At 48.2% G+C, this 57,335-nt stretch carries 60 protein-coding genes (1 of these 60 running past the window's edge); 48 read left to right on the top strand and 12 right to left on the bottom strand.

Annotation, left to right across the window (positions count from 1 at the left end):
• The 3 genes in view from A10D4_RS02825 to A10D4_RS02815 are tightly spaced (each overlapping or abutting the next) and all read right to left on the bottom strand, a layout consistent with a single transcriptional unit that may run on beyond the window.
• Positions 1-495 carry the 5' end (the start) of a glycosyltransferase gene (locus A10D4_RS02825; protein ID WP_008487607.1) on the bottom strand. The gene continues 603 nt to the left of window position 1, outside the view, so 495 of the gene's 1,098 nt are visible here — the first part of the coding sequence; its start codon is at positions 493-495; its stop codon lies off the left edge, out of view.
• The gene (locus tag A10D4_RS02820; protein ID WP_008487606.1) at positions 492-1,604 is read right to left on the bottom strand and encodes a glycosyltransferase; all 1,113 of its coding nucleotides are present in this window, start codon (positions 1,602-1,604) and stop codon (positions 492-494) included. Before A10D4_RS02820 ends, A10D4_RS02825 begins: the two co-directional genes overlap by 4 nt.
• Positions 1,601-2,323, bottom strand: coding sequence for a glycosyltransferase family 25 protein (locus tag A10D4_RS02815; protein ID WP_008487605.1), 723 nt, complete (start codon positions 2,321-2,323; stop codon positions 1,601-1,603). Before A10D4_RS02815 ends, A10D4_RS02820 begins: the two co-directional genes overlap by 4 nt.
• Before the next feature lie 125 nt (positions 2,324-2,448).
• On the opposite strand from A10D4_RS02815, the gene ung reads away from it, so the two are divergent.
• The gene (gene ung, locus A10D4_RS02810) at positions 2,449-3,132 is read left to right on the top strand and encodes a uracil-DNA glycosylase (RefSeq protein ID WP_008487604.1); all 684 of its coding nucleotides are present in this window, start codon (positions 2,449-2,451) and stop codon (positions 3,130-3,132) included.
• 101 nt (positions 3,133-3,233) lie between these two features.
• Here the strand turns inward: ung and A10D4_RS02805 are convergent, their stop codons facing one another.
• The 4 genes from A10D4_RS02805 to A10D4_RS13835 form a co-directional block, all read right to left on the bottom strand.
• Positions 3,234-3,416 carry a YrhK family protein gene (locus A10D4_RS02805; protein WP_008487603.1) on the bottom strand — a complete coding sequence of 61 codons (183 nt, stop codon included), beginning with the start codon at positions 3,414-3,416 and terminating at the stop codon, positions 3,234-3,236.
• 8 nt (positions 3,417-3,424) lie between these two features.
• Entirely contained in the window at positions 3,425-3,880 is a 456-nt protein-coding gene (locus tag A10D4_RS02800; RefSeq protein ID WP_008487601.1) for a carboxymuconolactone decarboxylase family protein, read from the bottom strand.
• Positions 3,881-3,993: 113 nt separating this feature from the next.
• Complete coding sequence (locus A10D4_RS02795; protein ID WP_008487600.1) at positions 3,994-4,791, bottom strand: helix-turn-helix transcriptional regulator; 798 nt, start codon at positions 4,789-4,791, stop codon at positions 3,994-3,996.
• Positions 4,792-4,891: 100 nt separating this feature from the next.
• Positions 4,892-5,062: a DUF3545 family protein gene (locus tag A10D4_RS13835; protein WP_008487599.1), complete on the bottom strand. Its 171-nt coding sequence runs from the start codon at positions 5,060-5,062 to the stop codon at positions 4,892-4,894.
• A 257-nt stretch (positions 5,063-5,319) separates the two neighbouring features.
• Here A10D4_RS13835 and suhB point away from each other — a divergent pair, with 257 nt between their 5' ends.
• The 9 genes from suhB to fdx all read left to right on the top strand — a co-directional run bounded on the left by suhB (position 5,320) and on the right by fdx (position 12,340).
• Positions 5,320-6,123, top strand: coding sequence for an inositol-1-monophosphatase (gene suhB / locus A10D4_RS02790; RefSeq protein WP_008487598.1), 804 nt, complete (start codon positions 5,320-5,322; stop codon positions 6,121-6,123).
• Between the two features lie 21 nt (positions 6,124-6,144).
• Positions 6,145-6,867 carry a tRNA (cytosine(32)/uridine(32)-2'-O)-methyltransferase TrmJ gene (gene trmJ / locus A10D4_RS02785; RefSeq protein ID WP_008487597.1) on the top strand — a complete coding sequence of 241 codons (723 nt, stop codon included), beginning with the start codon at positions 6,145-6,147 and terminating at the stop codon, positions 6,865-6,867.
• 98 nt (positions 6,868-6,965) lie between these two features.
• Positions 6,966-7,448 carry a Fe-S cluster assembly transcriptional regulator IscR gene (gene iscR / locus A10D4_RS02780; RefSeq protein ID WP_008487596.1) on the top strand — a complete coding sequence of 161 codons (483 nt, stop codon included), beginning with the start codon at positions 6,966-6,968 and terminating at the stop codon, positions 7,446-7,448.
• 23 nt (positions 7,449-7,471) lie between these two features.
• Positions 7,472-8,686, top strand: a complete 1,215-nt coding sequence (locus tag A10D4_RS02775) for an IscS subfamily cysteine desulfurase (RefSeq protein WP_008487594.1) — start codon at positions 7,472-7,474, stop codon at positions 8,684-8,686.
• A gap of 75 nt (positions 8,687-8,761) precedes the next feature.
• Entirely contained in the window at positions 8,762-9,145 is a 384-nt protein-coding gene (gene iscU / locus A10D4_RS02770) for a Fe-S cluster assembly scaffold IscU (RefSeq protein WP_008487593.1), read from the top strand.
• A 14-nt stretch (positions 9,146-9,159) separates the two neighbouring features.
• Positions 9,160-9,483: an iron-sulfur cluster assembly protein IscA gene (iscA, locus tag A10D4_RS02765; protein WP_008487592.1), complete on the top strand. Its 324-nt coding sequence runs from the start codon at positions 9,160-9,162 to the stop codon at positions 9,481-9,483.
• A gap of 68 nt (positions 9,484-9,551) precedes the next feature.
• Complete coding sequence (gene hscB / locus A10D4_RS02760; protein WP_008487591.1) at positions 9,552-10,073, top strand: co-chaperone HscB; 522 nt, start codon at positions 9,552-9,554, stop codon at positions 10,071-10,073.
• Between the two features lie 41 nt (positions 10,074-10,114).
• Positions 10,115-11,992 (top strand): Fe-S protein assembly chaperone HscA, encoded by a 1,878-nt coding sequence (hscA, locus tag A10D4_RS02755; RefSeq protein ID WP_008487590.1) that lies wholly within the window; start codon positions 10,115-10,117, stop codon positions 11,990-11,992.
• A 9-nt stretch (positions 11,993-12,001) separates the two neighbouring features.
• On the top strand, positions 12,002-12,340 hold the full coding sequence (gene fdx / locus A10D4_RS02750) for an ISC system 2Fe-2S type ferredoxin (RefSeq protein WP_008487589.1): 339 nt from the start codon (positions 12,002-12,004) through the stop codon (positions 12,338-12,340).
• A gap of 55 nt (positions 12,341-12,395) precedes the next feature.
• Here fdx and msrA read toward each other — a convergent pair whose 3' ends face one another.
• Positions 12,396-12,938: a peptide-methionine (S)-S-oxide reductase MsrA gene (gene msrA / locus A10D4_RS02745; RefSeq protein ID WP_008487588.1), complete on the bottom strand. Its 543-nt coding sequence runs from the start codon at positions 12,936-12,938 to the stop codon at positions 12,396-12,398.
• A 154-nt stretch (positions 12,939-13,092) separates the two neighbouring features.
• On the opposite strand from msrA, the gene ndk reads away from it, so the two are divergent.
• The 9 genes from ndk (at position 13,093) to der (ending at position 22,694) form a co-directional block, all read left to right on the top strand.
• A complete protein-coding gene (ndk, locus tag A10D4_RS02740; RefSeq protein ID WP_008487587.1) occupies positions 13,093-13,524 on the top strand; it encodes a nucleoside-diphosphate kinase in 432 nt (143 codons plus the stop codon).
• A gap of 134 nt (positions 13,525-13,658) precedes the next feature.
• Entirely contained in the window at positions 13,659-14,795 is a 1,137-nt protein-coding gene (gene rlmN, locus A10D4_RS02735) for a dual-specificity RNA methyltransferase RlmN (RefSeq protein WP_008487586.1), read from the top strand.
• Between the two features lie 89 nt (positions 14,796-14,884).
• Positions 14,885-15,487: a type IV pilus biogenesis/stability protein PilW gene (gene pilW / locus A10D4_RS02730; RefSeq protein WP_008487583.1), complete on the top strand. Its 603-nt coding sequence runs from the start codon at positions 14,885-14,887 to the stop codon at positions 15,485-15,487.
• Between the two features lie 163 nt (positions 15,488-15,650).
• Entirely contained in the window at positions 15,651-16,793 is a 1,143-nt protein-coding gene (locus A10D4_RS02725) for a RodZ domain-containing protein (RefSeq protein WP_008487582.1), read from the top strand.
• A gap of 83 nt (positions 16,794-16,876) precedes the next feature.
• Complete coding sequence (ispG, locus tag A10D4_RS02720) at positions 16,877-17,995, top strand: flavodoxin-dependent (E)-4-hydroxy-3-methylbut-2-enyl-diphosphate synthase (protein WP_008487581.1); 1,119 nt, start codon at positions 16,877-16,879, stop codon at positions 17,993-17,995.
• Positions 17,996-18,114: 119 nt separating this feature from the next.
• Positions 18,115-19,392, top strand: coding sequence for a histidine--tRNA ligase (hisS, locus tag A10D4_RS02715; protein WP_008487580.1), 1,278 nt, complete (start codon positions 18,115-18,117; stop codon positions 19,390-19,392).
• Between the two features lie 4 nt (positions 19,393-19,396).
• A complete protein-coding gene (locus A10D4_RS02710) occupies positions 19,397-20,023 on the top strand; it encodes a YfgM family protein (protein WP_008487579.1) in 627 nt (208 codons plus the stop codon).
• Positions 20,020-21,249 (top strand): outer membrane protein assembly factor BamB, encoded by a 1,230-nt coding sequence (gene bamB / locus A10D4_RS02705; RefSeq protein WP_008487577.1) that lies wholly within the window; start codon positions 20,020-20,022, stop codon positions 21,247-21,249. The genes A10D4_RS02710 and bamB overlap by 4 nt, the downstream gene beginning before the upstream one ends.
• A 5-nt stretch (positions 21,250-21,254) precedes the next feature.
• Positions 21,255-22,694, top strand: coding sequence for a ribosome biogenesis GTPase Der (der, locus tag A10D4_RS02700; protein ID WP_008487576.1), 1,440 nt, complete (start codon positions 21,255-21,257; stop codon positions 22,692-22,694).
• 46 nt (positions 22,695-22,740) lie between these two features.
• On the opposite strand, the gene hslO is transcribed toward der, so the two are convergent.
• Positions 22,741-23,583, bottom strand: a complete 843-nt coding sequence (gene hslO, locus A10D4_RS02695) for an Hsp33 family molecular chaperone HslO (RefSeq protein WP_008487575.1) — start codon at positions 23,581-23,583, stop codon at positions 22,741-22,743.
• Between the two features lie 6 nt (positions 23,584-23,589).
• Positions 23,590-23,988, bottom strand: coding sequence for a ribosome-associated heat shock protein Hsp15 (gene hslR, locus A10D4_RS02690; protein WP_008487574.1), 399 nt, complete (start codon positions 23,986-23,988; stop codon positions 23,590-23,592).
• A 176-nt stretch (positions 23,989-24,164) separates the two neighbouring features.
• Between hslR and gspC the strand changes: the two genes are divergently transcribed.
• Genes gspC through A10D4_RS02625 form a run of 13 tightly spaced genes read left to right on the top strand, consistent with a single transcriptional unit; the run spans position 24,165 to position 36,489 of the window.
• Positions 24,165-25,076, top strand: a complete 912-nt coding sequence (gspC, locus tag A10D4_RS02685; RefSeq protein ID WP_192811502.1) for a type II secretion system protein GspC — start codon at positions 24,165-24,167, stop codon at positions 25,074-25,076.
• A gap of 16 nt (positions 25,077-25,092) precedes the next feature.
• Complete coding sequence (gene gspD, locus A10D4_RS02680) at positions 25,093-27,222, top strand: type II secretion system secretin GspD (RefSeq protein WP_008487572.1); 2,130 nt, start codon at positions 25,093-25,095, stop codon at positions 27,220-27,222.
• Positions 27,215-28,699 (top strand): type II secretion system ATPase GspE, encoded by a 1,485-nt coding sequence (gene gspE / locus A10D4_RS02675; protein ID WP_008487571.1) that lies wholly within the window; start codon positions 27,215-27,217, stop codon positions 28,697-28,699. Before gspD ends, gspE begins: the two co-directional genes overlap by 8 nt.
• A 2-nt stretch (positions 28,700-28,701) precedes the next feature.
• Positions 28,702-29,937 (top strand): type II secretion system inner membrane protein GspF, encoded by a 1,236-nt coding sequence (gene gspF / locus A10D4_RS02670; RefSeq protein WP_008487569.1) that lies wholly within the window; start codon positions 28,702-28,704, stop codon positions 29,935-29,937.
• A gap of 2 nt (positions 29,938-29,939) precedes the next feature.
• A complete protein-coding gene (gene gspG, locus A10D4_RS02665; RefSeq protein ID WP_008487568.1) occupies positions 29,940-30,374 on the top strand; it encodes a type II secretion system major pseudopilin GspG in 435 nt (144 codons plus the stop codon).
• A 1-nt stretch (position 30,375) separates the two neighbouring features.
• Positions 30,376-30,972, top strand: coding sequence for a type II secretion system minor pseudopilin GspH (gene gspH / locus A10D4_RS02660; RefSeq protein WP_008487567.1), 597 nt, complete (start codon positions 30,376-30,378; stop codon positions 30,970-30,972).
• A complete protein-coding gene (gene gspI / locus A10D4_RS02655) occupies positions 30,969-31,334 on the top strand; it encodes a type II secretion system minor pseudopilin GspI (RefSeq protein ID WP_008487566.1) in 366 nt (121 codons plus the stop codon). Before gspH ends, gspI begins: the two co-directional genes overlap by 4 nt.
• Before the next feature lie 8 nt (positions 31,335-31,342).
• A complete protein-coding gene (gene gspJ / locus A10D4_RS02650) occupies positions 31,343-31,999 on the top strand; it encodes a type II secretion system minor pseudopilin GspJ (RefSeq protein WP_192811501.1) in 657 nt (218 codons plus the stop codon).
• A 25-nt stretch (positions 32,000-32,024) separates the two neighbouring features.
• Positions 32,025-33,095 carry a type II secretion system minor pseudopilin GspK gene (gene gspK / locus A10D4_RS02645; RefSeq protein ID WP_008487564.1) on the top strand — a complete coding sequence of 357 codons (1,071 nt, stop codon included), beginning with the start codon at positions 32,025-32,027 and terminating at the stop codon, positions 33,093-33,095.
• Between the two features lie 2 nt (positions 33,096-33,097).
• Positions 33,098-34,300, top strand: a complete 1,203-nt coding sequence (gspL, locus tag A10D4_RS02640) for a type II secretion system protein GspL (RefSeq protein ID WP_008487563.1) — start codon at positions 33,098-33,100, stop codon at positions 34,298-34,300.
• Positions 34,301-34,305: 5 nt separating this feature from the next.
• Positions 34,306-34,824: a type II secretion system protein GspM gene (gene gspM / locus A10D4_RS02635; protein ID WP_008487561.1), complete on the top strand. Its 519-nt coding sequence runs from the start codon at positions 34,306-34,308 to the stop codon at positions 34,822-34,824.
• Positions 34,821-35,594 (top strand): type II secretion system protein N, encoded by a 774-nt coding sequence (locus A10D4_RS02630; protein WP_008487560.1) that lies wholly within the window; start codon positions 34,821-34,823, stop codon positions 35,592-35,594. The genes gspM and A10D4_RS02630 overlap by 4 nt, the downstream gene beginning before the upstream one ends.
• 49 nt (positions 35,595-35,643) lie before the next feature.
• Positions 35,644-36,489 carry a mechanosensitive ion channel domain-containing protein gene (locus A10D4_RS02625; protein ID WP_008487559.1) on the top strand — a complete coding sequence of 282 codons (846 nt, stop codon included), beginning with the start codon at positions 35,644-35,646 and terminating at the stop codon, positions 36,487-36,489.
• 82 nt (positions 36,490-36,571) lie between these two features.
• Here A10D4_RS02625 and xseA read toward each other — a convergent pair whose 3' ends face one another.
• Positions 36,572-37,897: an exodeoxyribonuclease VII large subunit gene (gene xseA / locus A10D4_RS02620; protein WP_008487558.1), complete on the bottom strand. Its 1,326-nt coding sequence runs from the start codon at positions 37,895-37,897 to the stop codon at positions 36,572-36,574.
• Between the two features lie 145 nt (positions 37,898-38,042).
• Here xseA and guaB point away from each other — a divergent pair, with 145 nt between their 5' ends.
• The 16 genes from guaB (at position 38,043) to A10D4_RS02540 (ending at position 55,801) form a co-directional block, all read left to right on the top strand.
• Positions 38,043-39,512 carry an IMP dehydrogenase gene (gene guaB, locus A10D4_RS02615; protein WP_008487557.1) on the top strand — a complete coding sequence of 490 codons (1,470 nt, stop codon included), beginning with the start codon at positions 38,043-38,045 and terminating at the stop codon, positions 39,510-39,512.
• A gap of 30 nt (positions 39,513-39,542) precedes the next feature.
• Positions 39,543-41,120, top strand: coding sequence for a glutamine-hydrolyzing GMP synthase (guaA, locus tag A10D4_RS02610; protein ID WP_008487556.1), 1,578 nt, complete (start codon positions 39,543-39,545; stop codon positions 41,118-41,120).
• A gap of 162 nt (positions 41,121-41,282) precedes the next feature.
• Positions 41,283-42,059 carry a class I SAM-dependent methyltransferase gene (locus tag A10D4_RS02605; RefSeq protein ID WP_008487555.1) on the top strand — a complete coding sequence of 259 codons (777 nt, stop codon included), beginning with the start codon at positions 41,283-41,285 and terminating at the stop codon, positions 42,057-42,059.
• An 18-nt stretch (positions 42,060-42,077) separates the two neighbouring features.
• Positions 42,078-42,764: a DUF4336 domain-containing protein gene (locus A10D4_RS02600; RefSeq protein ID WP_008487554.1), complete on the top strand. Its 687-nt coding sequence runs from the start codon at positions 42,078-42,080 to the stop codon at positions 42,762-42,764.
• A gap of 71 nt (positions 42,765-42,835) precedes the next feature.
• Positions 42,836-43,486, top strand: a complete 651-nt coding sequence (locus tag A10D4_RS02595) for a NeuD/PglB/VioB family sugar acetyltransferase (RefSeq protein WP_008487552.1) — start codon at positions 42,836-42,838, stop codon at positions 43,484-43,486.
• 341 nt (positions 43,487-43,827) lie between these two features.
• The gene (locus A10D4_RS02590) at positions 43,828-44,790 is read left to right on the top strand and encodes a Wzz/FepE/Etk N-terminal domain-containing protein (RefSeq protein ID WP_008487551.1); all 963 of its coding nucleotides are present in this window, start codon (positions 43,828-43,830) and stop codon (positions 44,788-44,790) included.
• A 101-nt stretch (positions 44,791-44,891) separates the two neighbouring features.
• Positions 44,892-46,187, top strand: coding sequence for a lipopolysaccharide biosynthesis protein (locus A10D4_RS02585; protein WP_008487549.1), 1,296 nt, complete (start codon positions 44,892-44,894; stop codon positions 46,185-46,187).
• 47 nt (positions 46,188-46,234) lie between these two features.
• Positions 46,235-47,257: an ATP-grasp domain-containing protein gene (locus A10D4_RS02580; protein WP_008487547.1), complete on the top strand. Its 1,023-nt coding sequence runs from the start codon at positions 46,235-46,237 to the stop codon at positions 47,255-47,257.
• 25 nt (positions 47,258-47,282) lie between these two features.
• The gene (locus A10D4_RS02575) at positions 47,283-48,725 is read left to right on the top strand and encodes an asparagine synthase-related protein (RefSeq protein ID WP_008487546.1); all 1,443 of its coding nucleotides are present in this window, start codon (positions 47,283-47,285) and stop codon (positions 48,723-48,725) included.
• Positions 48,722-49,825: a glycosyltransferase gene (locus A10D4_RS02570; protein ID WP_008487545.1), complete on the top strand. Its 1,104-nt coding sequence runs from the start codon at positions 48,722-48,724 to the stop codon at positions 49,823-49,825. Before A10D4_RS02575 ends, A10D4_RS02570 begins: the two co-directional genes overlap by 4 nt.
• Positions 49,826-49,878: 53 nt before the next feature.
• On the top strand, positions 49,879-50,928 hold the full coding sequence (locus A10D4_RS02565) for an EpsG family protein (protein ID WP_202801426.1): 1,050 nt from the start codon (positions 49,879-49,881) through the stop codon (positions 50,926-50,928).
• Between the two features lie 7 nt (positions 50,929-50,935).
• Entirely contained in the window at positions 50,936-52,024 is a 1,089-nt protein-coding gene (locus A10D4_RS02560) for a glycosyltransferase (protein ID WP_008487543.1), read from the top strand.
• On the top strand, positions 52,021-53,286 hold the full coding sequence (locus A10D4_RS02555) for a hypothetical protein (protein ID WP_008487542.1): 1,266 nt from the start codon (positions 52,021-52,023) through the stop codon (positions 53,284-53,286). The genes A10D4_RS02560 and A10D4_RS02555 overlap by 4 nt, the downstream gene beginning before the upstream one ends.
• The gene (locus A10D4_RS02550) at positions 53,283-54,092 is read left to right on the top strand and encodes a glycosyltransferase (protein WP_008487541.1); all 810 of its coding nucleotides are present in this window, start codon (positions 53,283-53,285) and stop codon (positions 54,090-54,092) included. Before A10D4_RS02555 ends, A10D4_RS02550 begins: the two co-directional genes overlap by 4 nt.
• Positions 54,093-54,095: 3 nt before the next feature.
• A complete protein-coding gene (locus A10D4_RS02545; RefSeq protein WP_008487540.1) occupies positions 54,096-55,100 on the top strand; it encodes an NAD-dependent epimerase in 1,005 nt (334 codons plus the stop codon).
• 41 nt (positions 55,101-55,141) lie between these two features.
• Positions 55,142-55,801, top strand: a complete 660-nt coding sequence (locus A10D4_RS02540; protein WP_008487539.1) for a YoaK family protein — start codon at positions 55,142-55,144, stop codon at positions 55,799-55,801.
• Positions 55,802-55,827: 26 nt separating this feature from the next.
• Here A10D4_RS02540 and A10D4_RS02535 read toward each other — a convergent pair whose 3' ends face one another.
• Positions 55,828-57,033, bottom strand: a complete 1,206-nt coding sequence (locus tag A10D4_RS02535) for an endonuclease/exonuclease/phosphatase family protein (protein WP_008487538.1) — start codon at positions 57,031-57,033, stop codon at positions 55,828-55,830.
• Positions 57,034-57,335: the final 302 nt, after the last annotated feature.

The raw sequence follows: 57,335 nt of genomic DNA, 5'->3' as shown, positions 1-57,335 counted from the left end.
TATACATTTATCGCTGGGAAAACCCATTTCTAGCAGACGTAATCGCACTCCCTCTGAGCAGCCCACCAGTTTTTTCGTATAGCGCGTCAGCCATTTGGCTTGTTGTAAGCGCCACCAAGTGTAACGTTCACGGGTGTTATGTTCGACATGAACTAGGGTCGGCACTCGCGCCAGCAAACCCGCGTAACGGCCCCATAAATGCTCGCTAAAGCCGTGCGCAACTAAAACATCAGGACGAAAGCGCCGACACTCGGCAGCCAGCGCAATGATCGCGCTGATATGGGTAACATTATTGACCTGTGTTACCGGCACACCGGCATCCACTAGCGCTTGAAACTTGGCCGGATCGGCACGGCGCTTTTTTCGTAAAACCAGCAGTGGTTCAATGTTGGCGTCGGCCTGCGCCGCTTTGACCAGCGCGATGGCGACTTGCGTTGCTCCGCCAGAGAAGCCGCCGGTGACAAAATGTAATACTCGCAGCGGACGTTGACTCATGCTTGGCCCCCTGCGGCGAGCTTGATGTATTCGGCGACAACCGCGTCGGGACGAACTTTATCGAGCAGCGGCCAGCGCTGCAAATCGACCTGCGGTGGTTGCTGCAACAGTTGATCAATTTTATCGGCAAGCTGCGTCGGGCTGTTTCGTGGCACTAACCACTCTGGGTGAAAACTAGCCAAGATCTCGCGTGGCCCATGGGGGCAATCGGTTGACACAAAAGGCGTCTCGCACATCAGCGCTTCGTTAAGCACATTGGGAAACCCCTCAAAATCCGAGCTCAAGACCAGTAATTTAGCTTGCCGTATCCAAGGATAGGGGTTTTGCACCAATCCCGGGGTGATGACGCTGTGCTCTAGATTGCGTCGCCGCAATTGCTTTTTCAGCTTGCTCGACACACGGGTTAATAACACCAGCTTAAGTGCGGGGTGACGTTGCTGCAGTTGGGCAAAGGCGTCAAACAACACATCGTGGCGCTTAGCCCGGGCAAAACGTCCAATATGTAATATAAAGTCGTCGTTTAACTCAACTTGTTGATCTTGTTGCCGTGCCTCGCGAGCCACCTGTTCGGCATCTAACGGATTTAAAATCGTGGTGACTTGACTGGGGCGTAACCAGTCGAGCGAACGTATTTCATCGGCCAGTCCTGCTGATACGGCAATGACCGAACGCCCTTGTAGTACCTTTTTCTTGCGTAATAAGCGGCGATGCTTAAATAAGCCACGGCGACTGGCGCGTAATTCTTCAACCACCGAGGTATGTACGACATAATGGCGAGCCGCGTCGGTTTGCAGGGCCGCCACTAACAGGTGTGATTCATCTAAATGTGAAAAAATGGCGTCGATTGGTGCGGATCGGGCAATTTCATCGCAAACTTGTTGCAGCAACGCGGTGGCGCGTCGACGTTTAACGAAAAAGTCGATGTTCTTGGGGGTGTCTAACGGCAAAAAATGCAAATTAGGAAAGTCATCGGCACGATAATGTGCCTGCTGTGACAGCACCACCAGATGACTCTCAATGCCCGCATCTAACATCAGTTGATGTAGTCGCAAGCAGACTTTTTCAGCTCCACCACTGGTCAGTGTCGGAATAACGGTAACAATTTTCATCGTTTGTTGCTCCGCATTTGCTGCCATTTAAAACGCAGTGTTTCTTTGAGTTTTACCCAGCGGCGTTTTTGTTTATCTTTACGCTGGCCAATTTTTTGAATTTCGCTAGCAAACTGATGATTATTATCGGCAACGTAGGGCACCAGACCTAACACTTCAATGGGCACTTCCCATTGCCATTGCAAGTCGACATCAACCGGTCGGAAAAATGTCCGGCGCGCTGCGAGTAAGCGCTTAGCGCCAGCGTAGCTGACCACTTGTGCGCAGGTGCCCGATGGTGCCTTATCGTAACTGACCAAATCAAAATCCGCCTGGCTTTCGATCACATGCTGTTGACGCGGCTTAAAAGGATTGCCCAGTTTAATAAACTGCCAAGGGTGCTGTAGCGCCGCTAATACGTGCGGAACGTCGGCGAATTCCGGGCTCAAGCATAAATCATCTTCGACGATAATGGCGTAGTCGAGCTGTTCATCGACTATTTTCTGCCAACAGCGTAAATGGCTTAAATAGCAGCCAACCTCGCCCCATGTCAGGTCATAATGATACCGTTGCTGTGCCTTGTCGACATCAAAACAGGCACGCTCAGCGTCGCTCAATGCGGCACCATCGGCGGCGCTCACGCGTTCATAAGGCATGCCGATAGCATCCAGTTGGGCGGTCGCATCGGCTAACCGTTGTGGTGAGCGATCTAAGTTAATCAATAAGGTTTTGTAATTCATGCAGCGCTATTTATGGCAAAATATGTGAATTTGAAGGTTTTTATGGCAGTTTAGTTCCACAAACGCGTATTAAACGACGTTTTTAAGTGGTAAGCAAATCAGCGTGTCAGAGAAAGGGGCAGATCATGGAGAAGACAGCGGCAAGTTGGAGCGAGGCCTTAGCCGAAGAAAAGCAGCAACCCTATTTTCAACAATTGTGGCAGCGCGTCCAACAAGCACGGGCTAATGGCGATACCATATACCCCGCCAACGATGATGTCTTTAATGCGTTAATTCAGACGCCATTACCCGAAGTGAAAGTGGTGATTTTGGGTCAAGATCCCTATCACGGACCGCAGCAAGCACATGGTTTGAGTTTTTCCGTAAAGCCGGGCGTGGCCATTCCACCGTCGTTACGCAATATGTATAAAGCGTTACAGCATGATTATCCGGACTTTCAAACTCCACAGCATGGCTGCCTGACTGCTTGGGCGGAGCAGGGGGTGTTACTTCTCAATACCGTACTAACCGTCGCCGCGGGACAAGCACATTCGCACGCGGCTTGGGGCTGGGAGCGTTTTACCGACGCGGTTATCCGCACCGTCAATGAGCGTTGTCAGGGGGTGATATTTTTGCTTTGGGGTTCACATGCGAAAAAGAAAGCCCAACTTATCGATGCTAATCGTCATCACGTGTTAACCGCCGTACACCCCTCTCCGTTATCTGCGCATCGGGGCTTTTTTGAGTGCGGTCATTTCCGGCGCGCCAATGAACTACTGACTAGCCAACAAAAAAAGCCTATCGACTGGCAATTACCGTTAACCTGCTAATCGAGCGGCGTGTATTGCGGCATGTAACGTGACACCATTCTTGGCGACACAGCTCTTGGCGAAACAGGGCTCGGCAATACAGTGCCGCTCCATAACGACGTTCATGAGTTGCTGAGCAAAATATCAATGAACATCAACGCTGATCCGGCCATAAATGCCCACACACCGACGGTTGCATAGTCTGCAAAGCTTGGCAAAAACAGCATGCTACCGAAAAAAAATGACAGGCTCGACAGTATCGCCAGGAGTTTTGCTGGTAAACGTTCTGCTAGCGCTATCTTCATTATCGCTCCTATTTGCTGATCTCGGGTTGAAAGCAAAAACTAACCGCAATGCGGTTCCAGCTGTTGATCTGAACAATCACCGCTGTCAGCTCGATCACGCCGCGTTCACCAAAACAGTCGATGGCGTTTTGGAATAGTTCAGCGCTGATTGGCTGCTTGCTCACTTGTGTTAAGGCTTCTGTCCAAGCCAAGGCGGCGCGCTCGCTATCGCTGAATAGCGACAGTTCTCGCCAGGCCGGTAACACATCTAGGCGTGCCTGAGATTCACCGTCTGCGCGCGCTTCGTTGGCGTGCATATGCTGGCAAAAGCCGCAATGATTAAGCTGTGATGCGCGTAATTTAACCAAATGCAGTAATTGCGGTGTTAAACGCGCGTCGTTGACGATATCGCCGACCGCGGTTAAGTGTTTAACCAAGTCTGGATACTGTTGATAAAGTGAAGATTGAGAAATACGAGGTTGCATAACGTGCTCCAGGGACAATGTTGTGATTAACTGCCAACAGTGTATGAAGGGGAATAAGCCAAGGATTGGAAATTTGCGACAAACGTTGTTACTTAGCGCACTCCGAGAGCGCGTTAACGTTGCTTACGCTGTCGGTACGCTAACGGCGTTTCTAGCGTCTGTTCATGGAATACGTTGGTAAAGTGGGCTTGATCGAAATAGCCACAGCGCAATGCAATATCGGTCAAGCTGTCGTTGCTACTCATTAAACGCTGTCGTGCCTGCCGAATTTGCCAGTACCGATATAACTGTTGCGGGCTAAAGCCGACATATTTGCGTACTTGCCGCTCTAGCGTGCGACGGCTTAAACCGTGTTGCGTGGCGAGTTGCTGCGGTGGCGTAAGGGTGGTGGCGGCGTACTTAAGAATGGCTGGCAGTTGCCGCGGTAAGGGCAGTGCCGACTGTGCCAGCGCCATCAGCCAGTGCAGTATGAGTTGGAGTTGTGCTGCGCTGTCCAAAGTGATTAATTGTTCGGCTAAACGCCGTAGGCTGGCTTGCTGTGCAAACGGCGTCTGTAGTAGGTCGATATCGATGTTTTCAAAATCATCAAGATTGATTCCGAGCAGGGCCCTAGCGCCGCCAGCTAAAAACCGTATGCTGATTTGCTGAGTCGACAGCGGCCAGCTCTTGCGCATCACATGAGTATGGTGAAAGTAGTGCGCACTGACTTGGGTCGCTGTCAGAGTAAAGGTGAGGCTTGAGCCACCATCGGGGTAGAGCTTTTCCGGAATACCAGCAGCAACCGCATGTCCGTTTGCTGCATGCCAAATACATTGCACCCACGGCGCCAGTACAGGCGGTGGTGACAACCATTGTAAGCTGTCTAACGAAAAGCCACGGGCGGGTATAATGTCCGGTGGTTGATAAGCCATCACAACAGCCTCCAACTCAGTCTATGAAGTAATAATAGACTATGTCAGAGATGCCGCTGTCAAGATAGCAAAAACCCGAGCCAGGCTCGGGTTTTTCACGTCAAAATTCGATGTCCTCGAAATCCAGCTCGTAGCCAGAGTCCATATCGGATAGCTCTTTTCGCAGTCGGTACTTTTCCTTTAATGTCTCAATTTCCCGCCACTTCCGTTTGCTAGCGCGGCCTTTACTGGGTTTATCATTGCCTTGTTGAAGTTCTTCGGAATGATCCATGGGCTACCCCCTATGACAGCTTAACGTGTTAATTATTGTTGTAGCACGTCGTACGCAATTGCGTACGAGCTAACCATCACCACAACAAGTACCACAAGTTGAGTAAAAATAAAACCAATTTGTTGCAAAAGTGTTGCGGCTATGTGTCGTAGCGATGAATTTTGTCCTCGCTTTTCTTTCCTGTATGGCGCTGATATACTGCGCGGCTGACGTTCAGCGTCGAGCAATTTCGTTCTTTGACAGCACAGGTAATTGGTATGCACCCCATGTTAAACATCGCGGTGCGCGCAGCGCGCGCAGCGGGAAAAATTTTGGTTAAAAACTTCGAGCAAGGGCAAGATTTAAAAGCCACGCAAAAATCACCTAATGATTGGGTCACCGAGCTGGATAAAGCCGCCGAAGACATTATCATTGCGACCATCAAAAAGTCCTACCCTAAGCATGGCTTTGTCGCTGAAGAAAGTGGCGTGCATAGCGGTGAAGAAAACGATTATCAGTGGGTTATTGACCCGCTTGATGGCACCACCAATTACTTGCGCGGTATTCCCCACTTTTGTATCTCAATTGCCTTAATGCACAAAGGCGCCACGCAACAAGCCGTGGTGTACGATCCGCTGCGTGAAGAACTCTTTACCGCTAGCCGTGGTGCTGGTGCGCAACTCAATGGCCGCCGCTTGCGGGTGACTGCATTGCCGGATTTAAACGGTGCGTTATTAGCGACCGGCTTTCCGTTCCGTGCCAAGCATCGCATGCCGGAGTATCAGGCGATTTTTAGTCAGCTGTTTGAGTTCTGTGCCGATATGCGTCGCGCCGGTGCGGCAGCGTTGGATTTGGCTTATGTTGCCAGTGGACGCTTGGACGCCTACTGGGAAATGGGTTTGAAACCTTGGGATACTGCGGCCGGCGACTTATTAGTACGTGAAGCCGGTGGCATTGTTACCGATTTTGCTGGCGGCCATAACTATTTAGAATCAGGAAATGTGGTTGCCGGTGCACCGAAAGTGATGAAGCAGTTGTTAGCTGAAATTCGTCCGCATCTGACCGATACGCTGAAACGTTAAGCCGATCACCGGAGTCTCGTTATGCTCGACAATATTCGCATTGTGTTAGTGAACACTTCACACACCGGCAATATCGGGTCGGTCGCACGGGCAATGAAAACCATGGGGTTGTCGCAGTTAACGCTGGTCGACCCTGTGCAACTCCCCGATAGCCATGCATCGGCACTCGCTGCCGGTGCAACCGACATCTTGGCTAATGCGCAAGTGGTGTCATCACTACCTGAAGCCTTGGCTGACTGTGGCTTGGTGGTGGCGACCAGCGCTCGTAATCGTACCTTAGATTGGCCGTTACTCGACCCGCGCGAAAGTGCAGCCAAAGTGTTAGCTGAAAGCCCCAATTATCCGGTTGCTATTGTCTTTGGTCGGGAAAACAGCGGTTTGACCAACGAAGAGTTGCAGCTCGCTCAGTTTCATTTGCATATCCCCGCCAATCCCGATTATTCGTCACTGAATCTGGCGATGGCGGTGCAGACCGTTAGCTATGAATTACGCATGCAATATTTGGCTGCCGAGCAACCCGCCGCCACAGCCGTGCCCGCTTATCCGCGCGGCGAAGAGTTGCAACGCTTTTATGCTCACTTAGAGCAAACGTTAACGGCAACGGGCTTTATTGTGCGTCAACATCCAGGTCAAGTGATGACCAAATTACGGCGCTTGTTTAACCGCGCTAGGCCGGAAGAAAATGAACTTAATATTTTGCGCGGGATATTAGCGTCGATCGATAAACAAACGCCGTCTGATTAGCCGTCTAAAGGCGGCAGAGCGACGATGTTCGAAATACTTGACTAAAACACTCGGGAATGTCACCATAACGGCAAGTTTTCATAGATGAGGTACTTGCCATGCGATTAACGTCTAAAGGTCGCTATGCGGTAACAGCCATGTTGGATGTGGCCATTCATACCGAACGCGGACCGGTGCCGTTGGCAGACATTTCTGAGCGTCAAGGTATCTCGTTGTCTTATCTTGAGCAGTTATTTGCGCGTTTACGCAAGCAAGGCTTGGTGACCAGCGTGCGCGGTCCTGGTGGTGGATATCGCTTAGGTCGTGCCGCCGACGATATTTCGGTGGGTTCTGTGATCACGGCTGTGGATGAATCGATAGATGCCACGCGCTGTCAGGGTAAAGCCGACTGCCAAGGTGGCGCTCGTTGTTTAACGCACTCGTTGTGGGAAGGTTTAAGCGACCGTATTTCTGAGTTTTTATCGGGAATCACCCTTGGCGAGCTCATGCACAAGAACGAAATCAGTGTGGTGTCGTCGCGTCAAGATCAGGCGCAGCGGCAGCAACGTGACCAGCAAATTGCTTTAAACTGCCAGCTATAGGCGCTGGTGAGGAGTGGAGTAGAATGAAGTTACCCATTTATCTCGATTATGCAGCAACAACCCCGGTCGATCCGGTCGTTGCTGAGAAAATGATCCAGTATTTAACGCCCGATGGTTTATTTGGCAACCCTGCATCGCGTTCGCATCGTTTTGGCTGGCAGGCCGAAGAAGCGGTCGAAGTCGCACGCAGCCAAATTGCCGACTTGGTCAATGCTGACCCGCGTGAAATCGTATTCACTTCGGGTGCCACTGAATCTGATAACTTGGCCATTAAAGGTGCGGCTGAGTTTTATCAGAAAAAGGGTAAGCATGTCATCACCGTTAAAACCGAGCACAAAGCGGTACTGGACACTTGTCGCCAGTTAGAGCGCGAAGGTTTTGAAGTGACTTATATGGACGTGCAAGAAAACGGCTTGTTAGACATTGATGCCTTTAAGTCGGCGTTGCGCGAAGATACCGTGTTGGTCAGCGTGATGCACGTTAACAACGAGATCGGTGTTATCCAAGATCTCGACACTATCGGTAATCTGTGTCGGGCTAATAAAACTATTTTCCATGTCGACGCGGCACAAAGTGCCGGTAAAATCGCTATCGATTTACAGCAATTACCGGTCGACTTAATGTCGTTCTCGGGTCATAAAATGTATGGTCCTAAAGGCATCGGCGCACTGTATGTGCGACGTAAGCCCCGGGTCCGTTTGAATGCCCAAATGCACGGCGGCGGTCACGAGCGCGGTATGCGTTCTGGCACCTTGGCGACACATCAAATTGCGGGTATGGGCGAGGCGGCGCGAGTCGCTAAAGAACGTATGGCGGCGGACGCAGAACATGCACGCATGTTGCGTGATCGCTTATGGAACGGCGTTAAAGATATCGAAGAAGTCTATTTAAATGGTGATGAAGAGCAGCGAGTACCGCACATTTTCAACATCAGCTTTAACTTCGTTGAAGGCGAATCGTTGATCATGGCACTAAAAGATTTAGCGGTATCGTCGGGCTCTGCATGTACCTCAGCCAGTTTGGAGCCAAGCTACGTATTACGGGCATTAGGCCGTAACGATGAATTAGCGCATAGTTCGATTCGCTTCAGTTTTGGCCGCTTTAGCAGTGTTGAAGAAATCGACTACGCTGTGGAGTTAATTAAGACCTCCATTGTACGCTTACGTGAAATGTCACCTTTATGGGAAATGTATAAAGATGGCGTTGATTTAGAAAGCGTAGAGTGGGTAGCGCACTAACCATTTAGTGCGTCAGCGCTGCCTTAAACTGACCGTTGAGGCAGCGTAAACTGATTGATAAAGAGGTGATTTATCATGGCATACAGTGACAAAGTAATTGACCATTATGAGAACCCACGTAACGTTGGTTCGTTTGAGAAAGATGATGATAGCATCGCCACCGGTATGGTGGGTGCTCCGGCTTGCGGCGACGTGATGAAGTTGCAGCTAAAAATTAATAAACAAGGCATCATCGAAGACGCCAAGTTTAAAACCTACGGTTGTGGTTCGGCGATCGCATCAAGTTCGTTGGTGACCGAGTGGGTGAAAGGCAAGTCGCTCGACGAAGCGAGCCAGATTCAAAACACTAAAATTGCAGAAGAACTGGCGTTGCCGCCGGTTAAAATTCACTGCTCAATTTTAGCCGAAGATGCGATTAAAGCGGCCATTGCCGACTATAAAAAACGACACGCTGAGTAATTAGGAGTTCAGCTATGGCGATTACCATGACTGAAGCTGCTGCTAACCGTGCTCGAAGCTTTCTTGAGCAACGCGGCAAGGGTGTGGGCATTCGTTTAGGTGTACGCACCACCGGCTGCTCAGGCTTGGCTTATGTACTGGAGTTTGTCGATAGCGTCGCTGATGAAGATACGGTATTTACCGACAGAGGTATCAGCATCGTGGTCGACGGTAAGAGCTTGGTCTACCTCGATGGCACCGAGTTAGACTTTGTCAAAGAAGGCTTGAACGAAGGCTTTGAATTCAACAACCCCAACGCCAACGGCGAGTGCGGTTGTGGTGAAAGTTTTAACGTTTAGCCCGAGCCCAGCTTGTCGTTGAGCGCACAAGCGAACCCGATTTAACACGCAGCAACATAGCAAAAACCATGAATCATTTTGAGTTGTTTGATCTGCCGGTTTCGACACACATTGATAACGCCGATTTGCAGCAACGTTATCGGCGTTTACAGCAAGCGCTGCACCCCGATCGTCACGCGGCGGGTAGCGAACGCGATAAGTTGTTAGCGTTACAGAAAACCTCTCAGGTGAATGACGCCTATCAGACGCTAAAGCAGCCGCTTTCGCGTGCTGAATATATACTGCAGTTGCGCGGTATCGATTTTCAGCATGAGCAGAAAACGCTGCAAGATCCCGAATTTTTGATGGCGCAAATGGCATGGCGTGAGCGTATAGAAAGCCTGCAAGCTAACGCTGATATGGACGCCGTTGCCGCTGCCATGAATGAATTACAGCAGCAGACACAGCAGCTACAGCAGACGCTTGAGCAACAAATTGATGCCCACAGCGAAGCCACTGATGAAGCCGCTGCCAATTCAGTACGCAAACTGAAATTTATGCATAAGCTGGATGCTGAGCTAGCAGCTATCGAAGATAAGCTGCTCGATTAATCGCATCCTACCCAGTCTTCAACGCGGAGAACTTTGTATCCATGGCGTTATTGCAAATTGCAGAACCAGGCCAAAGTACCAATCCTCATGAACATCGGTTAGCCGCTGGTATCGACTTAGGTACCACCAACTCACTGGTCGCCACCGTGCGTAGCGGTGAGGCGGCGGTATTAGCCGACGCCGAAGGTCGCTCAATATTACCCTCGGTGGTGCATTATGGCGTTGCGGCAGACCAACAGGCGCAGATTAGCGTGGGTTATGACGCACTTAACGCCAATGACAGTACCGCTGAAAACACCATTGTCTCGGTAAAACGTTTTATCGGCCGTACCATCGCCGACGTTCAACGCCACGTCGGTAATCTACCTTATCAATTGTCAGAAACCGATAATGGTGTACCGGTATTTCACACCGCCGCCGGTGAGCGCAATGCGGTGCAGGTTTCCGCTGATATTTTACGTACCTTAAGCGCGCGCGCTGAGGCCAGTTTGGGTGGTGAGCTTAGCGGTGTCGTGATTACCGTACCGGCGTATTTTGATGATGCGCAACGACAAAGCACCAAAGACGCCGCGCAATTAGCTGGCGTTAACGTCCTACGCTTGTTAAATGAGCCTACTGCAGCGGCCATCGCTTATGGTTTGGACAGCGCACAAGAGGGGGTGATTGCCGTTTACGATTTAGGCGGTGGAACCTTTGACGTGTCCATTTTGCGCTTACAAAAAGGCGTATTTGAAGTGTTAGCGACCGGTGGCGATAGCGCTCTCGGTGGCGACGACTTTGACCAGCAGTTAGTCAACCACTTTAAACAGCAGTGGCAGTTACCAGCAGCGGTCAACGCCAGCGTTGAAAGACAATTAGTCAATGCAGCAAAGGCGGCCAAAGAGGCCCTGACCGAACAGCAGCAGACTGACGTGCAAGTCAGTATCGCTGACGAGTCGCACCGCTTAAGCTTGAGTCGTGCCGACTTCGCGCAATTAATTCAGCCGTTGGTACAAAAAACCATTAGCCATTGTCGTCGCGCGTTACGCGATGCGGGTATTGCCGCCGATGAGTGCCAAGATGTGGTCATGGTGGGTGGTTCGACGCGTGTTCCGCGGGTGCGCGAGGCGGTAGCGGAATTTTTTGGTAAAGCGCCATTAACGCATATCAATCCAGATGAAGTGGTAGCCATTGGTGCGGCCATTCAAGCGGATATCTTGGCTGGTAACAAACCCGATAGTGATATGTTGCTGTTGGACGTTATTCCATTGTCGCTAGGCATTGAAACCATGGGCGGTTTGGTCGAAAAAATTATCCCTCGCAACACCACCATACCGGTTGCCAAAGCACAGGAATTTACCACGTTTAAAGATGGTCAAAGTGCGATGATGATTCACGTATTACAAGGTGAACGTGAATTAGTCGATGACTGTCGCTCGTTGGCGCAGTTTGTCTTGACCGATATTCCTCCGATGGCTGCTGGAGCGGCTCATATTCGTGTCACTTTTCAGGTTGATGCTGATGGCCTGTTAAGTGTTTCGGCGATGGAAAAATCCAGCGGTGTGAGTGCCGAAATCCAAGTAAAACCCTCTTATGGACTCGCCGATGACGATATTGCTGACATGATTAAAGCATCCATGCAGTATGCCGAAGGCGATATGGCTGCGCGAATGTTACGTGAGCAACAGGTTGAAGCTGATCGTATGCTTGAGGCACTCAGTCAAGCCTTGACTAAAGATGGCGAACTGCTTGCCAGCGAACAACGACAGGCGTTGCAACAAGCCATGGATGAGCTACGACAGGCACGCAGCAGTACCGACTTGGATGCGATTAAAGCCGCCATTGCGGTGGTCGATCAATTGAGCCAAGATTTCGCCGCTGAACGTATGGATAAGTCAATTCGCGACGCCTTGTCTGGGCAGTCGATCGATAAGGTGTAGGAGAGCATTATGCCAAAGATCATTTTCTTGCCACATGAAGAACTGTGCCCTGAAGGGGCTGAAATCGAGGCGCAAAAGGGCGAATCGATTCTTGATGTCGCGTTACGCAATCATATTCATATTGAGCATGCTTGTGAAAAATCCTGTGCGTGTACAACCTGTCATGTAGTCGTGCGTGAGGGCTTCGATTCGCTTGAAGAAAGCGACGAACTGGAAGACGACATGTTGGATAAAGCCTGGGGCTTAGAGCCTGAGTCGCGTTTGAGCTGTCAGGCGTTAGTGGAAGACGACGATTTGGTGGTCGATATTCCTAAGTATACGGTCAACATGGTTAAAGAAAACCACTAATTAATTGGTGTTAAATAACAACGGCAACCGTATTTAAGCGACGGTTGCCGTTTTTTTATGACTTCAGTTTATCGGCAAAGGTTTTTCTAAACTTCGCTAATTTCGGGCTTACCACGGCTTGGCAGTAGGCGTTTTCAGGGTTGCGATTATAATAATCACGGTGATAATCCTCGGCCGGATAAAACACCGTTAACGGCTCTACAGTTGTCACCACCGGGTCGGTAAATATTTGCTGAGTTTGGATTTCGGCGATGATGTCATTAGCGATATCGGTTTGTTCGCTGTTGTGGCTAAAAATACAACTGCGGTATTGCGTGCCGACGTCGTTACCCTGACGGTTTAACTGGGTCGGGTCGTGCAGCGCGAAGAAAATTTCTAAAATTTCGCGATAGCTGATTTGTGCCGGATCAAAACTTAGCTGCACGACTTCGGCATGCCCGGTACGACCACTGCAAACTTGTTCGTAAGTCGGATTAACGATGTCACCACCGGCATAACCGGATTCGACGTTAAGAATACCGTTAACGTGATTGAAAGCTGATTCGATACACCAAAAGCACCCACCGCCAAGTGTGGCTTGTGCAACTGACGTTGTCATAGTTACCTCTTTTTGGACGTCTAAACATCTAAAGTGCGTCAGCATCTTAACGCATGCTAACGCCCGACACAATAAAGATAGACTATGTTTTTAACCGTCTTTCACGTATAATTTTGCGCGTTAATTTTCAATAAAATTTTGCTGGAGTAATTTCATGGCTTTAGAACGTACACTGTCGATCATCAAACCAGACGCCGTTGCCAAAAATTTAGTTGGCGCTATCTACAGCCGCTTTGAGAGCGCTGGCCTGCGTATCGTTGCTGCTAAAATGATGCACCTGAGCAAAGAGCAGGCTGAAGGCTTCTACGCAGAGCACAAAGAGCGTCCTTTCTTTGCTGCACTGGTAGAGTTCATGACCTCTGGCCCAATCATGGTACAGGCGCTAGAAGGTGAAGACGCGGTTAAGAAAAACCGTGACATCATGGGTGCGACTAACCCAGCCGAAGCGTTAGCGGGTACGTTACGCGCTGACTATGCAGAAACTATCGACGAGAACGCTGTGCACGGTTCTGATGCCGTTGAATCTGCAGCACGTGAAATTGCTTACTTCTTCAGTGACGAAGAAATCTGCCCACGTACTCGTTAATCGCGACTCTGCCAGCACTTGGCATTAGACCGCGATGAGCTATGATTAGTTATCGAGGTCGTTCTGCAACAGCCCACTGGGTGTGGGTTGTTGCCATACTGCTTGACCCGTCTATGAAGTATTCCTGAGGTGCTATGACTAACGCCATCGACAAAAAAGTCAATTTACTCGATCTGGATCGCGAAGGCATGCGTGAGTTCTTCAAAGAACTTGGCGAGAAGCCTTTTCGTGCCGACCAAGTATTAAAGTGGCTATATCATTATTGCGTCGATGACTTCGATGACATGAGTAACCTCAATAAAAAGTTGCGTGAAAAGCTCAAGCACATAGCCGAAATTCGCGCGCCTGAAATTCGGCTGCAGCAGCAGTCATCAGACGGCACCATCAAATTTGTGATGACGTTGTTTGATGGGCAGGATGTCGAAACCGTGTGGATCCCCGAGAGTGACCGAGCTACCTTGTGTGTGTCTTCACAAGTTGGCTGTGCGCTGGAATGCACGTTCTGCTCGACGGCACAACAAGGTTTTAACCGTAACCTGCGCGTGGCTGAGATTATCGGCCAGGTGTGGCGCGTCAATAAGCTATTGGGCGCCTATGCTGAGACCGGTGTTAAAGCCGTCACTAACGTAGTGATGATGGGCATGGGCGAACCCCTGCTTAACCTCAAAAATGTTGTGCCAGCGATGCGTTTGATGATGGACGATTGGGGCTTTGGCTTATCCAAGCGGCGGGTGACGTTGAGCACCTCGGGCGTGGTACCTGCGCTTGATTTAATGAAAGAACAAATCGACGTGGCATTGGCTATTTCGCTGCATGCGCCCGATGACGCTTTACGTGATCAAATTGTTCCGATTAATAAAAAGTACCCCATTGCTGAGTTTTTAGCGGCAAGCCGCCGTTATATCGACGGCTCAAAAGCGAACAAAGCGGTCACTGTCGAATATGTCATGTTGGATCACGTTAATGATTCAACCGAGCAAGCGCATGCGTTGGCGAAAACCTTGGCGGGTACGCCCAGCAAGGTCAACTTGATCCCGTTCAACCCATTTCCGGGCAACGAATACGGTCGTTCCAGTAACTCACGTATCGACCGCTTTGCTAAGGTATTGATGAGCCACGGCTTGACGGTGATGGTGCGCAAAACTCGCGGTGACGATATTGATGCCGCCTGTGGTCAGTTAGTCGGTGATGTGGTTGACCGCACCAAGCGTATTTTAAAACGCCAACAGCAACAACGTGGTGGTACTGCCATCGATGTCAAGTCGATGTAGGCAGTTTAGTCGGTTCAGGACGAACCGATAACGACGGTAGCCGTAGCCGGTTACAAACAACAATCCGACCAAACGGCAAAGGAATGCACGTGGCTTATTATCGCTGCACCAGCTTCGGCTGGCGCTCGTTGTTACGCTCAAGCCTGCTGAGTTTATTTTTGCTCACTTGGCTGTCAGCCTGCCAACATCGCGTCAGTACTAACCAGCAGCGTGCTGCTGCGGCACAGGCGCGATTGGCACTAGCGCTGCAATATATCGACCAGCAACAGTTTGCGCAGGCAAAATATAATCTCAACCAAGCGTTAGCGCAGCAATCAAATTTAGTCGCCGTCTATAACGGCTTTGCATACTACTATCAGCAAGTTGCGCAGTGGTCACAGGCGCAAGTCTATTATCAAAAGGCACTGCTGCTAGCGCCAGACGACGCCGATACCCACAACAACTATGGGGTGTGGTGGTGTCATCGACAACAATATGCTCAGGCAGAGCAGCATTTTCTTTACGCACTGCAAAATCCCACGTATTTTCGTAGTGCAAATACGTGGGAAAATGCTGCTCGCTGCGCTTGGCGTAGCGGAAACACACAAAAGGCTATAGACTATTTGCGCCGAGCAATAGCACATGCCCCAAAAGCGTTAGCATTGCGGCGAACATTGCGACAATGGTCGATACCACGCACAATGACACAATAGAAAGCTTGCTAACACGTTAGCGGCATATTGTGGCACACTGTAGCCGTTAATACCGTCGGCTGTGGTTGATTAGGGCAGGGAAGCTGTAATTGGTGACACTAGCTGTGCGACAATGACAGTCAGTAACCTATTATCTTTTAGCAGAGTAATTTACGATTAAGCCATGACAGCAGATCACGACAAGCCAGAACATAACGATAACAATAATCCAGCTGAAGCAGTGACGCCGCCGTTACCGACGCCCGGTGAAATGCTGCGCACGGCCCGTGAGCAAAAAAATTGGACGCAGCGAGATATCGCTGAGCGTCTGCGTTTACGCTTGCAAATCATCGAGCTGCTAGAGGATGATGACTACGATAGCTTTGCCTCAGCAACATTCATTCGTGGTTATTTACGCTCTTATTCACGTATTCTGGAGCTTGATGAAGAAACCGTCTTTAAAGCATACCAGCAACTTGGCTATAACGAGCCAACCACCATTAATATGCAAAGCTTTTCACGCCGCCGTGCCCGTGAAGAGAATGACAGTCGCTTAATGATGATCACCTATATCGTGATCTTAGCGGTGCTCGGACTGGCTATTTTATGGTGGGTACAACAGCCTGACTTTAGTTTGGACAATTTGACTGGCAATAATGACAGTGCAGCCACCGAGCAGCTTGAAGCTGCAGCGCCGGAGCTGGATGAAGCTGCTAGTTTAGCTGCTCAACGTGCCGCACAAAACACTGATAATAGTGCCGAACCGGCCGATGAACAGCCGTTGCTGGAAAGTGATGTCAGTGCCAGCGATATGAGTACATCCGGCAGCAGTAACGATCCGCAGCAAGATGCTGGTCAGACGCAACAGCCGCCAGCGTTACAAACCGGCAATGACAGCACTGTTAGCGGTGCAGCCGAAGCGGATGATAATGCGGTAGCTGCGACGCTAGATAACAATGCGACTGAGACGCCACCGACTGCTGCCAATGATAATCAGCAGCAATCGAGCGCAACCACGGAAGCCAATGAAAATGCAGCGAACTTGTCTGCTAATGCGCCAACACCGACAAGCGCGGCGCCAAGTGATGCCGACTTGGTGTTAACCTTTGAGGGCGAATGTTGGGTGAAAATTGAAGACGCCAGTGGCGAGACAATTGCTATTGGTGTAAAACCGGCCGGCTATGTGATGCCGTTAAACGGCAACGCGCCTTATAATATTACCTTGGGTGCACCCGAGGTAGTGGCCATTCAGTATCAAGGCGAAGACTTTGATATGTCACAATTTCGCTCGGGACGAGTGGCGCGTTTTAACGTGCCACAGCAGTAGCACCGGGTGCTACACGACGCCGTTTAAATGGCGTCGAAAGTCGCCAGTAATAACCTGAAAGTGGTAGGTAGGGTAGTAACGTCATGATGCATGAAAATCCGATTAAGCGTCGCCAGTCACGCCGTTTATACGTAGGCTCCGTGCCCATCGGTGATGGCGCGCCAATTGCCGTGCAATCGATGACCAATACTGAAACAACCGATGTGCAGGCAACCTTACAGCAAATCAATGCGATCGCGCGTGCCGGAGCCGATATCGTACGTGTCTCTGTACCCACTATGGAAGCCGCCGAAGCGTTTAAGCACATTAAAGCCGGTAGCCCGATTCCACTGGTTGCCGATATTCATTTTGATTATCGTATCGCGCTAAAAGTTGCCGAGTATGGCGCCGACTGTTTGCGCATTAACCCTGGCAATATCGGCCGTGAAGATCGTGTGCGGGCGGTTGTTGATAGTGCTCGAGACCACAATATCCCGATTCGAATCGGTGTTAATGGCGGTTCCTTGGAGCGCGATTTACAAGAAAAATATGGTGAGCCGACACCGGCGGCGTTGGTTGAATCGGCGTTGCGCCATGTAGAGATTTTGGATCGCTTAAACTTTCCTGACTTTAAAGTCAGCGTGAAAGCGTCTGACGTGTTTTTAGCCGTCGATGCTTACCGTTTGCTGGCCAAACAAATCGAGCAACCGTTGCACTTAGGCATCACCGAAGCCGGTGGTTTACGCAGTGGTTCGGTGAAGTCCTCCATTGGTTTAGGCATGTTATTAGCTGAAGGTATCGGTGACACCCTGCGTATTTCATTAGCCGCCGATCCGGTTGAAGAAGTCAAAGTCGGTTTTGATATTTTAAAGTCGTTACGTATTCGTAGTCGTGGTATTAACTTCATTGCCTGTCCTAGTTGTTCGCGGCAGGAGTTCGACGTTATCGGTACCGTTAACGCGCTAGAGCAACGCCTAGAAGACGTTACTACCGCTATGGATGTGTCTATTATCGGTTGCGTGGTTAATGGGCCCGGCGAGGCCTTAATTTCACAAATCGGTTTGGCGGGCGCGAAGAATAAAAGTGGGCTATACGAAGATGGTGAACGGCTAAAAGAACGCCTTGCTAACGATCAACTCGTTGACGCGTTGGAGCAACGTATTCGCGCTAAAGTCAAAAAGCTAGAAGCCGAGCGCATTGCGATACAGCAGATCGATAACTGATTTTACCCACCACAGTAAAAAAACTATAATGCGCGTAACTTTACATGCGGTGATGACAGCACTGACGCGCATCAATACGCAGTTTAACTTTAGTTAAGATAAATAACGGTAGCTAGAACGTGGCCAAAACAATCCAAGCCATTCGTGGTATGAATGATATTTTGCCTGACCAATCTCCGGCTTGGCAGGCGGTAGAGCGAGTTTTACGTGATGTGGTAGCCAGCTATGGCTATAGCGAAATTCGTATGCCGATGGTGGAGAGCACCCATTTATTCAAACGTTCTATCGGTGAAGCGACGGATATCGTCGAGAAAGAAATGTATACCTTTGAGGATCGCAACGGCGATAGCCTAACCTTGCGCCCCGAAGGCACCGCCAGTTGTGTGCGTGCGGGTAACCAACACGGCTTACTGTATAATCAAATACAGCGTTTATGGTACATGGGGCCGATGTTTCGCTACGAACGTCCGCAAAAGGGCCGTTACCGTCAGTTTCACCAGTTTGGTGTAGAGGTGTTTGGTCTAGCCGATGCGGCCATCGATGCCGAAGTGATCATGTTGTCGGCTCGCTTATGGCAACAATTTGGCATTAGCGACCAAGTACAGTTACAGCTCAACTCGTTAGCCTCTAACGAGGCACGTCATGCCTACCGTGATGCGTTAAAAGCCTACTTAAGCGATTACCGCGAACAGTTGGATGAAGACAGTCAGCGTCGTTTACAGAGCAACCCGCTGCGCATTTTGGATAGTAAAGATGCCAATACCCAGGCAATACTGGCTAACGCACCGCAGCTCAGTGACTATTGGGACGATGAGTCGGCGGCGCACTTTGATGAGTTGTGTCAGCGTTTACAAGCTGCGGGCATTGATTATGTCATCAATCAGCGTTTAGTACGCGGTTTAGATTATTACAACCGTACCGTGTTCGAGTGGGTTACCGACGCACTTGGTGCGCAAGGCACGGTATGTGCTGGCGGTCGTTATGACGGTTTGGTCGAGCAGCTAGGTGGGCGTGCCACACCTGCCTTTGGCTTTGCACTGGGGTTAGAACGCTTAGTACTGTTGTTGCAGGAACAGCAAAAAGTGCAACCGCGACGTAGTGTCGATGCGTATCTTATGTTACTTGGCGATGAGGCGGAACTTCGTGGTGCCGACGTTGCCGAAAAGCTCAGAGATGCGTTACCCGGTTTACGCTTAACTACCCATATCGGTGGTGGCAATTTAAAAAAACAGATGAAGAAAGCCGATAAATCAGGCGCCGAAGTCGCCCTGATCGTCGGTTCGGACGAATTAGCAAACGAGCAATTGAGCATCAAGCCGCTGCGTACAGAAGCTCCTCAAGAGCAACTGGATTGGGCGACGGCGGTCGAGCGTTTGCAACCATTAACAAGAGGATGATGGCGTGGACAGTACAGAAGAACAACAGGTCGAGCGCATTAAGGAATTTTGGAAAGAGCACGGTAAAGGTATCGTTGCTGGAGCCATAATCGGTTTTGGTCTGTTTTATGGCTGGCGCTATTACGACGCGCAAACTCAGTTGGCGCAAGAAACGGCCTCTGCGCAATATGAACAATTGGCTACGCAAGTTGCCGAGAGCGACGATGAGAGCGCGGCGTTAGCGCAAATTCAAGCTTTTGTTGAGCAACAAGACGAGACTATTTATACCGACTTGGCGGCATTTCAACTTGCACAACGAGCGGTCAATAATGATGACTTGGCTACTGCTGTGAGTGCTTTGCAACAAGTACGAGATAACAGCGGTTCGGAGGCGTTTAAAGCGCTAGCCAGTTTGCGTCAAGCACGGGTATTAATGGCTCAAGAGCAATATGATGCTGCCTTACAAGCGTTAAACAGCAGTAACTTTCCAGCCAGTTACCAGGCCCTAACCGCCGAACTCAAGGGTGATATTTATTTGGCGCAAGGTAACGACGGTGAAGCGCGTAGTGCCTATCAACAAGCGGTCGACGCTGGTCAATCGGCGTCACCCGTATTGCAAATGAAACTGGATAATCTGGCTTCTGCATCATGATAAAACGATTTAATTTATTCGGCTCAGCAAAATTCGCGGCGTTAGCATTAGCGGTGACGGTGGTTTCTGGTTGTTCAGTTTTTAGTGACGACGACGAACCCACTTTTGCCGAATTGCAGCCGATTGATAGTAAAGTTTCGCCGCGCGTTGTTTGGGATAGCAGCGTTGGTGACGGCGTCGGTGATTATTTTTCGCGACTTAATCCGGTGATCAGCGATGGCGTTGTTTACGCGGCCGATCGTGCCGGTATTGTTGCCGCATTTAATCAGCAAAATGGCAAACGCTTATGGCGTGTTGACGTACGCAAGTTGTTGCGCGACGAAGATACTTCCAGCTGGTCATGGAATCCGTTTTCCAGCGATTTACCGATTCGCTTATCGGGCGGTTTAGCGACGCAATACAACCGCGTTTATGTGGGTAGCGAAAATGGCGATGTTATCGCTCTGAATGCTGCCGACGGTCAGTTAGCTTGGCACACCGAAGTGGGTAACGAAGTGTTAGCCGACCCCGCGGTTGGTGAAGGTCGCGTTGTGGTGCATACCGGTGCCGGTAAAGTGATCAGCTTGAACGCCGACAACGGTGAAAAACAGTGGGAATTCGTGCAAGAAGTACCGGCGTTATCGTTACGCGGTTCATCAGCGCCGACCATTGCAGCTGGTGGTGCGATTGTTGGCACCAATAGCGGTAAGGCAACCGTACTGATTTTAGAAAACGGTCAGCAGGCTTGGGAACAACGTATTGGTCAGGCAACGGGTGCCTCTGAGCTAGAGCGTCTCATCGACGTCGATGCCGAGCCAGTTGTGGTTGGTCAGACCGCTTATTTTATTAGCTATAATGGCCAGCTAGCCGCTTTAGAGTTAACCAGCGGGCGGGTTATTTGGCAACGTGAATATTCGTCTTATCAAGACTTTACCATTGCTGGAAATCGCATTTATGTGACCGATAGTAATAGCCATGTTTACGCATTAGAGCGCAGCTCTGGTACCGAAGTGTGGAGTTCTACCGAACTGTGGGGGCGTAACTTAACTGCACCTGCGGTAGTGGGTGATTACGTTGTGGTTGGTGACTTTGAAGGCTACTTCCACTGGCTCAATCGTGATACTGGTGTGCTTGAAGGTCGGCTCGATTTAGGCGGTGATGGTGCCTATGTGGGTGCTCGTGTGGCTGATGGTAACCTCTTTATACAAACCCGGGATGGGTCCGTCGTCTCGGTTACTCAGGAATAATAAGCATGCTACCGGTTGTTGCGTTGGTAGGTCGACCGAACGTCGGCAAATCAACACTGTTTAATCGCCTTACCCGCAGCCGCGATGCGTTGGTCGCGGACTTTCCCGGTTTAACTCGGGACCGCAAGTATGGCCAAGCCAATTATGATGGCTTTCGTTTTATTCTCATCGACACCGGTGGTATTAACGGTGACGAAGAGGGCATTGACCTGCGTATGGCCGAACAGTCGTTGCAAGCGATTGTCGAAGCCGACGTGGTGTTGTTCTTGGTCGATGGCCGTGATGGCGTCACTGTGGCAGATCAGGCCATTGCTAATCACTTGCGTAAGCAGAATAAGAACACCTTACTCATTTGCAATAAAATCGATGGTATCGATGAGCAAGCCGCTGGTGCTGATTTTTATTCGTTAGCGATGGGCGAAGTGTTCGGTATTGCCGCGGCACACGGCCGTGGCGTGCAGAAAATGTTGGAAACCGCATTACGACCGCTGGCAGAGCAGTATCCCGAAGTCATCGTTAATAGTGAGGAAGAAGTCAGCAGCGATTTAGAACACGACCAAATCGATTATCAGGCATTACCGCTGAAGCTGGCCATTGTCGGCCGTCCGAATGTCGGCAAGTCGACGCTGACTAACCGTATTTTGGGTGAAGAGCGCGTGGTAGTGTTCGATATGCCAGGCACCACCCGTGATTCGGTTTATATCCCGATGCAGCGTAATGAACGTGATTACATACTCATCGATACCGCTGGTGTGCGTCGTCGCGGTAAAATTGGCGAAGCTATTGAAAAATTCTCGGTCATCAAGACGCTACAAGCCATCGAAGACGCGAATGTGGTGTTGGCGGTTATCGATGCTCGCGAAACCATCAGTGACCAAGATTTAAATTTGATCGGTTTTGCGCTGAACGCTGGTCGCTCTATCGTGATCGCGGTGAATAAGTGGGACGGCTTGACGCAAGACCATAAAGACGAGATCAAACGTGAGTTAGATCGTCGCCTAGGTTTTGTCGACTTTGCTCGCGTGCATTTTATTTCGGCACTGCACGGTACCGGCGTCGGTCACTTGTTTGAGTCGGTCGAAGAGGCTTATGCCAGTGCTACCCAGCGTGTCGGCACCTCAAAACTGACACGCATTATGGAAATGGCGCAAGACGAACACCAGCCGCCGTTAGTCAGTGGTCGGCGGGTTAAGCTCAAGTATGCGCATGCCGGTGGTTATAACCCACCACGTGTGATCATTCACGGCAACCAAGTGAACGACCTGCCTGGATCTTACCAGCGTTATCTGACTAATTACTTCCGGCGCGCATTAGGGGTCATGGGCACACCGATAAAAATCGAGTTTCGTGAATCAAGTAACCCTTACGCGGGTAAAAAGAATAAGCTCACGCAATCGCAAGTGCGTAAGCGCAAACGCTTAATGAAGTATCTCAAGAAAAAATAACCCGGCATTAGCCGGGTTATTTATGCTAGCGAGTCGGTATATAAAATCAACTATCGGCCTTGTCCAAGCCCAGTTCGTGCGCGGTAAAGATGTAGTCGGTCAGGCAATAATCGCAGGTCATGACCAGTTTACCTTCCTCATCCAAGATCTCACGTAATTCGTCGTTGCTAACGCTGGCTAAGGCATCCAAACTCTTGTCGCGCGAGCAACCGCAAACAAAACTGACTTCATGAGCGGGGTACAGTAACACTTGTTCTTGATGGTAAAGACGATGCAATAGCTGTTCACCTGGCAGCGTGTAGAGTTCGTGTTCAGAAATGGTGTCGGTGAGTGTTTCTAGGTGTTCGAACGCGGTTAAATCTTTTCCTGCTGCGGGTAACACTTGCAGCATCATACCCGCGGCATGCTCGCTGTCACTATGTAACCACAAGCGTGTATGCAGTTGTTCTGATTGCGCAAAGTAGTTCTCCACCATCGCTGCTAAACTATCGCCTTCGGCGGCAACCACGCCCTGATAGCGTTCGCCGTTTAGCGGTGTAATGGTGATCAGCAATTGTCCTTTACCCAACATCTCGCTGAGCTTCTCGCTAGGTAGCTCGCCGCGTACCCGGGCAACACCGCGAAGCTGTTGCAAATGGTCGCCATTAATCGCCACATAGTTCAGTGCACCGCTACCTTGCAGTTGCAAATTAATATGGCCTTCAAACTTTAACGTTGCCGTCAATAATGATGTGACCGCCAACATTTCACCTAACAGGCGCTGCACGGCAGGTGGATAATCGTGACCCTGAATTAACTTTTGATAGCTGCTGGTCAATTGCACCAGCTCGCCACGCACATCTTGATCGGTAAAGGTATAGCGCAGTAATTGATCGGCTAAATACGTCATAACGTCCTACTGATTTTTCATACGAATAAGTTGCCGCCGCTGCTTTTTATCTGGGCGACTATCTGGGTGCGGATTATACAGTGAATTTAATCGCCGTGCTTGCGCTTCCTGTTCACGCTGTTGCACGCTGGCGGGCGTTTCTTGATACAGCTGCTGAGCCTTGTCGGCACCACGGCGTTGGTCGCTGATAGCGACCACCTCAACCTCGAGCACCTCATAACCGCGACGTAACTTGATTAAGTCACCCACTTGGACGGTTTTTGATGGCTTGGCACGTTGATTATCATAGTGTACTTTACCTGCTTGAATCATTTGTCGGGCTAACGCTCGAGTTTTATAAAAACGCGCCGCCCATAACCATTTATCAAGCCGTACCGATGAATCTTGTGGCTGTTGCTTTGTCATAGAATCGCAATCTGTTGTCGTTAAACTGTCATTATGGCTGTCTTGGCGAGTTATTGGCCGTTTAGCCATAGAAGCCTAGTAAATCTGAAAAGATTGATGTTAAGCGATTGTTGACCAGCGTATAGCGCGCTAGAATGACCCATTCACCTAACAATAGAATTATAAAATCAGTGGCTGTGACTATTCCATCAATTGAACGACTTCGAACACCGCAAATGCAACAGCGGCTAGGCTGGTTAGCGGTTGCTGTGCTGGTGCTGTTGTCTGCCTGGCTATTGGCACAACTCGTGCTACTATGGCTGGCGCCAAAGCCGCAAATGCCGGAGCCACAACCCGTCAGCGTTAATGCTAGCACAGAATCACAGATTAATATTGCCGCCTTGCAGGGCCTAAATCTCTTTGGTCAGCCCGTGAGCCGTTCGCAACAGGTAAACAACGCGCCGCGCACCCAGCTTAACTTACGCTTATTGGGCGTCGCCGCCAGTTCAGAACGAGCGCGCTCGGCGGCTATTATTCAACAAGGTAATAGTCAGTCAACCTATGTCATTGGTGACAATCTTGGTAACTCACAAGTCACCATCGAAGACATCTTTCCGGATCGTGTCATCATTAACAACGGTGGCCGTTTAGAAACCTTAGCCTTAGAAGGGATCATCGACGGTGAGCGGCCAGTCACACTGGATATTTCGACACCAGCGGCGGCGCATGACAACAGTAATAGCAACACCCTGCAACAAGTGTCGGTGAGCGCCAATCAGCAACGTATTGACGACGCCGAAGTGAACCAGCAGTTGGCCGACATCCGAGGTAATCCTGGCACCTTACTCGATTATGTGAGCATTGCGCCAGTACAAGGCCCCGATGGCTTGGCCGGTTATCGTTTAAGTCCTGGCCGGCAACCAGAATTATTTCAGCAGGCAGGCCTGCAAGAGGGTGACATTGCCGTTAGTATCAACGGCTATGACCTGACCGATATGGCGCAGGCGATGGCCGCCAGTAATGAATTACAGAACAGTCGCGAAGCCACCATCGAAGTGCTGCGTGGCGATGAACGCATCGAGTTGGTGTTCAATGTACCGGCTCAGTAAAACGAGAAAAACACCTATGTTTTCAGTCAAACCCTTACTTCGTTCTAGCTTACTCATCGGCGCTTTAGCATTACCGCTGTGGAGTCTGCCGAGCGCCGCGCAAGAATACGCGGCTAGCTTTAAGAACACCGAGATCAACGAATTTATTCAAGTTGTCGGGCGCAATCTGGGTAAAACCATGATCATAGACCCCGATGTACGAGGTCGTATTGACGTACGTAGTTACGACTTGATGAACGAAGAACAGTATTATCAGTTCTTTTTGAACGTACTGGATGTGTATGGCTTTGCTGCGGTGCAAATGGAGTCGGGGGTGATCAAAATCATCCGTGATAAGGATGCAAAAAGTGCATCCATTCCCGTTGTTGATGACTATTCGGTCAAAGGCGACGCCATGGTGACTCGCGTTATCCCGCTTAAAAACGTTACCGTACGTGAATTGGCGCCATTGTTGCGCCAAATTATCGACCAAAGCGGTAGCGGTGCGGTCATGAGTTACGACCCGTCGAACGTGATCATGCTGACTGGCCGCGCTGAAACCATTCAGCGCATTGTCGAAATTATTGAACGCGTCGACCGTGCCGGTGATCAGGATGTCGAACGCGTGCCCTTAGAGTTTGCGTCGGCCTCGGAAATTGCCCGTATCGCCGAAACCCTATTTGAGAAAAGTAACGACCAGCAAGGCACCGGTATGGTGTTTGCGCCGAAAATTGTCGCCGATGAACGTACTAATAGCGTTTTAGTTAGCGGTGAACCGCGCATTCGCGCGCGCGTGATCAAACTCATTAAACAACTTGATCAGGATTTAAAATCCGAGGGTAACACCCGCGTTTACTACCTCAAATACGCCAAAGCCGAAGAATTGGTCGAAGTATTACAAGGCGTCAGCGAGACCATTCAAGCCGAAGCGCAGTCGGCCGGTGGTCAGAATATGAATGCCGCCCGCAGCAGCACTGCGGGTCGTAATAACAACATCTCGATCAGCGCGCATGAAGCCAGCAACGCCTTGGTCATTACCGCGCAACCGGATTTGCTAACCTCATTAGAAGCTGTCATTCGACAACTCGATATCCGCCGGGCGCAAGTTCAGGTGGAAGCGATCATTGTTGAAGTCATGGAAGGTGACGGTATTAATTTTGGCGTGCAGTGGATCAGCGAAGACGCCGGTTTAGTACAGTATAATAATGGTCAGCAAGTGCCGATTGGTAGCTTAGCCGCTGCCGCTTATCAAGCACGCCCACGTGAGGGGCGTACCATTACTCAAGTCGATAACGCCGGTAACGAATATACCACCACTGAGCCGGATGAGCCGGGTGACGTCAGCCTGCTGGCAGAGCTATTAGGCTCGGTCAACGGCATGATGTTCGGTACTATCAAAGATGATTGGGCCGCCGTAGTACAAGCGGTTAGCACCGATTCCAATTCGAATATTTTGGCGACTCCGAGTATTACCACTCTGGACAACCAAGAAGCGAGCATTTTGATCGGTCAAGAAGTACCGACCATCACCGGGTCGACGGTCGGTGGTAACAACGACAACCCATTCCAAACTGTCGACCGAAAAGAAATCGGTATTAAATTGAAGGTAACGCCGCAAATCAACGAAGGAGACTCGGTCCAAATGATCATCGAGCAGGAAGTCTCCAGCTTGAGTGGCGCCACCGCCGTTGACATCACCATCAACAAACGTGAATTAAAAACCACAGTGATGGCGGAAAGCGGTGACACCATCGTGCTTGGCGGCCTGATCGATGAGGATGTACAAGAGTCGGTATCTAAGTTGCCAATTTTGGGCGATATCCCACTATTAGGACATTTATTTAAATCGACCAGCTCGACTCGACAAAAGCGTAATTTGATGGTCTTTATCCGTCCCACCATTTTACGTAACGGCAAAGCCTTAAGCGATATTAGTCAACGTAAATACAACTACATGCGTGCGGTGCAACTGGATCGTCGCAGCCGTGGCGTGTCGTTAATGCCTAATACCGACACGCCGGTGATGCCAGACTGGGATAACGCACTATCATTACCGCCAGGCTTCGAAGAATATATGGAGCAGCATAACGCCGCAGCCAGCCAAGCCGGCAATGCGGAACAAGCTACCGACAATACTGAGCAACAGGACGCCGGTAACGATGACTGAGTTAACGGCCACTGCAGTTAAGCGCCTGCCGTTTAGTTTTGCTAAGCGTTATGGCGTGGTGCTAGAGCAAGGCAAACCACCGCTATTGCATTGTCGAGCCGGTGTCAGCAGTCAAGCGATTCGCGAAGTGCGACGCGTGCTGGGGCAATCGTTTCAAGTGCAACAACACAGCGAAGCCGAGTTTGATGCGATTCTATCGCAGGCCTACCAGCGCGACTCATCAGAGGCTAAGCAGCTGATGGAAGACATCGGTAACGAGTCTAATTTGTTCTCGCTAGCCGAAGAACTCCCGCAAACCGAAGACCTATTAGAGAGTGAAGACGACGCACCGATCATTAAATTGATCAATGCGATGCTCAGCGAAGCCATCAAAGAGGGGGCTTCGGATATCCATATCGAAACCTTCGAAAAAATGCTGACCATTCGTTTTCGTATCGACGGCGTCTTGCGCGAGATTTTGCGACCTAACCGCAAACTCGCCTCGTTGTTGGTCTCGCGTATCAAGGTCATGGCGCAATTGGATATTGCCGAAAAACGTATTCCCCAAGATGGCCGCATTTCGTTACTGATCGCCGGGCGCGCAGTGGATGTAAGGGTATCGACCATGCCCAGTAATTATGGCGAACGTGTGGTGTTACGTTTATTAGACAAAAACAACGCGCGCTTGAACTTAACTCAATTGGGCATGACCGAAGCCAATCGCCAACATTTTGCCGAGTTGGTACACAAGCCGCACGGCATTATTTTGGTCACCGGGCCAACCGGCTCTGGTAAGAGTACCACGCTGTATGCCGGGTTAACCGAGATCAACTCTCGCGATCGTAATATCCTAACCGTCGAAGATCCGATTGAGTACGCCATCGATGGTATTGGTCAAACACAGGTCAATACCCGCGTCGATATGACCTTTGCGCGCGGTTTACGCGCCATATTGAGGCAAGATCCCGATGTCGTCATGGTGGGGGAGATACGCGATGTCGAAACTGCACAGATTGCGGTGCAAGCGTCGTTAACCGGCCACTTGGTGTTATCCACGTTACACACTAACTCGGCAGCCGGTGCCATTACTCGTCTAGAAGATATGGGCGTCGAGCCATTCTTGTTATCGTCGAGTTTGTTAGCGGTGTTATCGCAACGCTTAGTCCGTACGCTCTGTCCTGACTGTAAAGCACCTCACCCGGCCAGTGCTGAAGAGTTAAAATTGATGGGGCTATCAACGCAGCAACAACTGACACTTTATCGTCCACAAGGCTGTCCATTATGCAACGATAGCGGTTATCGCGGCCGTACCGGCATTCACGAATTATTATTGGTCGACGAACAGGTACGCAGCCACATTCATCATGGTCACGGTGAACAAGATATTGAACGCTATGTACGCCAGCATACGCCAAGTATTCGGCGTGATGGTTTAGACAAAGTGCAGGCTGGGGTGACTAGCCTGGAAGAAGTCTTGCGCGTCACGCGTGAGGAGTAGTTGTGGCCGCGTTTGAATATCAAGCCGTTGCTGCCAACGGACGCAAAAAGAAAGGGGTTATCGAAGCCGATACCGTACGTCAGGTGCGTCAGTTATTGCGTGAACAAGGCTTATTACCACTTCATGTGCAGGCGGCAGCTGAGCATGAGCGGGTTAGTAAAGATCCGACTGTGGCGCCTCGCCGACAATGGTTAGTACGTAAAGTCAGCGCCAGTGACTTGGCGCTCATCACCCGTCAATTAGCGACTCTGGTCGGTTCGGCGTTACCCATTGAACAAGCATTATTGGCGGTTGCCGACCAAACCGAAAAACCGCGCCTGAAAAAGCTGTTAATGGCAGTGCGTAGTAAAGTGGTGGAAGGCTACTCGCTGGCTGAAGGTATGGCGGAGTACCCGCGTGTGTTCGATTCGCTGTTTACTGCGATGGTGGCGGCCGGCGAAAAATCGGGCCATTTAGACGAAGTATTAAATCGTTTAGCTGACTATACCGAACAGCGCCAGCACATGAAGAGTCAGCTCACGCAAGCGTTGGTTTATCCGAGCATGCTGACACTGGTAGCCGTGGCGGTGATCATCTTCTTACTGGTGTCGGTAGTGCCGAATATCGTCGAACAATTCGTCACCAGCGATCAAGCATTACCGCCGACAACCTCATTACTGATTGCCATCAGTGACTTTTTGCAGCATTACGGTCTGTACCTGTTACTGTTGATTGTGGTGGCCTTGGCGTTATTTAAACGCGCCTTAAAGCGACCCAAGTTTCGCGACAAATATGACGCACGGTTATTGCAGTTACCGGTGTTAGGCAAAGTTATTCGTGGTATCAGTACCGCCCGCTTTGCTCGCACGCTAAGTATTTTGAGCGCTTCTGCTGTGCCATTATTAGATGCACTGAAAATCACCGCCTCGGTGATCGGTAACCGTGCTATTCGACAGGCGGTTGACGATGCCGCCGATCGGGTGCGTGAGGGGAGTTCGCTGCGCGCCGCCTTAGCGCAGACCAAACTGTTTCCGCCGATGATGCTACACATGATCGCCGCGGGTGAGAAAAGTGGTGAGTTGGAACAGATGTTAGGTCGCGCCGCCGACAACCAAGATCGTGAGTTTGAAACACTGGTCAGTGTCAGCTTGAAAATTTTTGAACCGGTATTGATCGTCAGTATGGCCGGTATTGTCTTATTTATTGTGTTAGCCATTATTCAGCCCATTTTGGCGCTGAATCAGAGTATAGGATTGTGATTATGCGACAACAACAAAGTGGTTTCTCGTTAATTGAGATCATGGTGGTAGTGGTTATCATCGGTATCTTAGCAACACTGATTTTACCCAACGTAGTGGGTAGTTCAGAGCAGGCTGAACGACAAAAAGTGATCGCCGACTTGGTTGCGCTGGAAAATGCGTTAGCGCAATATCGTTTGGATAACGGTAACTACCCCAGTACCGAGCAGGGGTTGCAAGCTTTGGTGCGTGAACCCAACGGTTCGCCAACACCGCGCAACTATCGTCGTGGTGGTTATATTAAACGCTTACCGCAAGACCCGTATGGCAACGATTACATGATGCTGAATCCTGGCCAATACGGTGACGTCGACATTTTTTCGCCGGGTCCTGACAACGAACCTGGCACCGACGATGACTTTGGTAACTGGATGATTGGCCAAGGTGGCGCTAACTAATATGGTTGTGTCCAGACCATTAACCATCGACCAGCGAGGTTTTACGCTGATTGAATTAATGTTAGTGGTCGCCATTGTCGGCGTGATGGCGCTGGCGGTGATGTTCACCTTGCCTGCGGACAAGCAGGGGGCCGACACTAAGGCCTTAGCGACGGCGTTGCGCGCGCGGATCGAGTATGCGCGCGAGTACGCCATTGTTAGACAACAGCCATTAGGTCTGTACGTTGATAACCAGCGCTACCAGTTTTTAATTTGGCAGCAACAACGTTGGCGTGAGTTGAACACTCGCAGTTTGGGCACCAATAAGCTGCCGCCACAAGCCGAACTGCGCTTGACTAGCGGTGATATGGCGTTACTTGAACAAGACGAAGAAAATGCCGGTAATCTGTTTGAACCGCAAGACAATGAGGATAGCGGTGGCGATGAACAGCAACGTCCGCTGATACCGCAACTGTTCATCTTAAGCAGCGGTGATATGGCAGCATTTACCATCGAAGTTGCCGACCGAGATGGGCAGACCAACAGTTATTGGGTCTATAGCGAGAACGGCTGGGACATTGAAAGCGGCGATCAGGCCCCGGCAGAGATAGTGCGATGAAACAGCGTCAGTATGGTTTCACATTGATTGAAGTCATGGTGGCACTGGCGATTTTTGCCATGGCAGCTTTGGCCGCCTTAAAGACCGCTAGCCAGCACGTCACTAGTCTAGTGCATATGGAAGACATCACCCTAGCGCGATACGTTGCCGCTAACCGACTAAGTGAACTATCGGTTACTCACGGTTGGCCCATTGAAGACTTGCAACGCGGCAATGAACAAATGGCCGGGCAGACTTGGTATTGGCAACAGCAAGTGGTTGCTACCACGACCAACGATGTGGTTGCCGTAACTATCGTGGTCAGCCGTAGCGAAGACGGCGATAGTGTCTATCAACTGACGCGCTATATGGGGCGACGTTGATGACCCATATGCGCAAACAGCGACAACAAGGTTTCACCTTGATCGAAGTGCTGGTGGTGATGATGATTTTTGCGATCATCGGTATCGCCAGCTATCAAGTGTTTTCGCAGATGGTCAGCGCCGACGAACAAACCCGCGAGCGGCAGGCTCAGTTACAAGATTTACAATATGTGATGTTGACACTTGAGCGTGATATTCGACAAATCGTTGCGCGTCCGTTAAACGCGCCTAACCCGGAGCAACGGCATCGCTATTTAACCGCCGACGCGCGCGCCTTAGACAGCGACAGCGGCGCTTTAGGTTTTGTTCGTAGTGGTTGGCAGAATCCCGGCATGCAGTTACCGCGCAGCGAATTACAACCGGTGATTTACCGCATACGTGAGAATAAGTTGCAGCGGCTTAGTTATCCCTATGTCGACGACGCTAATGATGAACCCGACATTCGGATATTACTGAGCGGCGTGACGGCGCTGCAGGTGCGGTTTTGGCTTAATGGTGAGTGGCTGCGTGAATGGCAGCGACCGGGCGCACTGCCGGATTTGATTGAAGTGACGCTAACGGTCGATGGCTTAGGCGATATCCGACGTTTAATGTTGGTCAACGGCGGTCAATTTGTGAGCGCCGATGATATTAACGGCAATAATGCGGATGGTACAGAACGATGATGCGTCACCTTGATGGTCGACAATAATGGTTAAACAGCGCGGCGTTGCATTGGTCATGGTATTGCTAGTGGTGGCGTTAGTCGCCAGCTTGGCGGTGACCATGTCTGGCCGTCTACAAAACCAAGTGCAGCGCACCATTAATTTGCAGCAAGCCGAGCAAAGTTACTGGTACTGGCAAAGCGCTGAGGCGTTGGTCAGGCAAGTGCTCTTGTATGAGCTAGATGATAGCGATGGGGTGGTTAACTTGGCGCAAAATTGGGCCAGCCAAACCGGCCCTTATCCGGTCGCTGGCGGTGAAATTGCCGGTGACATTAAAGACTTGCAAAGCTGCTTTAATGTTAACGCGTTGAATATCAGTGATGCCGATGTTCTGCAACAACGTAAAACGCAGTTCAAGCAATTACTGATTGCTTTAGAGTTTAATGATTATAACGCCGATGTGATGGTCGATAGTTTGGTCGATTGGCTCGATGCCGACGATGTATTAAGCGGCACTTATGGCGCCGAAACTCCCGATTATTTGGGTATGCCACACCCCTATCGAGCGGCTAATGGGAACTTGCAACACATCAGCGAGTTGCGGTTGGTGAGGGGCTATACCGCGACGGCATATAACCGCTTACGGCCCTACGTGTGTGCCATTCCCGGGCGTAACGAGTTAGCACTGAATGTTAACACCATTGATGCCGAGCAGCCGCAACTACTGGTCGCGATTAGCAGCGGCAATATGCCACTGTCAGCGGCACAAGCGTTTTTGCAGCAGCGACCCGACGCCGGTTACGACAGTATCGAACGCGTCATGCAACTACCGGCTTTTGTACAAGCGGCTAATGCCAGTAAAAATAACAAAACGGGTAGCAACAATAACCAGCGTCGAAATAGCGGCGGCAATGGCAGTAATAACAATAACGGCGGCGCTGATGGCGGCGCCGACGCGGGTCAGGGGGCCACTAACGGCCTGCCGATCACGGTCAGTAGCGAATATTTTGAGCTTACAGCGAGCGTACGGATTGCCGACTTGCAAACCCGTGCGACGTCAATTATACAGGTCAGAGATGGTAAGGCGTATACGCTCTACCGGGCCTTTGGAGATTAACTATGCAAGAGCAGCTGATCATTCGGCTACCAGAGCATGAGCAACAACCGATACATTGGTTTATTTGGTGTGCCGCCGATAACGATGTCATTGCCAGCGGTGAACTAGAAAATGCGGCTCAACTGAATCATTTACAGGGGCATGCCGAGCAGCGTGAAGTGAGCGTGTTTGTCGCAAGCCAAGCGATTTTGCTCAGCCGCGTTGAGCTGCCCATTGGCGGGCAACGACATTTAGCGCAGTTGGTGCCCTACGCGTTGGAAGAAGAGTTGGCAGCCGATATCGAACAACTGCATTTTGCATGGCCGCAAGGTCGTTTACCCAGCCCGTTACCGGTAGCGGTGGTTGAGCATCGTGTACTACAGCAATGGCGCGAGTGGTTGACACAAGCCGGTATTAGCGCGCAGCGCTTGTCACCCGATGTGTTCATGTTACCGCCGCCGGCGGCTGAGCAATGGCATGTGATGCAAGTCGGGCAAGATGTGATTGTGCGCAGTGGTCGCTGGCAAGGCTTTTGTATCGATAGCGATTTATTCCAAAATCTTGCTAGTAGCTTGGTTGCCGATCAGGCGCCACCGCAACAGATCGTGCATTATGGCGACATCGACTGGCCACAGCCACCGGCTCCTTTGCAAGCGGCGGATATTGAACTGCCGTTATCCGCTGCCGCTAAAGCGGGCGATGGCATTAACCTATTACAAGGCGAGTATCGTCCGCAACAGCAAAAGCGTCAGCGATTGTTACCCGTTAAAGCATTAGTCGCGTCGTTGTTAGTCGCGCTGAGCCTGGCATTAGCAACGCAAATCAGTGATTTATATCGCACACAAGCCTATGCCGACCAACTACAGGCTAAAATTGAACAAACTTATCGACAAACGTTTCCCGGCGATAGCCGCATTATTAATGTGCGCGTGCAAATGCAGCAAAAGTTAGCGCAGTTAGCCGGTGGCCCCAGTGCTGCCGGAGATCCGTTATTGTTGCTGAGTCAGTTACAACCGGCGTTTGCGGCGATTGATGGCGCACGTTTAGAAAGCCTACGTTTCGAAAAAGATGAACTGCGCTTGCAAGCTACCACCGAGAGCTTTCAACAGTTCGAACAGTTGCAGCAACTGGCACAGCAGGCTGGCTTAACCGTGAAAACGGGTCAACAAACCAATCGCAATGATCGCGTGATGGGTAATTTAACCGTCACCGCAGCAGGGAGCTAAGCCAAATGAGTCAGCTTTCGCAAAAACTGCAACAGCAACTACGACCACTGCAAGCCTACTGGCAGAAGTTAAACGCACGTGAGCGCTTACTATTAAAGTGCGGTGGTGTTTTTGTCCTAATCGGCGTGCTTTATTGGGTGATTTGGCAGCCGTTAGTGACGGCGACCGAGAGAGCTCAGCAGCAGCTTGATGGACGTTTACAAACCCTACAATGGGTACAGGAAAACAGTCAGCGCTACCGGCAATTAGCGGCACAATCTGGGCGTACTCAGCAAGTTTCAGGGTCGCTGCAGCAGCGCTTTAGCCATTCGGCTCGTGAACTGGATATTAATGTCAGCCGTATGCAACCCCAGGGTGAGCAATTACTGGTAGTGATTGACGAGTTAAGTTTTAATCAGTTACTGAACCTGTTGAATCAGTTACAGCGCGGTGCCGGGCTAGTGGTAGATAGCCTTGATGTGGTTGAATTAAACGCTCCCGGGCAGGTGAGGGTGCGCAAGTTAGTGCTGGAGTTGCCGGTATGAGTAGAGCGCGTATCGCGTTACTGACGCTGCTGGCGCTATTGACCTTTATGCTCGGTATACTGAGCTACATGCCTGCCACCGTCTTACAATGGTTGCCAACATCGGCGCAGATTCAGTATCGGGGCTTACAAGGTAGTATTTGGCAGGGTCGAGTGTTGCAACTGCAAACGCCGTGGTTGAACTTGCGCAACGTCAGTTGGCAGCTATCACCTTGGGCGTTATTAACAGGGCGTGCGGCATTGGATATCGAGGTGCCTGTCGACAACCCCGTCAGTGGCCAGCTCAGTGTCGCACTATCGCTGGGACAAGTGACGGTTGAGCAGGCCGACCTATCTGGCGATATCGCCATGGTAGCCGCTCAGTTGCCGCTGCGTTTACCATTGCCAGTGAGTGGTAGCTGGCATTTGCAGGTGAGTGAGTACCAACTTGAAGATTGGCGTAACGGTGCCGCGGTGTGTGATACGCTGAATGCACGTCTGCAAGGTGAGCAGTTGGCGTTGCAAGTAAACCAACAGTGGCAAAACTTAGGTAACTATCAGCTACAGTTAAGTTGCCGTGATGATCGCGCCTTACAACTCGAGATGGCGGACAACAATCCCTTAGGATTAACGGTGAGCGGTTTTATTAAACCACCACAAATTGCGTTGCAGGGACACTTGCAACCCACTAGCGATGTACCGACTGCTATCAGCGATTTGCTGCCCTATATTGGTAAACCTGACGCGCAGGGGCGTTATCGCTTTGATGTTAATTTTCGTATGACGCGCTAAAATAACGCATCATGTATTCGAATTCATAATGACGGAAAGAGGTAGGTAAATGGATAACGTGATTAATTGGATCAGCGATAACCAGACGTTGCTGGTCACCTATGCGGTGAAAATCGTCGTCGCGATTCTAATTCTGGTCATCGGTAAGTTTATTGCTAATGCGATTGCCAACATGATGTCCAAAGGTATGCGCCGCAAAGAAATGGATAATGCCGTCATTTCGTTTTTAAGCGGTATCATTAAAGCGTTGATTTTTATCGCCGCTATCTTGATGGCGTTAAGCCATGTGGGCGTTCAAACTACCTCGTTTATTGCCATTTTAGGTGCCGCCGGTTTGGCTGTCGGCTTGGCACTACAAGGGTCGTTATCCAATATCGCCTCGGGCGTACTGATCATCATGTTTCGACCGTTTCGTGCCGGCGAGTATGTTGAAGCCGGTGGTGTTGCAGGTACCGTTGATTCAATCAATGTGTTCCAGACGGTGATGAAAACACCTGACCGCAAAGTGGTATTTGTACCTAATTCACAGATCACCAGCCGTCCAATCACTAACTACAACCGTGAACCGTTGCGCCGTATCGATTTGGTCATAGGCGTGAGCTACTCGGCAAACTTGTCGAAAACCAAAGACGTGTTGATGCAGTGTCTGAAAGAAGACGAGCGTATTCTCGCTGAACCAGAGCCGGTGGTGACTGTCACCAATTTGAATGCGTCGTCGGTCGACTTTAACGTGCGGCCATGGGTTAAAGGTCCTGATTATTGGCCAGTGCGTTGGGATCTGCTGGAGAAAATTAAAAATGAACTGGATGCCAACGGTATCGGTATTCCGTTCCCACAAATGGATGTTCATTTGTTTAAGCAGGAACAAGAAGAAAAAGCTAAAGCCGATAAATAACAGGCTCACTTTTTAAACTCGCAAAAGCCCAGTATCTGCTGGGCTTTTTGTTGTTGGGGTGACAGCCGACTACTGCAACTGACTAAGATAGGCGATTAATGACCTTGAGTTCACCGTCGCTCAAGGTGACCGTTAGCGTTTGCTCGTTGCGAACCTGTTGCGCGGATCGTATTACCTGCTGCTGGTCGTCGCGCACGATGGCATAGCCGCGACTGAGTACATTTAACGGGCTGACTAAGTGTAGCGCTTGAGCTTGCCGCGCAAAGCGTTGCTGAGCATCACTCACACGCCGTTCAATGCGTTGGCTTAAACGCTGCTGTAATTCCTGCAACCGTTGTTGTTGCTGAAGCAAGTCACGCTGCGGGTGCAGGCGTTGTAAGCGCTGTTGTGTATAGCTCAGCTGCTGCTGCGCTTGTTGCTGTCGACGGCTTAGCGCTTGTGCTGCGCGTACCATCAGTTCATCGCAACGCTGCCCTTGTTGTTGCAGCTGGCGCTGCGGATCGCGCAGGCGTAAACGTTGCGTACATTGTTGTTGGCGTTGCTGCTGACGCCATAAATATTGCTGCATGGCTCGTTGTAGCCGTTGTCGTTGTTGCTGCAACTGGCGCAGTTCAACGGTCTGGTCGTAGCTCACCAGCTCGGCCGCCGCCGATGGTGTGGGCGAACGCACGTCGGCGACAAAGTCAGCGATGGTAAAATCCACCTCGTGACCGACCGCGCTGATCAGCGGCAGCGGACAATCAAAGATGTCGCGCGCTAAGGCTTCGTCGTTAAAACACCATAAATCTTCAAGTGAACCACCACCGCGGGTCAATAACAGCGCATCACACTCGTTGCGACGTATCGCCGTGGCAAGCGCCTGACGAATTTGCTGCGCGGCGTCGGCGCCTTGTACCGCGGTGGGATAAATGATCACCGCCAAGCCTGGGTCACGACGTTTTAACACCGCTAACACATCGCGAATGGCGGCGCCGGTCGGCGAAGTGATAACACCCAGGCGGCGGACTCGCTCGGGTAGCGGTTGTTTATGCTGTTGGTTAAATAGACCCTCGCCAGCCAATTTCAGTTTGAGTTGCTCAAACTGCTGCTGCAGCAGCCCTTGGCCGGCATCTTCAAGGTGCTCGGCGATCAGTTGATAATCGCCACGAGGCTCATACACGGTCAGTTTGGCACGTACTAAGACTTGCATACCGTTACCCGGCCGTAGCCGCACACGCTGATTACTGTTGCGAAACATCGCACACTTGATTTGCGCACGCTCGTCTTTCAGGGTGAAATACCAATGACCAGAACTCGGCGCGGCAAAGTTGGAGATTTCGCCAACTAGCCAAATACGACCAAAACCTTGCTCTAATAGCTGACGGACTTCGGCATTTAACCGCGAAACCGAAAAAATAGCGTCTTGCATACGCCTCGTGTCCTTACTGAAATGCACCGAAAAAGCGCGTAAATTAAAAAAACAGTTTACTGAAAAGCCTTAAACGAGTAAAATCTGCGCGCAACATAAATCCCGCTCAAGCAGCCGCTTGAGACCGCCGCTTGGAGATGTTGCCATGTTAAGAATTGCGCAAGAAGCCCTAACGTTTGACGACGTTCTATTAGTGCCTGGTCACTCGACCGTATTACCCCACACCGCCGATTTACGTACGCGTTTGACGCGTAAAATCGAACTCAACATTCCCATGGTCTCGGCAGCAATGGATACCGTTACTGAAGCCGCTTTAGCGATCGCGCTGGCGCAAGAGGGCGGTATCGGTTTTATTCATAAAAATATGACCGCTGCAGAACAAGCTGCACAAGTTCGTAAAGTTAAAAAATACGAAAGTGGCATGGTTTCTGACCCGGTTACGGTGACGCCTAAAACCACCATCGGTGAAATCAAAGCGCTGACTGCCGAACACGGTTTCCAAGGCTTTCCGGTCGTTCAAAATGGTGACGAGTTAGTTGGCATTGTTACCGGCCGCGACACCCGCTTTGAAGACGATGACAGCAAGCAAATCGGCGATATCATGACTCCTAAAGAGCGTTTAGTCACGGTCCACGAAAACGCTCAAAGCGAAGAAATTTTAGGCTTAATGCACAAGCACCGTATCGAAAAAATCTTAGTGGTCAACGATAGCTTCCATTTGCGTGGCATGATCACCTTAAAAGATTTTGAGAAAGCGGAAAACAAACCGAACGCGTGTAAAGATGAATTGGGTAGCCTGCGTGTGGGCGCCGCAGTTGGCGTGGGTGCGGGTACCGAAGAGCGCATTCAATTATTGGTTGAGGCAGGTGTTGATGTATTGCTCATCGACACCTCACACGGTCACTCTGAGGGCGTGTTAGAGCGTGTCCGTTGGGCCCGTCAGCAGTATCCTGATTTACAAATCATCGCCGGTAACGTAGCCACCGCCGAGGGTGCTAAAGCCCTAGCAGACGCCGGTGTCGATGCGGTTAAAGTGGGTATTGGTCCGGGCTCAATCTGTACCACTCGTATTGTAACCGGTTGTGGTGTGCCGCAAATTACTGCTATCGACAACGCCGTAGAAGGCTTGGCGGGCACCGATATTCCGGTGATTGCTGACGGCGGTATTCGCTTTTCTGGTGATATTGCTAAAGCCTTGGCTGCCGGAGCCGACTGCGTCATGGTTGGTAGCATGTTAGCGGGTACCGAAGAGTCTCCCGGTGAAGTCGAGCTTTATCAAGGTCGCTATTACAAATCATACCGTGGCATGGGCAGCTTGGGCGCGATGGATCAGCGCAATGGCTCTTCTGACCGTTACTTCCAAGCGAGTAATCAAGCCGAAAAGTTGGTGCCAGAGGGTATCGAAGGGCGGGTTGCTTATAAAGGCCCAATCTCTGCGATTATCCATCAACAAATGGGCGGCTTACGCTCGGCAATGGGCTTGACCGGTTCGGCCAACATTGAAATTTTGCGCACTAAAGCACAGTTTGTCCGTGTGACCTCGGCAGGTATGGGTGAATCACACGTACACGATGTGCAAATTACTAAAGAAGCACCGAATTACCGTTTGGGTTAAAGCCACCAGAAACTGGGAAATGTATTGCTAATGAGTAAAGACATCCATGATTATCGTATTTTGATCCTCGACTTCGGCTCGCAATATACGCAGCTGATTGCACGTCGTATCCGTGAAATCGGTGTGTATTGTGAACTTTGGGCCTGGGATGTCGACGAGCAGGATATTCGCGACTTTAATCCGAACGGCATCATTTTGTCTGGTGGCCCGGAAAGTGTCACCTTACCCAACTCGCCACGCGCGCCGGATTATGTATTTAATGCGGGGGTACCGGTACTGGGTATTTGTTACGGCATGCAAACCATGGCGCAACAACTCGGTGGCGCGGTTCAGGGCTCGACCGAGCGCGAGTTTGGTTATGCTCAGGTTGAGTTGGTGAAAACCTCTGAACTGTTTGCCAACATCGAAGACAGTATTGCCGACAACGGTAACCCACTGCTCGATGTGTGGATGAGTCACGGCGATAAAGTGGCGGAAATCCCGGCGGGCTTCACCACTATTGCTACCACCAGTTACTGCCCCTATGCTGGCATGGCCGACGAAGAGCGCCACTTTTATGGCGTGCAGTTCCACCCTGAAGTTACCCATACCCGTCAAGGTATGCGTATGTTGGAACACTTTGTGGTCAATATTTGTCAGTGCGAAAAGCAATGGACAGCTGCACAGATCATCGACGACGCAGTGGCTCGTATTCGCCAGCAAGTCGGTACCGATAAGGTCGTGCTGGGCTTATCCGGCGGCGTTGATTCATCGGTCACGGCGATGTTGTTGCACCGTGCTATTGGCGATCAGCTGACCTGTGTGTTTGTCGACAACGGCTTGTTGCGTTTGAACGAAGCCGAGCAGGTGATGGAGATGTTTGGCGACCACTTTGGTCTGAACATCATTCACGTGGATGCCGAGAATCGCTTTTTAGACGCATTGGCCGGTATCGACGAACCTGAACAGAAGCGTAAAACCATTGGTCGCGTCTTCATCGAGATTTTTGACGAACAAGCCGGTTTGATCAAAGACGTCTCTTGGTTAGCGCAGGGCACCATTTACCCAGACGTGATTGAGTCAGCCGGATCAAAAACCGGCAAAGCACACGTGATCAAATCGCACCATAACGTGGGTGGCCTGCCAGAAGATATGGCACTGGGTTTGGTCGAGCCGTTACGCGAACTGTTTAAAGATGAAGTGCGCAAAATCGGCTTAGAATTGGGCTTGCCGTATAACATGCTGTATCGCCATCCGTTCCCCGGGCCGGGTTTGGGTGTGCGCGTGTTAGGTGAAGTCAAAAAAGAATACTGCGACTTGCTACGTCGTGCCGATGCGATTTTCATCGAAGAGCTGCATAACGCCGATATGTATCACAAAGTCAGCCAAGCCTTTGCCGTCTTCCTGCCAGTGCGCTCGGTCGGTGTTATGGGCGACGCGCGCAAGTACGACTGGGTGGTGTCACTACGCGCCGTCGAAACCATCGACTTTATGACCGCGCATTGGGCACATTTGCCGTATGACCTACTCGGCAAAGTCTCCAACCGCATCATCAACGAAATCGATGGCATCTCGCGCGTAGTTTACGACATCTCCGGTAAACCGCCAGCGACTATTGAGTGGGAATGATAGCGATAGGTTATCGTTTAAAGAACTATCAGTATTCGACTAGCAAAAGCCCATGTTGTCATGGGCTTTTTTCGTTTATTTAGCCTTGCTAATTTAATGTGCGATGAGCTGAAAAGATTTTATAGAATAATAAAACAGAGTTAAAACAGGAAGCGACGCGAAATGGACTATTTAAAATTGAATAAAGAGGCGTGGAATCAACGAACTCATGTCCACCTTGATTCTGCTTTTTACGATGTTGCGTCATTCAGGAATGGTCGTTGTTCTTTGAATCCCGTTGAGTTAAGTCAAGTGGGTAATGTGGTCGGAAAATCGTTACTACATCTACAATGCCACTTTGGCCAAGATACCTTGTCTTGGGCGCGCTTAGGTGCCAAGGTTACCGGTGTCGATTTATCCTCTGATGCGATAGCTCAGGCTCGTACGTTGCAGCAGACTTTGGGATTAGAAGCCGAGTTTATCGAAGCCGACGTGATTCAGTTCGGCCGCGACAATACGCGCGAATTTGACCTGGTATATACCTCATATGGCGTGTTGTCATGGCTACCCAATTTGGGGGATTGGGCGCAAACTATCGTTAAATCACTAAAAGTTGGTGGAGAATTTCATCTGATCGAATTTCATCCAGTGACTGATTTACTTACTGGTTATGCCTACTTTCCCAGTGATGAACCCGCTGTGGAAGAGGAAGGTACCTATACTGAGAACTGTGATGGCACCACTGCGACGGTGGTGACTTGGTCGCATTCTTTGGGCGAGGTCATCAGCGCTCTGACAGAAGCAGGCTTAACCATTGAGACATTTGCTGAACATCCTTATAGTCCTTACAACTGTTTCGACGGTTTAACGGCTGTCGCGGACCAGGGCTATCAGCTTTTGCATAATGGTCAGCAAGTTCCGTTGCTTTACTCAATCAAAGCCCGAAAAACGGCTTCATAACATCACAGTTGGAGTGGGATGGAAAAGTTAGCTGAGAATATCTGGATTGTTAATGGTGACGCGGTGATGTTCTTGGGGTTACCTTTTACCACGCGAATGACCATTGTAAAGCTCTCAAATAACGACCTTTGGGTGCATAGCCCCATTAAGCTATCACCTGCACTGAAAACACAAGTTGAAGTGTTAGGGAATGTCAAATACTTGATCGCGCCGAATCATTTACATCATTTGTTCTTAACCGAGTGGATCGATGCTTATCCGCGTGCACAGGTGTATGGAACCGATGAAGTGATTAAAAAGCGTGGTGACATTACGTTTAAAGCGTCGCTGAATAGCCCGCGAAACGGGCCTTGGAGTGCAGATATTGAACAAGAGCTGTTTTCGGGTTCACCCTTGATGCAAGAGTGTGTATTTTACCATAAAAGTTCGGAGACATTGGTTGTCGCTGATCTAGTGGAAAACTTTTCTGGCGACGACTTTAATGCTTGGCAGCGGGTCGTTGCTAAGGGCGTCGGTATCTTAGCTCCTAATGGTAAAATGCCGATTGACTGGCGCTTAAGCTTTATTTTTGGCAAAGCGGATGCGTGTGTGCACTTTGAAAAGATAATGGCTTGGCAGCCAAAGACCTTAGTGATGGCTCACGGTGAGATTGTTAGCGACAACGTAAGTGAGTTTTTAGCTCGGTCATTCAAGTGGTTACAATAGAAGGTTTAGCAGCTATGCTAGCTCCAACAGGCTGGTATTTAGGCCGAGCCGCGAATGATTAAGGAGTGACTGTGCAACGACAAAAACTGGTGATTGTCGGCGCTGGTGGCCATGCTGTGAGCGTGGCTAACGTAGCTGATTCGGCGGGATATCAAGTCGTCGCGTTTAGCGATGAGCGACGGGTTGGTGAACGCCTCCTCGGGCTCCCAGTGTTATCCCAAGCTGATTGTTTAACACTGCATAGTCAAGCCTGTTACGTGGTAGCGATTGGCGACAACGCTGTACGTGAACGAGTCACTAGGGAATTGCTGCAGCGGTTATCATTAGAACAGTTTCCTGCGTTGGTACATCATTCCGCCGTGATTTCGTCGGCAGTGAGCTTGGCAGCCGGTACTGTAGTAATGCCGCAGGCTTGTATTGGGCCGCAATCTAGCCTAGGCCAATTCTGCATCGTTAATAGTCAGGCGTTACTTGATCACGATGGTGAAATGGCTGATTTTTCCTCGTTAGCGCCTGGCGTTAAGACTGGTGGTAAAGTGACAGTAGGGCGCTCGTCGGCGGTGGGCATTGGTGCGGTTATCAAGCACGGCGTCGAGATTGCCCATGATGTGGTGATCGGTGCGGCCAGTTATGTGCATCACGATGTTGTTGCAGAGGTGGTGTGCTACGGCTCGCCAGCTCGGGTGGTGCGGCCAAGACAGCATGGCGATGATTATCTTTAATTCGAAGTTCCTGTTGCGCGGATAACATATTAATACGCTGTTAGGTAAGGGCTATAGGATTCAAAAGCTGATTTTTGGTTGACCACAATGGATGCTAGGGTTATGCTCAGCCGCTTACTTATTGGGTGTGTGCTCGGTTTGGCGGTAGAGTGGCGACTGAAATGCCACTCATAATCGGTTTCTATCTATCGGTAAGTTATTCAAGCCAACATTATCGATCTAAAGCTATTTATCAGTTTTTCAACAAGCTATTGATAGATTTTACAACAAAAGCTTAACGATTGAGCCGCTTTCCATCCTCTTTGAAGTTAAAGAATATAAGCTTAGGATTCAATAAATCGATGAACGATGAGAAAAATCAAATATCTACGGCTTCTGAGCAATCCATAGCTATACCTGATAATGAGATAGATTTACGCGAGCTATTTTTCGTTTTATGGAACCGCAAATGGCTTATTATCGCGACCACTTTTATTTTCGCCGTTGCATCGGTCATCGTTGCGCTCAGTTTGCCCAACATCTATAAATCTGAAGTTTTATTAGCGCCCGCTGAATCAACGAATAATAATAGTCTTGCGAACATGGCTGGGCAGTTTGGTGGAATTGCTGGGTTAGTGGGCGTCAATTTTCAGAATAATGATGGCTCTCAAGCTGGGCTAGCAATGCAAGTGATTCAGTCACGTCAGTTCACGCAAATGTTTATTGAAAAACATGATTTATTAGTACCCGTGATGGCGGCAGAAGGCTGGGACTTATCCAGTAATAACTTAATTATCGATGAAGACGCCTACGATACGAGTAATGCTCGTTGGTTAAGAGCCCCTGACGGATTGCGTGGCGCCAAACCATCTGCTCAAGAGGCCTATGAAGTTTTTGTTGGTGAGTATCTTAACATTCAGCAAGATGAAGAAACCGGTTTATACAAGTTATCGATATCTTACTATTCACCATATTTGGCAGAAAAATGGGTGAGTTGGTTGGTGGAAGACATCAATGACGTGATGCGGGAACGTACTATAGCAGAAGCTACTAAAAACTTAGAATATCTAAATAATCAATTGGACAAAACTTCGGTAGCGGAAATGCAATCAACGTTTTACAAATTGATTGAAGAGCAGACAAAAAATTTAATGCTTGCCGAAGTGCAAGACGAATTCGTATTTAAAGTGGTCGACCCCGCAGTTGTACCAGAGTTAAAAAATAAACCCAATAGAGCTCTGATTTGTGTTCTTGGCACGTTTTTAGGCGGAATAGTTAGTTGCGTAATGGTTATATTAATTTCTGTATTTAGAAAAGAAAGCTGAGCTTTGTTGAATAGATTATAACTATATGTGGCAATATGCTTTTTCCTGATCATTGTCGCCGCCAATACTTAGACAGTTTGTAACGATGATTTAAAGATAAAATGTTTTTTTTTAAAAAAAATAAGAATCAGATAAATATAGAAACCTCTAACATATTTAGGGGTATGCTAACTTTAGCTAAAGGAAGTATTATTGCGCGACTTTTAGGTCTTGCGAGTATTCCGATATTAACGCGTTTATATTCTCCTGAAGATTACGGCGTTTTAGCTTTATACGCGTCATTTGTATTAGTTATGGCACCAATGCTGACATTCCGTTATGTGCAAGCGATTCCGCTACCTAAGACGGACCTTTTAGCATTTAACCTTTTGTCGCTGTGTGTCAGTTTTATTGTGGTGGGGTCGATAATTTTGTCTTTCCTTTTTTTCTTTTGGGGAGAGCTAATATTAAGTTGGTTCGATATGTTGGCATTGTTGCCTTGGTGGCCAATTATCGTTTTAGGTTCAATGGGGATTGCGTTGTACGAGTTATTCAGTTTATGGGCGACTCGAAAAAAACTATATAAAATTATCGCAAAGACTCAGATAACTCAATCTTTATTGGGTAATATTATAAAAATATTGCTTGGATTATTGGCGATTAAGCCTATGGGCTTATTAGTCGGTCAATTTGTCGCTCATAGCGGTGGAGTTGGAAGCTTTATTAAAGCTTCATTGCCTAGTTTTAGAGAGTTAAGACGAGGAGTAACGTTCAAACGCATGTGCTTTCTTGCTGCGTATTACAAACAATTTCCAACTTATCGTTTCCCATCGCAAGTGCTGATGTCGCTCTCTTTGCAAGCTCCTATATTGATGACGGCCGCTTTATATAATAAAGAAATTACCGGGCAATTGAGTCTGGCTATGCTATCACTAAGTTTGCCTATAACGCTTATTGGTTCAGCTATTGCGAAAGCTTATTACGGTGAAATTGCGGCAATCGGGAAAAGTGACTTAAGTAAAATAAAAGAAATCAGTCTAAACGTACAGAAAAAGCTTTTTTTTATTGGACTTCCGATAACTGTATTTATTATGCTTTTTGCTGAATTGTTATTTACATTTTTCTTTGGAAAAGAATGGCAGATAGCAGGCGAGATGGCGGCTATACTTGCACCTTTTATGCTTTTCCAGTTTACTTCTTCGCCACTTGTTGAAGTTATAAATGTTTTAGGAAAACAGTCTTATTTCCTGCTGTTTAGTGTTGTACGAATTTTCGGTCTTTTAAGTATTTATTTGACTTTTAATTATTATCAGATTTCAAATTACAAAAGCTTGATTCTCTCTCTTAGTCTCTACCTTTCATTATTTTATTTTATGATGACGATTTTTATAGTTTTAAAAGTATTAAGGAATAGGTGAGCTATTTTCTATGGAATTAAGTTACTGGTTCAGTCTGCGGAGATGTCATGCTAGCAATTCACTCTCGTAAAAATAGCTTTAGCGACAAATGGATCGAATTCTGTGAAAAGTATGACATTCAGTACAAGCTTGTAGATTGTTATTCTAGCGATCTAATTCAGCAATTGAACGACTGCTGTGGCTTGATGTGGCACTGGGGTCATCACGACCATAAGGCTGTGCTATTTGCTCGACAGCTTAGCCTGTCATTGCGAGCTATCGGTAAGGATATGTTTCCTAGTGTTGATACTGCTTGGCATTTTGACGATAAAGTTGGCCAAAAATATTTGTTAGAAGCTTTAGCTTCACCAATGATTCCATCGTATGTTTTTTATGATAAATCAAAAGCTATTAATTGGGCTAGGAACACTTCCTATCCAAAAGTTTTTAAGCTTCGTGGCGGTGCTGGATCAGAGAATGTTCGTATAGCGAAGACGGAAAAAGATGCCTTAAATTTTATTAATAGATCTTTCGGCCGAGGTTATAAAGTTAAGAATAGAAGAAATTTTCTTAAAGAAAGAATCTGGCGTTTTAAGAGAGACCGTTCGCTATCGAGTTTCCTTAATATTAGTAAAGGTATCGCTAGACTTTTTATACCTAAAGTCGCCGAACGAGAATTTCCTGCTGAAAGAAATTATGCTTACTTCCAAGATTTTATTCCGAAAAACGACCACGATATTCGAGTTATTGTAATAGGAAACCGAGCTTTCGCCATTAAAAGAATGGTTAGGGAGGGAGATTTTCGAGCTTCGGGCAGTGGCATAATTATTTATGACAAAGCAGCTATACCCGAGGAATGCCTCAAGATCGCATTCTCGGTATCTAAAAAAATGGCTTCGCAATGTACTGCCTTCGATTTTGTTTTTCGCGATGGAGAGCCATTAATTGTAGAAGTCAGCTACTCTTTTTCTGCTCGAGCATACTCAGATTGTCCTGGCTATTGGAATGAGAAGCTGGAATGGATAGATGGGCAGTTCTATCCGGAGTTTTTTATGGTTGAAGACTTTATTAAAAACCTTAACTTGATGTAATGAGTAAATTGAGAGTAGCGCAATTATGTCTTTTTCACACTTAGGTTCACGCTCCTTTTATAGATCTATTCAGCCAGAAATTGATGGTGTCCGGCCAAAATTAGCACACTTTAACATCAAGAATGCGAAAATTGATCCTGTAGCGGTTCTAGGTGTATTGATGAAAAATTATGCTTTCGCTAATCGAACTATGGTTAGCGGTATTGAGCGCACGCCTTGGATGGCTGATCCAAATAATATTGATAGCCGGATCGCTCTACCCGCGCACGGTCATCAAAGATTATCGACTGATGAAATAGCGATAAAGTTTAAAAAACGTTTAGAAAATGAAGCGTTAGCCTTTGTCAAAGGCAAAAACATTATTGGTATTTTACTATCTGGTGGTATGGATAGTCGGATAGTGGCGGGTATTATTAAAGAACTTCAACGATCAGAAAAGTATGTTGGAGACGTTGTTGCGCTAACTTGGGGATTAGAAGAGTCGCGGGACGTCATTTATGCAAAACGTATAGCAAAGCAGTTTGGATGGCCCATTGAACATTTTTTCTTATCGCCGGAGCTGTTAGAAAGAAACATTTTTCTAGCAGCCGATAGAGGTGCTGAGTATTCACCCGTGCATCTTCACGCAATGTCTGAGATCGGTAAGCTAACTGGACTCGATGGTGTTCTGGCCGGTAGTTATGGAGATAGTATTGGACGCGGGGAATACTCTGGTAGGAAAATTGATGGGCTACCGGATATATTAGATAAGAATTTGAACCAATTCGCATTCATGCGATGTCATGCCGAAAAATTAGCTTTTGAAAAGATCAAAGCTGACTTAGCTGAGGAACGTTTAAGATTCCCGGGAAGAACCGAAGTTTCTTACCGAGAAATGGAGATGCAGCTTCACTATATGCGTAGGCAGTTGAATGCTTGTATGGAAGTGATTGACGACGAAATCCCGTTGTATCAGATGTTTGGTGACCCTGAAGTATTTGGATTCATGTGGTCTTTAGATCCTAGTTGTCGAACCGATGATAATTATGAAGCGTTGTTAGCGTTATTGCCTGGGGACTTGCTTTCTATCCCTTGGGCACGTACAGGTAAACGTTACAATCAACCTACTACTAAGGTCCAAGATGATTTTCTAAGTAGAAATAACAATTACGGACGTTGGTTGAGAACTGATTTACGCAGAATGATTGTTGATGAAATCAGCTGTGGCGCACTGCAAGAACTCGGTATATTTAATAATAACTCTCTTGAAATGTGGTGTAAGCGATGGCCTAAATCGAGGACTCCGAAAGCTGACCGTTTAGATGAAAAAATGGCATGGTTAGCGTCTCTTTCAATTTTTGTGAAGAAAAATCAGATCAAGGGTTTTGATAAGAGATATAATCATGGTATAGCTGATGAAATCAACAGATTTAAGGCGTTATCATATTTTCAGATTTATCATTTATTTAAGAGGCTGTTAAAGCGATGAATAAAAAAGTCACTTTTATCATCGGTAATTTACGCGGAGGAGGAGCTGAAAAGGTATGCGTTACTTTAGCGAATATGTTGGTTAAGCAAGGTTATCAGATCGATTTAGTAGCTCTGAACCTCAATGGTGCAGTGCGCGATAAAGAATTATCGTCAGCGGTAAATTTAATCGATTTAAACGTAAAGCATGCCCGCTACTCAATTTTTAGCATTTGGCGTTATATCCGAACTAACAGACCAAGTCAGATTTTGTCTTTCAATCGACAAATATCTGTAGTTTTAGCAATTTTGAAGAAATTAACTACTTCACAATTTAGACTAATATCAAGAAATATTATATTTCTCTCTATTGCGGAATCAAATAAAAAAGGGCTTTGGCATGGAGTTATAGCTAAATTCCTTATAAAAAAATTCTATTCATCTTCTGATGCAATTATAGCTCAGTCTTCAGCAATGAAGGAAGACTTACTTTCTTACTTAGGCATTCCTTCGGAAAAGGTCATAGTTATTAATAACCCCGTTTCCGAATCAGTCAGTAGCTACGCTAATAAAAATAGCTTGAATGTTCATAAAGGTGGTTATCTACTGTGTGTTGGTCGTCTGGAAGAACAAAAAGCTTTCCATTACGCCCTTAAGGGGTTTTCAGCAATTATATCTGAATTTCCGGAATTAAGATTAAAAATAGTTGGACAAGGTAGTTTGGAAAAGAGTTTAAAGAAGTGTGCCAACGAACTAGGTATAGCAGAGCGTGTGGATTTCGAGGGATTCCAAGAGGAAATGATACCTTACTATTTATCCGCTAATTTAACGGTATTGACCTCGCTTTTCGAGGGCTTCCCGAATGTGCTAGTAGAGTCTACCGCTTTAGGTACTCCGGTCGTTGCGTTTGACTGCCCTAGTGGGCCGAGTGAGATTATTATAGAAGGAAAAAACGGTTACTTAGCACCATACTTGGACGTAGACGTTTTGGCGGATAAACTCCGTTTAGCGTTGAGCCACCAATGGGATTCTGCTGACGTTGCCAGTACGGCAAAACGTTACTCTAGTGAAGCAATTTTGAAGTCTTACCATGCGTTATTTAACGACCAACGACCTAACTAAGTTCATCTTTAGCTAAACTTATGCTGATATATCTTTTGCCGATGGCTCTTACCATGCTTGCTTCTGTGCTAACCGCTAACAGAAGAACGAAGCTTATGGAGCTGGCTCCCGCTTTTTATTGGTTGTTGGTGCTGTTTGTGGGCCTAAGATATGCGTCTATCGATTATTTTAATTATCAAGTTATTTTTAACTATGTTGATGACTTTTCAAGATTAAGTTTTCCCAACTATATCCCTTTGTCTGGTGAAAAGCCGGTAGAAAGTTTTTATTCTTTTTTAATCCTGTTGGTCAAATCGTTAGGCGGTAATTTTGAAGTTTTCATTTTTTTTATTGCAGCAATATCCATTGCGATAAAGTTTTACGCTTTTAAGAAAATGTCGAACTTTTTTTATCTTTCTCTGCTGCTATATGTCGCGATGTGGATGCGAGCTGATTTAGGACAGATCCGGAATGGTTTATCGTCGGCGTTAGCCTTGTTGAGTGTGTATTATTTGTACCAGCACAGGCATTGGGCTTATAGTACTGCAGCGGTTTCTGGATTGTTAGTGCATATCGCCGCGGCATTATCTTTTCTTATTTATTTTTTTAAAAAATTTGCCAACCCGATAATGATGTCTTTTGTGTTGTTTATATCTTTTCTACTTGCCGCGGCAGGTGGCTTTGGTATGAAGATTATTATTTATTTTTCTGAGATCATGGGGATGGGCGAGGAGTTTAGACTTATTAGGTATATGGATTCTAAGTTCGCTGAGGCGTATTCTATTTTTGGAGGGACAGCACTCATCCATCTTGCCGTAGCTATGCCCGCTATTATTTTCTACAAAAGGCTAGTAGATAAGAACGCTTATAATTCAATTTTAATACCTGTTTATATATATGGTCTATCGATGATGTTCTTTTTCATTGATTACGGCATTATGTTTGCGAGAATAAAAGATTTGTTCTGCACGCCAGCCTTAACCATCATTTTACCCTCGATGGTTTTAATTTTTTCAAAAAGTTCGCGGCCATTAATTTATCTTTGTGTCATCGGGTTTGCGATTCTAATGTTTGTGACGACGGTTCAAAATGCAGAACCTTATCAAACAATAATTTTTAATTAGGTAAAATATGAAAGTACTGTTCATTGTTAGTACATTGAAGGCTACCGGGCCGACTACTCAGCTCTACAATTTAATTTCAAACCTTGATAGAAGCCGGTTTGAGCCATGCGTGTTGACGCTATCACCTGAGCCCGCAGATAGTCGATGGAAAGCATTTGCAGCTTTAGAGGTAGAGCTATTATCCCTTAACCTATCTCGAATTCAGGGAATATGGAAAGCAAAGCATGGCTTGCGGAAGGTCATTGATGTGCTAGCTCCAGACATCATCCACACTCAAGGCATCAGAGCTGATGGCTTGATGAGTAGGAGTAAGTCAGGGATTCCTTGGGTCATGACCGCTAGAAATTTTCCGCCTGCAGACTATCCAACTAAATTTGGTAAGGTCAAAGGTGGCATGATGGTTAAACAGCACTTTTCCATTATGAAGCGCTGCAAGCACTTAGTGACTTGCTCTGAAACAATTCAGAAACAGTTTGCCGATGTAGGTATTAGTGGTCAGGCTATTCAGAACGGTGTGAACTTGTCGGCAACTACTGGTGCGGATGGCTCAGTCCTTAAAGAGTACGCAAAGCCTATTTATGTATCGGTGGGTAGCTTAATACCCAGAAAGAATATGTCTTTTATTATTAAAGCGTTTTCTTCTTTGCCTGAAAAACAACGAGGCAGCTTGGTCATACTTGGTGATGGACCGCAGAAAGAGCAGCTAGAATCGCTAAGGGTTAAGGGAGTAATACTGCCTGGGAATGTATCTAACGTTGCCGATTATTTGGCTGGAGCTGACTATTTTGTCTCTGCGTCGCTTTCGGAAGGTTTACCGAATACTGTGTTAGAAGCTTTAGCATCGGGCCTTCCGGCTATTTTATCTAATATCCAGTCACATCAAGAAATTGCTGACGTGGCAAGTCGTGCGTGTAAACTATTCAGTCTATCCGAAGGAACGACTGCGCTACAAAGGGCTATGCTTGAAGCGCCCCGTGATTTTGATGACGAATCTCGAGAGGACGCTAAGAATTCGGCATATGACAACTTTTCTGCTCAAAAAATGTCCATGCACTATCAAGATCTTTATAACAGTATCGTCGTGGGGGAAAAGTGAGTAGTAGCTTTAGTGGTTTCGAACGTAGTTTAGCAAAGTTGCTGGCAAGGTTTCCTGCATTAAAAAGACTGGCAAAAGTAGCTTACTCTCGTCTTATGTTTTTGAAAAACAAAAAAAACTATACAGTCCAAGCGGTCGGTAAATTGACTTCCTATTCTGTGCAACAGAATGGCAGTTTTTTTGGCTATTATGATAAGTCCCCAGAAAACAGCAAAGGCTTAGTGCTATCCCATATCACAGGGCGATCTACCACGAAGCTACCGTCAGCATCAGACTCAATTGATTTGGTTGTTTTTGATGGAAATAATCAGCTTATTGTGTCCCTTCCGGTTAACGCTTATAACTGGCAACAAGGATGCAGAGCACAGTGGTTAGATGACGACATCTTTATTTTTAACGATTTTGACGCGAAGCTTCAAGGCTACGTCGCTCGAGCTTATTCACTCGAAGCTAAAGATGAGGTTAGAAGGTTTGAGTATCCGGTGCAAGATGCTTTTCGGAAAGATTATTTCATCTCCTTAAATTACGAACGGTTAATGCAGCTTAGACCTGACTATGGTTATCGTAATCACTTACAGACAAGAGAGAGCCCCTTACCAAGTCTTGAGCAGGACGGTTTGTGGAAAGTAGACTTTCATTCTGGCAAGTCCCGGCTTCTTGTTTCGCTAGCTGATGCCTGCCAAATTAAGCCTGTGGATGAATTTAACGGAGCCGTTCACAAGTTTAATCATGTGATGATCTCCCCCTCCGGAGAACAGTTTATTGTCATGCACCGCTACCTCATCGGAAAGCGGCGAATTGATCGATTACTGCTGGCGGATGCCAATACCGGTGAACTGTCGTTATTAAGTGATTACGGCATGGTTAGTCATTGCTTCTGGGCTGACACATCGACCATTCTAGGGTACATGAGAGGTCCGGGGAATAAAGATGGGTATTGGTTGATTGACGTCGAAAGCGCTGAATTTACACCGTTTAAGCACGATGTCTTGAGTGCTTTCGGTGACGGTCATCCTCATGTAGCCGGTGATTGGTTTGTTACCGACACATATCCTGATAAAGCGCGTATGCAACACTTAATGTTATGTAACTGGAGGTCCGGAGAAGTCAGGCATCTAGGTGAATTCTTTCACGGTTTTGAATACGCTGGTGAGACGCGCTGTGATTTACATCCGAGGTTATCTGTAGATGGTAAGGCGGTTTTTTTTGATTCTGTTTATACAGGACAGAGACAGCTTTATAAATTGGAGCTGCCAGAATGAGCCTTTCTGTATTGATATCTGTCTACGCAGGGGAGCGGCCTGGTTATCTGAAAGATGCGTTATATAGCATTTGGGAGAATCAGACATATAAGCCGGCTCAAATCGTTTTGGTCAAAGATGGGCCGATTAATGCGGAGCTAGAAAGTGAAATAGAACGATATCAGTTTAAGCTGGGAGAGATCTTAACGGTTGTTGGATTGGAAGAGAATGTTGGCTTAGGTAAGGCTCTGAATGTTGGCTTGGAATACTGTCGACATGAATTAGTCGCACGTATGGATACTGATGATGTTTCTCTTCCTAATCGATTTGAAAAGCAAATCAAGTTTATGAATGATAATCCAGATATTAGTGCATCAAGTGCTAGTATTGATGAGTGGGATGAAGAGTTTGTTACTAAAATTAATAAGCGTTCTTTGCCGTTAGAGCCAGAGTCGGTGGCGGCGTTTGCAATACGGCGTAGTCCTCTCAGTCATCCAGTGGTTATTTTTCGTAAGAGTGTAATTGAATCGGTTGGTGGCTATCCTGAACTGAGGAAAGCTCAAGATTATGCCTTGTGGAGCCTATTAATTACGAAAGGGCATAGATTAGCAAACTTACCCGATACGTTGTTGAATATGCGTTCAGGAAATGGCCTTTTCGCAAGAAGAGGATTTCGCTATTTTCAACAAGAAATGAAACTTTTAAGCTACCAGAGAAAAATCGGATTTTTAACAAATAAAAACTATGTTTTTAATGCAGTTATTAAGTTTTTTTTGAGATTATCTCCTAACTTTATTAAAAACTGGGCATACAAGCTTGCAAGGTGATCTATGAAGTATTTAGTGACGGGTGTTTCAGGTTTTATTGGGAGTAAGGTTGCGGAAGGCCTCTTAAACGATGGTCATGAAGTTGTTGGTATAGATAATAATAATGATTATTACGATGTTGACCTGAAACTAGCTCGTTTAGAACGAATTAAACATGATAATTTCTCTTTCCAGTTATTAGATTTAGCCGACCGAAAAGGAATTGAAGGTTTATTTAGAAAGCATGAGTTTCAAAGAGTTATTCATTTAGGAGCGCAGGCTGGCGTTCGTTATTCTATCGAAAAACCCCATGCGTATGCTGATTCCAATTTAGTTGGGCATCTTAACATTTTAGAAGGTTGCCGACATTCGAAGGTAGGACATCTGGTTTACGCTTCTTCGAGCTCTGTTTATGGATTAAATGCGAAAGTCCCATTTTCTACCAGCGATTCAGTCGACCATCCCGTTTCACTGTACGCTGCTACGAAGAAATCTAATGAAGTAATGGCTCACTCGTACGCTCACCTTTATGGTATTCCAACAACCGGTCTGCGGTTCTTCACGGTTTACGGACCATGGGGACGGCCAGACATGGCGCCTTTTATTTTTACTCGGAAAATCCTTAATGGTGAAATCATTGATATCAATAATCATGGTGATATGTGGAGAGATTTCACTTATATTGATGACATCGTCGAGGGGGTTTTGCGTAGTGCTGATGTCGTACCTCAAGTAAATGAGAACTGGCGCGTTGAGTCAGGTTCTCCTGCAAGTAGTTCTGCACCATACGCGGTGTACAATATAGGACACGGTAGTCCCATCAATTTAATGGATTTTATTGCTGCGATTGAGAATGAGCTTGGCGTTACGGCTAAGAAAAACTTCAGGGCGATGCAACCTGGAGACGTTTACCGAACATATGCCGATACTGAAGATCTTTTTGAGGCGACAGGGTATAAGCCTCAAGTGGGTGTTAAGGAGGGGGTAGCCAAGTTTATCGCTTGGTATAGAGAGTTTTACAATCAGTAAATCGAGGGGGACGTTGAAAAGAATGGTGTCAGATATCGATAATGATTAACCGCCTACCAGCCTGGGTCGAATACGGCGCGTTCTTACTGGCGCTATTGGCGGGCACCGTTAATGCGGTGGGCTTATTGGGTTTCCAACACCAATCGGTATCGCACCTGTCGGGTACCGCAACTTTATTAGGCTCCGAGTTGCTCAGCGGTAGCAGCGCTAGCTGGCATTTAGTGGGGGTGTTAGTCAGCTTTCTGCTGGGTGCATGCCTGTCAGGTATGATTATCCCGCAAGGGCGTTTACGTTTAGGCCGCCATTACGAAGTGCTATTACTGCTTGAAGCGCTGTTACTTGGGCTGGCGTGCTATTTGCTACAACAGGGCTACATTGCGGGGCACTACTTGGCTTCTGCTGCCTGTGGCCTACAAAATGCGTTTGCCACCACCTACAGCGGTGCTATCGTGCGTACCACTCATGTCACCGGCATTTTTACCGATTTAGGCATTATGTTGGGCGCTGCCATACGTGGCGAGACCTTTGATAAACGCAAAGCCTTGCTGTTTGTGTTGATTATTTTCGGGTTTATTGGCGGTGGTGTATTGGGCGCAAGTTTGTTTCCGCTCTACGGCTTTCAGACCTTGCTATTCCCTGCTGGGCTATGCGTCTTGCTGGCGATACTTTATCATCAAGTGCTCATACGGCAGCCGCGCTAATTGCGCGACCGCCAATTGCATGGCAATTAGTTAACTTTCAAATCAACCCAAACCAAGCGATGGTCAGATGTCGCTTCGCGTTTTTGCACCAATTCATATAACGGCTCGTCTTTGGTTGGCCAGAAAATGCCGCTGTTAACGATGGTTAACCCGAATTGTGAAGGCAGTACGTAATCGGCACGCTTGCGCCAGCTCGCGGTGTGAGTGTTTGCTTGCGGATTATCCGGTGTGTGTTCTGCACCGCCTTTACTGGTAGGGGCCATGTCACCCTGAATTAGAGGGTGATTGAGTAGCTGTAAAATGGCGCCGTCGACATTGTCGTTGCTCTCAACCGAGGCGTTTTGATCACCCATAATGACAAAGCGAGTCTCTGAGGCTAAGCCACCTTTAACGCCGTTGTCGTCGATCAAATAGTCGGCATCGTTAACGTAGTCGGCCCAAAGGCGAATTTCGTCGTGGTTACGCTTACCATTGCGATTCTCCTCACCGTCAAAAACAGGCGGTGTGGGGTGACTCACTAATGCATGAATAATCTGTTCGCCGACTCGAATCGGCACGTCCCAATGACTCTTAGAGCTTAACGGAAACTGCGCCATCGCTTGCTTACTGTACCAAGGTTCATCGCTACCCGGCACGGTCACTTGCAAAGCATTAGGCATATCCTGCCATTTAAAATGCTGGAAGGTGCGCACTTGTTCGGTAAGGATGGGATAGCGTGACAGCAACACCATGCCATACTGTCCCGGATATAGACCAAAGCCCCAAGCGTCGGCACCAAAACGCTCTTTTTTACCGTTACGGTCAAGGTCGAAAGGTGAAGGTTGGCCGGTATTCACCGGGGCAATATAGACGTAAGGGTAATCGATGGCCTTAACATCGTCAGCTTGCGCCACCGCTAGATACTGTTTGCGGAAAACATCGACGCCTTTAGCCGCATCAATATAATCAAACTCGTTCAGTAAAATGACGTCCGGGCGCACGCGTTGAATCACATGTGCAATGTTTTTAATTTGCTGAGTCTGCTCTGCTAAGGCAGACGCTAAGGCCTTGGCACCTTGTTTGGGAATATCCTCAAAGGCCAAATAATTACTCGCGTCCATACTCACATTGTAAGTGGCAAAACGCACTTGTTGTGGGCTTTGGGCATGGACGCTGGTGATCATAGTCAAACTCAAACTCAGTAAAAGCAGACGCCAGTATTGGCGACTGCGATAAATTGCAGATGTTAGCATGAGGGTATCCTACACGGTGTTACGGTGTTTTTGACAGCAACGAAACATATAGTTTAGTGCCTCCTGAGGCAAGTCGGTTTTGATGAATAGTTAAAGACATCGTTGTAGCGTCTACTTGGCATGAACGCGGTGATTTGCTAAAACGTAAGCTCAGTATCAGTAAAAAACAACAACGTCATAACAACCTGAACAAGAGAACTTCATGAATTTAACCGCTATCATCATCGTCGGTATCGTCACCGGCGGTATTGTACAGATCATCAAAACGGTACGCAGAAATCACGACCAACAAGGCAATGCTC

Source organism: Idiomarina xiamenensis 10-D-4 (genome assembly GCF_000299895.1).
Lineage (GTDB): Bacteria > Pseudomonadota > Gammaproteobacteria > Enterobacterales > Alteromonadaceae > Idiomarina > Idiomarina xiamenensis.
The sequence above is the reverse complement of the archived record's forward strand: the minus strand, read 5'-3'. Positions and strand labels throughout refer to the sequence as shown.

Excerpts from the sequence above, each read along its gene's own strand:
- gspJ (WP_192811501.1), top strand. The coding sequence starts at position 31,343 with ATGCGCAAACAGCGACAACAAGGTTTCACCTTGATCGAAGTGCTGGTG.
- A10D4_RS02800 (WP_008487601.1), bottom strand. The coding sequence starts at position 3,880 with ATGCAACCTCGTATTTCTCAATCTTCACTTTATCAACAGTATCCAGAC.
- msrA (WP_008487588.1), bottom strand. The coding sequence starts at position 12,938 with ATGACAACGTCAGTTGCACAAGCCACACTTGGCGGTGGGTGCTTTTGG.
- A10D4_RS02820 (WP_008487606.1), bottom strand. The coding sequence starts at position 1,604 with ATGAAAATTGTTACCGTTATTCCGACACTGACCAGTGGTGGAGCTGAA.
- hslR (WP_008487574.1), bottom strand. The coding sequence starts at position 23,988 with ATGACAAAGCAACAGCCACAAGATTCATCGGTACGGCTTGATAAATGG.
- gspM (WP_008487561.1), top strand. The coding sequence starts at position 34,306 with ATGAGTCAGCTTTCGCAAAAACTGCAACAGCAACTACGACCACTGCAA.
- ndk (WP_008487587.1), top strand. The coding sequence starts at position 13,093 with ATGGCTTTAGAACGTACACTGTCGATCATCAAACCAGACGCCGTTGCC.
- A10D4_RS02605 (WP_008487555.1), top strand. The coding sequence starts at position 41,283 with ATGGACTATTTAAAATTGAATAAAGAGGCGTGGAATCAACGAACTCAT.
- A10D4_RS02795 (WP_008487600.1), bottom strand. The coding sequence starts at position 4,791 with ATGGCTTATCAACCACCGGACATTATACCCGCCCGTGGCTTTTCGTTA.
- ung (WP_008487604.1), top strand. The coding sequence starts at position 2,449 with ATGGAGAAGACAGCGGCAAGTTGGAGCGAGGCCTTAGCCGAAGAAAAG.
- bamB (WP_008487577.1), top strand. The coding sequence starts at position 20,020 with ATGATAAAACGATTTAATTTATTCGGCTCAGCAAAATTCGCGGCGTTA.
- guaB (WP_008487557.1), top strand. The coding sequence starts at position 38,043 with ATGTTAAGAATTGCGCAAGAAGCCCTAACGTTTGACGACGTTCTATTA.
- hscB (WP_008487591.1), top strand. The coding sequence starts at position 9,552 with ATGAATCATTTTGAGTTGTTTGATCTGCCGGTTTCGACACACATTGAT.
- rlmN (WP_008487586.1), top strand. The coding sequence starts at position 13,659 with ATGACTAACGCCATCGACAAAAAAGTCAATTTACTCGATCTGGATCGC.
- A10D4_RS13835 (WP_008487599.1), bottom strand. The coding sequence starts at position 5,062 with ATGGATCATTCCGAAGAACTTCAACAAGGCAATGATAAACCCAGTAAA.
- A10D4_RS02580 (WP_008487547.1), top strand. The coding sequence starts at position 46,235 with ATGCTAGCAATTCACTCTCGTAAAAATAGCTTTAGCGACAAATGGATC.
- A10D4_RS02775 (WP_008487594.1), top strand. The coding sequence starts at position 7,472 with ATGAAGTTACCCATTTATCTCGATTATGCAGCAACAACCCCGGTCGAT.
- A10D4_RS02590 (WP_008487551.1), top strand. The coding sequence starts at position 43,828 with ATGAACGATGAGAAAAATCAAATATCTACGGCTTCTGAGCAATCCATA.
- gspG (WP_008487568.1), top strand. The coding sequence starts at position 29,940 with ATGCGACAACAACAAAGTGGTTTCTCGTTAATTGAGATCATGGTGGTA.
- A10D4_RS02805 (WP_008487603.1), bottom strand. The coding sequence starts at position 3,416 with ATGAAGATAGCGCTAGCAGAACGTTTACCAGCAAAACTCCTGGCGATA.
- A10D4_RS02585 (WP_008487549.1), top strand. The coding sequence starts at position 44,892 with ATGTTTTTTTTTAAAAAAAATAAGAATCAGATAAATATAGAAACCTCT.
- A10D4_RS02600 (WP_008487554.1), top strand. The coding sequence starts at position 42,078 with ATGGAAAAGTTAGCTGAGAATATCTGGATTGTTAATGGTGACGCGGTG.
- A10D4_RS02535 (WP_008487538.1), bottom strand. The coding sequence starts at position 57,033 with ATGCTAACATCTGCAATTTATCGCAGTCGCCAATACTGGCGTCTGCTT.
- A10D4_RS02550 (WP_008487541.1), top strand. The coding sequence starts at position 53,283 with ATGAGCCTTTCTGTATTGATATCTGTCTACGCAGGGGAGCGGCCTGGT.
- trmJ (WP_008487597.1), top strand. The coding sequence starts at position 6,145 with ATGCTCGACAATATTCGCATTGTGTTAGTGAACACTTCACACACCGGC.
- gspI (WP_008487566.1), top strand. The coding sequence starts at position 30,969 with ATGAAACAGCGTCAGTATGGTTTCACATTGATTGAAGTCATGGTGGCA.
- iscU (WP_008487593.1), top strand. The coding sequence starts at position 8,762 with ATGGCATACAGTGACAAAGTAATTGACCATTATGAGAACCCACGTAAC.
- A10D4_RS02545 (WP_008487540.1), top strand. The coding sequence starts at position 54,096 with ATGAAGTATTTAGTGACGGGTGTTTCAGGTTTTATTGGGAGTAAGGTT.
- A10D4_RS02560 (WP_008487543.1), top strand. The coding sequence starts at position 50,936 with ATGAAAGTACTGTTCATTGTTAGTACATTGAAGGCTACCGGGCCGACT.
- gspE (WP_008487571.1), top strand. The coding sequence starts at position 27,215 with ATGACTGAGTTAACGGCCACTGCAGTTAAGCGCCTGCCGTTTAGTTTT.
- xseA (WP_008487558.1), bottom strand. The coding sequence starts at position 37,897 with ATGCAAGACGCTATTTTTTCGGTTTCGCGGTTAAATGCCGAAGTCCGT.
- der (WP_008487576.1), top strand. The coding sequence starts at position 21,255 with ATGCTACCGGTTGTTGCGTTGGTAGGTCGACCGAACGTCGGCAAATCA.
- suhB (WP_008487598.1), top strand. The coding sequence starts at position 5,320 with ATGCACCCCATGTTAAACATCGCGGTGCGCGCAGCGCGCGCAGCGGGA.
- A10D4_RS02540 (WP_008487539.1), top strand. The coding sequence starts at position 55,142 with ATGATTAACCGCCTACCAGCCTGGGTCGAATACGGCGCGTTCTTACTG.
- A10D4_RS02575 (WP_008487546.1), top strand. The coding sequence starts at position 47,283 with ATGTCTTTTTCACACTTAGGTTCACGCTCCTTTTATAGATCTATTCAG.
- hslO (WP_008487575.1), bottom strand. The coding sequence starts at position 23,583 with ATGACGTATTTAGCCGATCAATTACTGCGCTATACCTTTACCGATCAA.
- guaA (WP_008487556.1), top strand. The coding sequence starts at position 39,543 with ATGAGTAAAGACATCCATGATTATCGTATTTTGATCCTCGACTTCGGC.
- gspD (WP_008487572.1), top strand. The coding sequence starts at position 25,093 with ATGTTTTCAGTCAAACCCTTACTTCGTTCTAGCTTACTCATCGGCGCT.
- A10D4_RS02565 (WP_202801426.1), top strand. The coding sequence starts at position 49,879 with ATGCTTGCTTCTGTGCTAACCGCTAACAGAAGAACGAAGCTTATGGAG.
- ispG (WP_008487581.1), top strand. The coding sequence starts at position 16,877 with ATGATGCATGAAAATCCGATTAAGCGTCGCCAGTCACGCCGTTTATAC.
- A10D4_RS02815 (WP_008487605.1), bottom strand. The coding sequence starts at position 2,323 with ATGAATTACAAAACCTTATTGATTAACTTAGATCGCTCACCACAACGG.
- gspL (WP_008487563.1), top strand. The coding sequence starts at position 33,098 with ATGCAAGAGCAGCTGATCATTCGGCTACCAGAGCATGAGCAACAACCG.
- A10D4_RS02570 (WP_008487545.1), top strand. The coding sequence starts at position 48,722 with ATGAATAAAAAAGTCACTTTTATCATCGGTAATTTACGCGGAGGAGGA.
- A10D4_RS02625 (WP_008487559.1), top strand. The coding sequence starts at position 35,644 with ATGGATAACGTGATTAATTGGATCAGCGATAACCAGACGTTGCTGGTC.
- gspK (WP_008487564.1), top strand. The coding sequence starts at position 32,025 with ATGGTTAAACAGCGCGGCGTTGCATTGGTCATGGTATTGCTAGTGGTG.
- A10D4_RS02725 (WP_008487582.1), top strand. The coding sequence starts at position 15,651 with ATGACAGCAGATCACGACAAGCCAGAACATAACGATAACAATAATCCA.
- fdx (WP_008487589.1), top strand. The coding sequence starts at position 12,002 with ATGCCAAAGATCATTTTCTTGCCACATGAAGAACTGTGCCCTGAAGGG.
- A10D4_RS02630 (WP_008487560.1), top strand. The coding sequence starts at position 34,821 with ATGAGTAGAGCGCGTATCGCGTTACTGACGCTGCTGGCGCTATTGACC.
- gspH (WP_008487567.1), top strand. The coding sequence starts at position 30,376 with ATGGTTGTGTCCAGACCATTAACCATCGACCAGCGAGGTTTTACGCTG.
- iscA (WP_008487592.1), top strand. The coding sequence starts at position 9,160 with ATGGCGATTACCATGACTGAAGCTGCTGCTAACCGTGCTCGAAGCTTT.
- iscR (WP_008487596.1), top strand. The coding sequence starts at position 6,966 with ATGCGATTAACGTCTAAAGGTCGCTATGCGGTAACAGCCATGTTGGAT.
- hscA (WP_008487590.1), top strand. The coding sequence starts at position 10,115 with ATGGCGTTATTGCAAATTGCAGAACCAGGCCAAAGTACCAATCCTCAT.